Source organism: Pseudomonas sp. GNP014, from assembly GCF_054344005.1.
Genome location: NZ_JBTGUS010000001.1, coordinates 454,586 through 508,828, shown reverse-complemented (window position 1 = coordinate 508,828; position 54,243 = coordinate 454,586). Strand labels below are relative to the sequence as shown.

Here is a 54,243-nt window from a genome sequence, read left to right as displayed (position 1 = left end):
GGTCAGATCAAGCAGCGTCTGGGTCACACTCCGGTGCCAATCCAGTTGGCAATCGGCTCCGAAGACAACTTCCAGGGTCAGATCGATCTGATCAACATGCAAGCTGTCTACTGGAATGACTCCGACAAGGGTATGGTCCCTGTTCGCAAGGACATTCCTGCCGAGCTGCAAGAGCTGGCTGAAGAGTGGCGCAACAACATGGTTGAAGCTGCTGCCGAAGCCAACGAAGAGCTGATGAACAAGTACCTGGAAGGCGAAGAGCTGTCGATCGAAGAGATCAAAGCTGCTTTGCGTCAGCGTACTATCGCCGGCGAAATCGTTCTGGCTGTTTGCGGTTCTTCGTTCAAGAACAAGGGCGTTCCCCTGGTTCTCGACGCCGTTATCGACTTCCTGCCTGCTCCTACCGATATTCCTGCTATCAAGGGTTCCAACCCTGATAACGAGGAAGAGGAAATGGAGCGTCACGCAAGTGATGACGAGCCGTTTGCTGCTCTGGCGTTCAAAATCGCTACCGACCCATTCGTGGGTACCTTGACCTTCGTCCGTGTTTACTCGGGCGTGTTGAACTCCGGCGACGGCGTAATCAACTCGGTTAAAGGCAAGAAAGAGCGCGTGGGTCGTATGGTGCAAATGCACGCAAACGCCCGTGAAGAGATCAAGGAAGTACGCGCTGGCGACATCGCGGCCCTGATCGGCATGAAGGACGTCACCACTGGTGAAACCCTCTGCAACGCTGACAAGCCAATCATTCTGGTTCGTATGGACTTCCCGGAGCCGGTTATTTCGGTTGCCGTAGAGCCTAAGACCAAGGATGACCAGGAAAAAATGGGTATCGCTCTGGGCAAACTTGCTCAGGAAGACCCGTCTTTCCGCGTTAAGACTGATGAAGAGACTGGTCAAACGATCATCTCCGGCATGGGCGAGCTGCACCTGGACATCCTGGTTGACCGGATGCGCCGTGAGTTCAACGTCGAAGCCAACATCGGCAAGCCTCAGGTTTCGTATCGTGAGCGCATCACGAAGAACTGTGAAATCGAAGGCAAGTTCGTTCGTCAATCCGGCGGTCGTGGTCAGTTCGGTCACTGCTGGATCCGTTTTGCTCCTGCTGACGAAGGTCAGGAAGGTCTGCAATTCGTGAACGAAGTAGTAGGTGGTGTGGTTCCTAAGGAATACATCCCGGCTATCCAGAAGGGTATCGAAGAGCAGATGAAGAACGGCGTTGTTGCCGGCTATCCGCTGATCGGCCTGAAGGCTACCGTGTTCGATGGTTCTTACCACGACGTCGACTCCAACGAGATGGCGTTTAAGGTGGCTGCTTCCATGGCGACCAAGCAACTGGCTCAGAAGGGCGGTGGTGAGTTGCTTGAGCCGATCATGGCGGTAGAGGTTGTTACGCCTGAAGACTATATGGGTGATGTGATGGGCGACCTTAACCGTCGTCGCGGCATGATCCAGGGTATGGAAGACACAGTGTCCGGCAAGGTTATCCGTGCCGAGGTTCCGCTGGGTGAGATGTTCGGTTATGCGACCGACGTTCGTTCCATGTCTCAGGGTCGCGCAAGCTACTCTATGGAATTCAAAAAATACGATACGGCTCCGTCGCACATCGTCGAATCCGTAACCAAAAAACAAGGCTGATTCAGCCCCTTTAGGCTAGGAGTTAATTGTCGTGGCTAAAGAAAAATTTGATCGTTCCCTACCGCACGTCAACGTTGGCACCATCGGTCACGTTGACCACGGTAAAACCACTCTGACCGCTGCTCTGACTCGCGTCTGCTCCGAAGTTTTCGGTTCGGCCGTAGTTGAATTCGACAAGATCGACAGCGCTCCAGAAGAAAAAGCTCGCGGTATCACCATCAACACCGCGCACGTTGAGTACAACTCGCTGATCCGTCACTACGCTCACGTTGACTGCCCAGGTCACGCTGACTATGTGAAGAACATGATCACCGGTGCTGCTCAAATGGACGGCGCTATCCTGGTTTGCTCGGCCGCTGATGGTCCGATGCCACAAACCCGTGAGCACATCCTGCTGTCCCGTCAGGTAGGCGTTCCGTACATCGTGGTTTTCCTGAACAAGGCTGACCTGGTAGACGACGCTGAGCTGCTGGAACTGGTTGAGATGGAAGTTCGCGACCTGCTGTCCACCTACGACTTCCCGGGCGATGACACTCCAATCATCATCGGTTCGGCTCGTATGGCGCTGGAAGGCAAAGACGACAACGAGATGGGCACCACTGCCGTCAAGAAGCTGGTTGAAACTCTGGACAGCTACATCCCAGAACCAGTTCGTATGATCGACAAGCCATTCCTGATGCCAATCGAAGACGTATTCTCGATCTCGGGTCGCGGTACTGTTGTGACTGGTCGTATCGAGCGCGGTATCGTTCGCGTTCAAGATGCACTGGAAATCGTTGGTCTGCGTGACACCACCACCACCACCTGCACCGGTGTTGAGATGTTCCGCAAGCTGCTCGACGAAGGTCGTGCTGGCGAGAACTGCGGCGTTCTGCTGCGTGGTACCAAGCGTGACGACGTTGAGCGTGGTCAGGTTCTGGTTAAGCCAGGTTCGGTTAAGCCGCACACCAAGTTCACCGCAGAAGTTTACGTTCTGAGCAAGGAAGAAGGCGGTCGTCACACTCCGTTCTTCAAAGGCTACCGTCCACAGTTCTACTTCCGTACTACTGACGTGACTGGTAACTGCGAGCTGCCAGAAGGCGTTGAAATGGTAATGCCAGGTGACAACATTCAGATGACTGTTACCCTGATCAAAACCATCGCGATGGAAGACGGTCTGCGTTTCGCTATCCGTGAAGGCGGTCGTACCGTCGGCGCTGGCGTCGTAGCCAAAATCATCGAGTAATCTCTTTTATAGAGTCTGCTTGATGGATTGAAAAAGCCCCCGCTCAGCGGGGGCTTTTTTATTGGGTTGACACCTATCTGGGGCGTCTATAGAATTGCGCCTCCTTTTAACGGGCGTATTGCGCCCGGTGGGAATAGCAGCCGGAGTCTGAAATCCAATGCAAAATCAGCAAATCCGTATCAGGTTGAAGGCTTTCGACCATCGCCTGATCGACCAATCAACCCAGGAAATCGTGGAAACCGCGAAACGTACTGGTGCTCAAGTGCGTGGTCCAATTCCACTGCCTACCCGTAAAGAGCGGTTCACCGTTCTGGTTTCCCCGCACGTCAACAAAGACGCGCGTGACCAGTACGAAATCCGCACTCATAAGCGCGTTCTGGACATCGTCCAGCCAACGGATAAAACCGTTGATGCTCTTATGAAGCTTGATCTTGCGGCCGGTGTGGAAGTGCAGATCAGCCTCGGCTAAGACTCGGTCTTAGTCGTGTAACGCTCTGAAATGGGCGGCCATAGCGGGTGAAAGCCCCGTACACTCATGAGGTTTACAACATGACTATTGGTGTAGTCGGTCGTAAATGCGGTATGACCCGTATTTTCACCGAAGAAGGTGTCTCCATTCCGGTCACGGTCATTGAGATCGAGCCGAATCGCGTCACCCAGTTCAAAACTGAAGAGACCGATGGCTATCGTGCAGTGCAAGTCACTGTCGGCGAGCGTCGCGCTTCGCGTGTAACAGCAGCTCAGGCTGGCCACTTCGCTAAGGCGAACGTTGCCGCTGGTCGCACCACCATGGAATTCCGTCTTGAAGAAGGCGAGTACCAGGCTGGCGATCTGATCAACGCTGAAATCTTCGCCGCTGGTCAGCTGGTTGATGTAACCGGTCAGTCCAAGGGTAAAGGCTTCCAGGGTACGATCAAGCGTTGGAATTTCCGCGGGCAAGATAACACCCACGGTAACTCCGTATCCCACCGCGTCCCAGGCTCTATCGGCCAGTGCCAGACTCCTGGTCGTGTATTCAAGGGCAAAAAAATGTCCGGTCATATGGGCGCTGAGCGCGTGACCGTGCAGTCCCTGGAAGTAGTGCGCGTGGACGCTGAACGCAATCTGTTGTTGGTCAAGGGCGCTGTTCCTGGCGCTACTGGCGGCAACCTGGTTGTACGTCCAGCAGCCAAGGCTCGCGGTTAAGGGGAAGCTGACATGCAATTAAATGTAAATGACGCTCAAGCGATCGAAGTTTCCGAACTGACATTTGGCGGCGAATTCAACGAGACGCTGGTTCACCAAGCAGTCGTGGCCTACATGGCCGGCGGCCGTCAAGGTAGCAAGCAGCAGAAGACCCGTTCCGACGTTCGTGGTGGCGGCAAGCGCCCATGGCGTCAGAAAGGTACTGGCCGTGCTCGTGCCGGTACTATCCGTAGCCCAATCTGGCGTGGCGGCGGTACCACTTTCGCAGCTCGTCCTCAGGATCACTCCCAGAAGCTGAACAAGAAGATGTATCGCGCAGCAATGCGTTCCATCCTTGCTGAGCTGGTGCGTACTGATCGTCTGGTCGTGGTTCAGGATTTCGCTGTTGAAACTCCGAAAACCAAAGATCTGCTGGGCAAGCTGAACAACATGAGCCTGACCGATGTTCTCATCGTGTCGGACGCTGTTGATCAGAACCTGTACCTGGCTGCTCGTAACCTGCCGCACGTAGATGTACGTGACGTTCAAGGTTCCGATCCAGTTAGTCTGATCGCATACGACAAGGTGTTGATCACCGTGTCGGCCGTGAAGAAATTCGAGGAGCTGCTGGGATGAACCAGGAACGCGTATTTAAAGTTCTGCTTGGCCCGCACGTTTCCGAGAAGGCTACGGTTCTGGCAGACAAGAAAGGCCAGTTCGTTTTCAAGGTTGCTACTGACGCAACCAAGCTGGAAATCAAGAAGGCCGTCGAAAGCCTGTTCAGCGTGAAAGTAGAGCGCGTCACTACCCTGAATGTTCTGGGTAAGAGCAAGCGCACTGCTCGCGGTCTGGGCAAGCGTAGTGACTGGAAGAAGGCAGTTATCTCCCTTCAGCCAGGCCAAGATCTCGATTTCAGCAGCAGTGCTGAGTAAGGAAGGGGTGCATCATGGCAATCGTTAAATGCAAACCGACTTCCCCTGGCCGCCGTTTTGTGGTCAAGGTGGTCAACCAGGAGCTGCATAAAGGCGCTCCTCACGCACCGCTGCTCGAGAAAAAATCGAAGACTGGTGGTCGTAACAACAATGGCCGTATTACCACTCGTCACATCGGTGGTGGTCATAAGCAGCATTATCGTATGGTCGATTTCCGTCGCAACGACAAAGATGGCATCGTCGCCACTGTCGAGCGTATCGAATACGATCCAAACCGTACTGCTCACATCGCACTGCTCTGCTACGCAGACGGCGAGCGCCGCTACATCATCGCCCCTAAAGGCGTGAGTGCTGGCGACCAGCTGATCGCGGGCGCTCTGGCTCCAATCAAGCCAGGCAACGCTCTGCAACTGCGCAACATTCCAGTCGGTTCTACCGTACACGGCATCGAACTGAAGCCAGGTAAAGGTGCACAGATCGCTCGTTCCGCTGGTGCTTCGGCTCAGCTGATCGCTCGTGAAGGTGTCTACGTGACCCTGCGTCTGCGTTCCGGTGAAATGCGTAAAGTCCTGGCTGAATGCCGTGCGACCCTGGGTGAAGTCTCGAACTCCGAGCACAGCCTGCGTTCGCTGGGTAAAGCTGGTGCCAAACGCTGGCGTGGCGTTCGCCCAACCGTTCGTGGTGTTGCCATGAACCCGGTTGACCACCCACATGGTGGTGGTGAAGGTCGTACCTCTGGTGGTCGTCATCCGGTATCGCCATGGGGCTTCCCGACTAAGGGCGCGAAGACTCGTGGTAATAAGCGTACCGACAAAATGATCGTCCGTCGTCGCAAGTAAATAGAGGGATACGACAGTGCCACGTTCTCTGAAAAAAGGTCCTTTTATTGATCTTCACCTACTGAAGAAGATCGAAGTGGCGGCGGAAAAGAACGATCGCAAACCAATTAAAACCTGGTCGCGTCGTTCGATGATCCTGCCACAAATGGTCGGTCTGACCATCGCAGTACACAACGGTCGTCAGCACGTCCCAGTTCTCGTTAACGAAGACATGGTCGGCCACAAACTGGGCGAGTTCGCCGGTACCCGCAACTATCGCGGGCACGTGGCTGACAAGAAAGCCAAGCGTTAAGGGGTAAGGAAATGGAAGTAGCCGCTAAGTTGTCGGGCGCTCGAATCTCCGCCCAGAAAGCCCGCTTGGTCGCCGACCAGATCCGCGGGAAGAAGGTGGGCGAAGCGCTCAACCTGTTGGCTTTCAGCAGTAAGAAAGCCGCCGAGATCATGAAGAAAGTGCTGGAGTCGGCCGTAGCCAACGCCGAGCATAACGAAGGCGCAGACGTTGATGACCTGAAGGTCAGCACCGTTTTCGTCAACGAAGGGCGTTCGCTGAAGCGCATCATGCCACGTGCCAAAGGCCGTGCTGATCGCATCGTCAAGCGGTCTTGCCATATCACTGTCAAGGTTGCTGACAAGTAACGGAGTCGAAGAGATGGGTCAGAAAGTACATCCCATTGGCATTCGCCTGGGAATCGTCAAGGAGCACACCTCCGTCTGGTACGCAGACGGTCGGACTTATGCGGACTACTTGTTCGCAGATCTGAAAGTGCGTGAGTATCTCCAAGACAAACTAAAAAGCGCGTCCGTAAGCCGTATCGATATCCATCGTCCGGCTCAAACTGCACGCATCACCATCCACACCGCTCGTCCAGGTATCGTTATCGGGAAGAAAGGTGAAGATGTTGAGAAACTGCGTCAGGACCTGACCAAGCAAATGGGTGTGCCTGTGCACATCAATATCGAAGAGATCCGCAAGCCGGAGCTCGACGGTATGCTGGTTGCGCAGAGCGTAGCTCAGCAGCTGGAGCGTCGCGTAATGTTCCGTCGCGCTATGAAGCGCGCAGTACAGAACGCCATGCGCATTGGTGCCAAAGGCATCAAAATCCAAGTGAGCGGTCGTCTCGGCGGTGCTGAAATCGCACGTACTGAATGGTATCGCGAAGGTCGTGTGCCATTGCACACCCTGCGTGCCGACATCGACTATGCCAACTACGAAGCTCACACCACTTACGGTGTGATCGGTGTAAAGGTTTGGATCTTCAAAGGCGAAGTTATTGGTGGTCGCCAAGAAGAACTGAAACCACAAGCACCAGCGCCTCGTAAAAAAGCTGCTAAGTAAGGGGTACGCCAAATGTTGCAACCAAAGCGTACGAAGTTCCGCAAGCAGATGACCGGCCACAACCGTGGTCTGGCACTGCGCGGTAGCAAAGTCAGCTTCGGCGAGTTCGCGCTGAAGTCTGTTGCTCGTGGTCGTCTCACCGCTCGTCAGATCGAGTCAGCGCGTCGTGCTCTGACCCGTCACGTTAAACGTGGCGGCAAGATCTGGATCCGTGTATTCCCGGACAAGCCGATCTCCAAAAAACCTCTCGAGGTTCGTATGGGTAAAGGTAAGGGTAACGTGGAGTACTGGGTTGCCCAGATTCAGCCAGGCAAAGTCCTGTATGAAATCGAGGGTGTTTCTGAAGAGCTGGCGCGTGAGGCTTTCGCCCTGGCTGCTGCAAAGCTGCCGCTCGCCACCTCCTTTGTTAAACGGACGGTGATGTGATGAAAGCGAATGAACTTCGTGAAAAATCCGCACAGCAGCTGAACGAGCAACTGCTCGGCTTGCTGCGCGACCAGTTCAATCTGCGCATGCAGAAAGCAACTGGCCAGTTGGGGCAGTCTCATCTGCTCTCGCAAGTTAAGCGTGACATCGCTCGCGTGAAGACTGTGCTCAACCAGCAGGCAGGTAAGTGATCATGGCTGAAGCCGAAAAAACTGTCCGTACGCTGACTGGCCGTGTTGTCAGCGACAAGATGGACAAAACCATCACCGTTCTGATCGAGCGTCGCGTTAAGCACCCGATCTACGGTAAATACGTTAAGCGTTCGACTAAGCTGCACGCGCACGACGAAACCAATCAGTGCCACATCGGCGACAAAGTCACTATTCGTGAAACTCGTCCGATGGCCAAGACCAAGTCTTGGGCGCTGGTTGATGTTCTCGAACGCGCTGTGGAAGTCTAAGGGCTAGGGGTCGGAGAAATTATATGATTCAGACTCAATCCATGCTCGATGTGGCCGATAACAGCGGCGCTCGCCGTGTTATGTGCATCAAGGTGCTGGGTGGCTCCCATCGTCGTTACGCTGGTATCGGTGACATCATCAAAGTTACCGTGAAGGAAGCAATTCCTCGCGGTAAAGTGAAAAAAGGCCAAGTGATGACTGCTGTTGTAGTCCGCACTCGTCACGGCGTACGTCGTGCTGATGGCTCCATTATCCGCTTTGATGGCAACGCTGCTGTTCTTCTGAACAACAAGCAAGAGCCGATCGGCACCCGTATCTTTGGGCCAGTGACCCGTGAACTTCGTACTGAGAAGTTCATGAAGATCGTCTCGCTCGCCCCAGAAGTGCTGTAAGGAGATCCGACATGCAAAAGATTCGTCGTGACGACGAGATCATCGTGATCGCCGGCAAAGACAAAGGTAAGCGCGGTAAGGTGCTGAAGGTTCTTGCTGACAACCGTCTGGTTGTTGGCGGTCTGAACCTGGTCAAGCGTCATACCAAGCCTAACCCGATGTCGGGCGTACAGGGCGGTATCGTCGAGAAAGAAGCGCCACTGCACGCTTCCAACGTCGCCATCTTCAACGGCGAAACCAACAAGGCTGACCGCGTTGGTTTCAAAGTAGAAGACGGTAAGAAAATTCGTGTCTTCAAGTCGACCCAAAAAGCGGTTGATGCTTGAACACTGCTAGGTAGAAGACCATGGCACGACTAAAAGAGATTTACCGGAAGGAAATCGCTCCGAAACTTAAGGAAGAACTTAAGCTTTCGAACGTGATGGAAGTTCCGCGCGTTACCAAAATCACCCTGAACATGGGTCTGGGCGAAGCGATCGGCGACAAAAAAGTCATCGAGCACGCTGTTGCTGACCTGGAAAAGATCACCGGCCAGAAAGTCGTTGTGACCTACGCTCGTAAATCCATCGCTGGCTTTAAAGTCCGCGAAGGATGGCCGATCGGTGTCAAAGTGACCCTGCGCCGTGAGCGTATGTACGAGTTCCTGGATCGTCTGCTGTCGATCTCCCTGCCTCGGGTTCGCGACTTCCGCGGCCTGAATGCCAAGTCCTTCGATGGTCGTGGTAACTACAGCATGGGCGTGAAAGAGCAGATCATTTTCCCGGAAATCGACTACGACAAGATCGATGCTCTCCGCGGTCTGGACATTACCCTGACCACCACTGCCAAGAACGATGATGAAGGCCGCGCTCTGCTGCGTGCTTTCAAATTCCCGTTCCGCAACTGATTGGAGTAGGAAAATGGCCAAGAAGAGCATGAAAAACCGTGAGCTGAAGCGTCAGCTCACCGTTGCCAAGTACGCCACCAAGCGTGCAGCGCTGAAAGCTATCATCGTCGATCTGAACGCAAGTCCAGAAGCGCGTTGGGAAGCTACCGTAGCTCTGCAGAAGCAACCACGTGACGCAAGCGCTTCGCGCATGCGTAACCGTTGCCGCCTGACTGGTCGTCCGCACGGCGTTTACCGCAAGTTCGGCCTTGGCCGTAACAAACTGCGTGAAGCTGCAATGCGTGGTGACGTTCCAGGTCTGGTTAAAGCCAGCTGGTAATCGTTGTCAAAGCCTTGATGGTCGGGTTTGCAAGAACCTGACCATCGGTGGCCTTGAATCTGAATCAAGCCCCTTTTGGGGCTTGATTCATTTCTGGGGTGTGTCTAGAATGACCGGCTCGCCTGAGCCCGTGTTTTTCATGCCCGGAAGTTCTCGGCGACAAGTAGTAGCCGCAAGGCTAATTTTTCTGTATTAGGAGCGTCTAGCCCATGAGTATGCAGGACCCGTTAGCGGACATGCTAACTCGAATCCGTAATGCCCAGATGGCTGAAAAGTCTGTCGTAAGCATGCCGTCTTCCACGCTGAAGGTGGCTGTAGCAAAAGTCCTGAAGGACGAAGGTTACATCGCGGATTTTCAGATCACCACCGACGCTAAGCCGTCGTTGTCCATCGAGCTGAAGTACTTCGAAGGCCGTCCGGTTATCGAAGAAGTGAAGCGCGTTAGTCGTCCAGGCCTGCGTCAGTACAAGTCCGTTGAAGATCTGCCGAAAGTTCGTGGCGGTCTTGGCGTGTCTATCGTCTCCACCAACAAAGGTGTGATGACGGATCGTGCTGCGCGCGCTGCCGGTGTCGGCGGCGAAGTTCTTTGCACTGTGTTCTAAGGGGGGATAAGCATGTCTCGCGTCGCTAAGAACCCCGTTAAGCTGCCAGCCGGTGTCGAAGTAAAATTCGCAGGCCAACAGCTTTCGGTGAAGGGTGCCAAGGGTACTCTTGAACTGAACATCCATTCGTCCGTTGAGATCGTTGAAGAAGCTGGTGAGCTGCGTTTCGCTGCTCGCAATGGCGATCAACAAACTCGCGCAATGGCCGGTACCACGCGTGCGTTGGTAAACAACATGGTCCAAGGCGTAAGCCAAGGCTTCGAGCGCAAGCTCCAGCTGGTCGGTGTTGGTTACAAGGCGCAAGCAAAAGGCACGGTTCTGAACCTGGCCCTTGGCTTCTCGCACCCAGTGGATTACGAACTGCCGGAAGGCATCACCGCTGAGACTCCTAGCCAGACCGATATCCTGATCAAGGGCATCGACAAGCAGCTGGTAGGTCAAGTGGCCGCTGAGATCCGCGACTTCCGTCCACCAGAGCCGTACAAAGGCAAAGGTGTGCGCTACGCGGACGAAGTCGTCCGTCGTAAAGAAGCCAAGAAGAAGTAGGGCATAGCAAATGACCGACAAAAAAGTTACTCGACTGCGTCGCGCTCGCAAAGCACGCCTGAAAATGCACGAACTCGAAGTCGTGCGTCTCTGCGTGTTCCGCTCGTCGCAGCACATCTACGCCCAGGTCATCTCGGCCGACGGCAACAAAGTCCTGGCAAGCGCCTCGACTTTGGATAAAGAACTGCGTGATGGCGCCACTGGCAACATCGACGCGGCCACAAAGGTTGGCCAGCTGGTCGCTACGCGTGCTAAGGCCGCTGGCGTCTCGCAAGTGGCTTTCGACCGCTCTGGCTTCAAGTACCACGGCCGCGTTAAAGCGCTGGCTGATGCTGCTCGTGAAGCTGGGCTGGAGTTCTAAGTTATGTCAAATAACGACCAAAAGCGCGACGAAGGCTACATTGAGAAGCTGGTTCAAGTTAACCGCGTAGCCAAAACCGTTAAAGGCGGCCGTATCTTCACTTTCACCGCGTTGACCGTGGTAGGTGATGGTAAAGGGCGTGTTGGCTTCGGCCGTGGCAAGTCGCGTGAAGTGCCTGCTGCGATCCAGAAGGCAATGGAAGCTGCTCGCCGCAACATGATCCAAGTTGATCTGAACGGCACCACTCTGCAGTACGCAATGAAGTCCGCTCACGGCGCTTCGAAGGTGTACATGCAGCCTGCTTCTGAAGGTACCGGTATCATCGCTGGCGGCGCTATGCGTGCTGTCCTCGAAGTTGCTGGCGTTCAGAACGTTCTGGCCAAGTGCTACGGCTCGACTAACCCGGTAAACGTGGTTCACGCCACTTTCAAAGGTTTGAAAGCTATGCAGTCTCCTGAATCCATTGCCGCCAAGCGTGGCAAAAGCGTCAAGGAGATCTTCTGATCATGGCTACCGTTAAAGTAACGCTGATCAAAAGCATGACCGGCCGCATCCCTAACCACAAACTGTGCGTTAAGGGTCTGGGTCTGCGTCGCATCGGTCACACTGTAGAAGTCCAGGATACTCCCGAGAATCGCGGGATGATCAACAAGGCTTACTACATGCTGCGTGTCGAGGGTTAATCGATGAAACTCAATGATCTGAGTCCAGCGCCGGGTTCCCGTCGCGAAAAGCATCGTCCGGGCCGTGGTATCGGTAGCGGTTTGGGTAAGACTGGTGGCCGTGGTCACAAAGGTCAGACCTCCCGCTCCGGTGGCACCATTGCTCCAGGCTTTGAAGGCGGTCAACAGCCGCTGCATCGTCGCCTGCCGAAGTTCGGTTTCGTTTCCCTGAAAGCCATGGATCGCGCAGAAGTGCGTCTGTCCGAGCTGGCAAAAGTGGAAGGCGACATCGTCACCGTGCAGTCCCTGAAAGATGCCAACGTGATCAACGTCAACGTACAGCGTGTGAAAATCATGCTGTCCGGTGAAGTGACTCGCGCTGTCACTATCGGCAAGGGAATCGGCGCCACCAAAGGTGCGCGTGCGGCTATCGAAGCAGCTGGCGGCAAGTTCGAGGAATAAATGGCTAAGCAAGGTGCTCTCTCTGCGCTCGGCAAAGGCGGTATGTCTGAACTCTGGGCTCGTCTGCGTTTTCTGTTCCTGGCGATTATCGTCTACCGAATAGGCGCACACATCCCGGTTCCAGGTATCAACCCGGACCGACTCGCAGACCTGTTTCGACAGAATGAGGGGACCATTCTTAGCTTGTTCAACATGTTCTCTGGCGGTGCGCTGGAACGGATGAGCATCTTTGCACTGGGGATCATGCCGTACATTTCGGCATCGATCATCATGCAACTGATGACAGCCGTCAGCCCGCAGCTGGAGCAGTTGAAGAAGGAAGGTGAAGCTGGCCGTCGCAAGATCAGCCAGTACACCCGCTACGGCACCGTCGTCCTTGCTCTGGTTCAGGCTATTGGCATGTCCATTGGTCTGGCCGGGCAGGGCGTTGCGTTCACTGGTGACTTTGGCTTCCATTTCGTCGCGGTATCCACGTTTGTGGCTGGTGCGATGTTCATGATGTGGCTGGGTGAGCAGATTACTGAGCGTGGTGTAGGTAACGGTATCTCGATGTTGATTTTTTCGGGTATCGTCGCCGGTCTTCCGAGAGCAATCGGGCAGTCTTTCGAGTCTGCACGTCAGGGTGATATCAATATCTTCGCCTTGGTTGTCATCGGTTTGCTGGCAGTAGCGATTATCGGTTTCGTGGTGTTCATTGAGCGTGGTCAGCGTCGTATTGCTGTTCACTACGCCAAGCGTCAGCAGGGCCGTAAGGTTTTTGCTGCGCAGACTAGCCACTTGCCGCTGAAAGTGAACATGGCCGGTGTTATTCCGGCTATTTTCGCGAGCAGCATTTTGCTGTTTCCGGCTTCGTTGGGTGCCTGGTTCGGTCAGTCTGAAGGTATGGGCTGGTTGCAGGACATCTCGCAGTCGATCGCTCCTGGTCAGCCGTTGAATATTCTGCTGTTTAGTGCAGGGATTATTTTCTTCTGCTTCTTCTATACGGCGTTGATGTTCAATCCGAAAGACGTAGCGGAAAACCTGAAGAAGTCCGGTGCCTTTATTCCGGGCATCCGTCCAGGTGAGCAGTCTGCGCGCTACATTGATGGCGTTCTGACTCGCTTGACCATGTTCGGTGCTCTATACATGACGGCCGTGTGCCTGTTGCCCCAGTTCCTGGTGGTTGCAGCAAACGTTCCGTTCTACCTTGGCGGGACCTCGTTGCTGATCGTGGTCGTGGTTGTGATGGACTTCATGTCCCAAGTACAATCGCACCTCGTTTCGCACCAGTACGAATCCCTGATGAAGAAAGCCAACCTGAAGGGTTACGGCAGCGGCATGTTGCGCTGAGTACCCATAAGGTTCGAGGAGTTGGTGATGAAAGTTCGTGCATCGGTGAAAAAGCTGTGCCGTAACTGCAAGATTATTCGCCGCGAAGGTGTTGTTCGAGTAATTTGCAGCGCGGAACCGCGTCACAAACAGCGCCAAGGCTGAGTGTGATTGTGCTTCAAGCCCGGTAGCTAGTGCGCTACCGGGTTGATTATTTGTTATTACAGCGATATTATCTCGCGCCCTATTTCTTGGCTTCCGGGGCGTAGGTAGCTGTCAATTGGAGTCCCACTGAATGGCCCGTATTGCAGGCGTTAACATTCCAGATAACAAGCATACTGTTATCTCGCTGACCTACATCTATGGTGTTGGTCGCACTACTGCGCAGAAGATCTGTGCAGTGACTGGGGTAAACCCAGCAGCAAAGATCAAAGATCTGAGCGACGAGCAAATTGAACAGCTGCGTGGCGAAGTGGCGAAGTTCACCACTGAAGGTGACCTGCGTCGCGAAATCAACATGAAAATCAAGCGCTTGATGGACCTCGGTTGCTATCGCGGTCTGCGTCATCGTCGTGGTCTTCCAGTACGCGGTCAGCGTACCAAGACCAACGCGCGTACCCGTAAAGGTCCGCGTAAGCCGATCCGCAAGTAATCGCCCCAGCGAATCGACAGGAATTTAATCATGGCAAAACCTGCTGCTCGTCCTCGTAAAAAAGTTAAAAAGACAGTGGTTGATGGCATCGCCCACATCCATGCATCTTTTAACAACACCATCGTGACCATTACCGACCGTCAAGGTAACGCTCTTTCCTGGGCTACCTCCGGTGGTTCGGGTTTCCGCGGTTCCCGCAAGTCCACCCCGTTCGCTGCTCAAGTAGCTGCTGAGCGTGCTGGTCAAGCTGCGCTGGAATATGGCCTGAAAAACCTCGACGTTAACGTCAAGGGTCCAGGTCCAGGTCGTGAATCCGCAGTCCGCGCTTTGAACGGCTGTGGCTACAAGATCGCCAGCATCACCGACGTGACGCCAATCCCGCACAACGGGTGCCGTCCGCCGAAGAAGCGCCGCGTGTAATCCAGGAGATTGTAAAGAATGGCTCGTTACATTGGTCCAAAATGCAAACTCGCTCGTCGCGAAGGCACCGATCTCTTCCTGAAGAGCGGCGTGCGCGCGATCGAATCGAAGTGCAACATTGAAGCAGCACCTGGTATCCACGGCCAACGCCGCGGTCGCCAGTCCGATTACGGCACCCAACTGCGTGAAAAGCAGAAGGTCCGTCGTATCTACGGCGTTCTCGAGCGTCAGTTCAGCGGCTACTACAAAGAAGCTGCTGGCAAGAAAGGTGCAACCGGTGAAAACCTGCTGCAACTGCTCGAATGCCGTCTGGACAACGTCGTATACCGTATGGGCTTTGGTTCGACTCGTGCCGAATCCCGCCAGCTGGTATCGCACAAGTCGATCAGCGTTAACGGTCAGACCGTAAACGTTCCGTCGTATCAGGTTCGTGCTGGTGACGTGGTTGCAGTTCGCGAGAAAGCAAAAAACCAACTTCGCATTGTCCAAGCTCTCGATCTGTGTGCCCAACGTGGCCGCGTAGAATGGGTAGAAGTAGACACTGAGAAGAAGTCGGGCGTTTTCAAGAACGTTCCTGCTCGCAGTGATCTGTCCGCCGACATCAACGAAAGCCTGATTGTCGAGCTCTACTCCAAGTAAGGGCTAGAAAATAGGTGCATCCATGCAGATTTCGGTAAATGAGTTCCTGACACCCCGCCACATTGATGTGCAGGTTGTCAGTCCAACCCGCGCCAAGATCACTCTCGAGCCTCTCGAGCGTGGTTTTGGCCACACCCTGGGCAACGCGCTGCGCCGCATCCTGTTGTCCTCAATGCCCGGCTGCGCAGTAGTCGAGGCCGAGATTGACGGTGTGCTCCACGAGTACAGCGCCATCGAAGGTGTACAGGAAGACGTAATTGAAATCCTGTTGAACCTTAAAGGTCTGGCCATCAAGCTGCACGGTCGTGACGAAGTTACGCTGACCTTGTCGAAGAAGGGTTCGGGGGTGGTTACCGCTGCCGATATTCAGCTGGATCATGATGTCGAGATCGTTAATCCCGATCACGTAATCGCTAACCTGGCGTCTAACGGCGCCCTGAACATGAAGCTCACCGTAGCTCGTGGTCGTGGTTATGAACCAGCCGACTCGCGTCAGAGCGATGAAGACGAAAGCCGCAGCATCGGTCGCTTGCAGCTCGACTCTTCGTTCAGCCCGGTTCGCCGTATCGCATACGTGGTGGAAAACGCCCGTGTCGAGCAGCGTACCAACCTGGACAAGCTGGTTATTGATCTGGAAACCAACGGTACTCTGGATCCTGAAGAGGCTATCCGCCGCGCTGCAACCATCCTGCAACAGCAGTTGGCTGCGTTCGTCGACCTCAAAGGTGACAGTGAGCCAGTGGTTGTCGAGCAGGAAGACGAGATCGATCCGATCCTGCTTCGCCCGGTTGACGATCTGGAACTGACTGTACGTTCGGCTAACTGCCTTAAGGCGGAAAACATCTACTACATCGGCGACCTGATTCAGCGTACCGAAGTAGAGCTGTTGAAGACTCCGAACCTGGGCAAGAAATCCTTGACTGAAATCAAGGACGTTCTGGCCTCCCGCGGTCTGTCCCTCGGCATGCGCCTCGACAACTGGCCGCCTGCAAGTCTTAAGAAGGACGACAAGGCGACTGCCTGATCGTCGTAATCACCGAACGTAGTGTTTGGTAAGGAATGAACCATGCGTCATCGTAAAAGTGGGCGTCACCTGAGCCGCACCAGCTCGCACCGCAAGGCCATGTTCCAAAACATGGCGGTGTCGCTGTTCGAGCACGAGCTGATCAAAACTACTCTGCCAAAAGCCAAAGAACTGCGCCGCGTTGCCGAGCCGCTGATCACTCTGGCCAAGACAGACAGCCTGGCTAACCGCCGTCTGGCTTTCGACCGTACTCGTTCGAAAGCTATCGTTGGTAAGCTCTTCAACGACCTGGGCAAGCGTTACGCTACCCGTGAGGGTGGCTACCTGCGCATCCTCAAGTGCGGTTTCCGCGCTGGCGACAACGCGCCTATGGCGTACGTCGAGTTGGTTGATCGTGCTACTGCTGGCGAAGCTGTATCCGCCGAGTAAGACGTCAGTCTGAAACGAAGAACCGGGCCTAGTGCCCGGTTTTTTGTGCCTGCAAGAAAATGAGCGGTTCGTACAAGCTTCCGACATTGTTCTGTTGTCACTATGTGCTGGGAAACATAATTAGTAATTATCTATTGATGCCTGCAAGTTAATGAATTTGTGGCTGTCACATGGATGATCAATACTTCCCGCCAAGCCGAGTAGCCGGCAGTTCCAAGACTGACAGAGGAAGAAGACCGTATGAGCCAGAACAAAACGCTTACGACCGCCAGTGGCGCACCTGTCGCTGATAACCAGAATTCTCGCTCCGCCGGCCCTAGAGGCCCGCTGCTGCTCGACGATTTTCATCTGATCGAGAAGCTTGCCCACTTCAACCGTGAAAACATTCCTGAGCGTCGGGTACACGCCAAAGGTTCGGGCGCTTACGGCACGTTCACCGTCACGCGTGACATCACCGAGTACACCAGCGCCAAGTTGTTTGAATCGGTAGGCAAACAAACCCCGACTTTCCTGCGATTCTCGACTGTCGGCGGCGAGCGCGGCTCGGCTGATACCGAGCGCGACCCTCGTGGCTTTGCGCTGAAGTTCTACACCGAAGAAGGCAACTGGGACATCGTCGGCAACAACACGCCGGTATTCTTCATCCGTGATCCGCTGAAATTTCCAGACTTTATCCACACCCAAAAACGTCTGCCGCAGAGCAACCTGAAAAGCGCGCAGATGATGTGGGATTTCTGGTCACATTCCCCGGAGGCGCTGCACCAGGTCACGATTCTGTTCTCTGACCGCGGCATTCCAGACGGTTATCGTCATATGCACGGCTTCGGTAGCCACACGTACAGCCTGATCAACGCTCAAGGCGAGCGTCACTGGGTAAAATGGCACTACAAAACCAAGCAAGGGATCAAGAACCTAGCCCCGGCAGACGCCGCACGCCTGGCCGGTACTGATCCGGACTACGCGCAGCGTGACCTGTTCGAAGCGATCGAACGCGGCGAGTTCCCGAAATGGCGCGTATGCATCCAGATCATGACCGAGGCGCAGGCTGCAGCGCACTACGAGAACCCGTTCGACGTGACCAAGACCTGGTCGCAGAAGGAGTTCCCGCTGATCGAAGTCGGTGAGCTGGAGTTGAACCGCAACCCGCTCAACTATTTTGCTGAAGTCGAGCAAGCTGCGTTTGGGCCGAGCAACATGGTGCCGGGTGTCGGTCTGTCGCCAGATCGCATGCTGCAAGGCCGTGTCTTCGCCTACGCCGATGCCCATCGCTACCGTGTTGGCACCAATCACCAGCAATTGCCGGTAAACGCGCCACGTAGCCCGGTCAACACTTACCAGCGTGATGGCTCAATGGCCTTTGGCAGCAATGGGGGGGCAGCGCCCAACTATGAGCCGAACAGCTACATCGAATCGCCAAAACAGGCACCACGCTATGCGGAGCCGGCATTGGCTTTGAGTGGTGCTGCCGATCGCTACGATCATCGCGAAGACACCGATTACTACAGCCACGCCGGTGCGTTGTTCCGACTGATGAGTGACGAGCAAAAGGCCTTGTTGGTCAGCAATATCGCCGGCGCCATGAGCGGTGTTACACCCGATGTGGTTGACCGCCAACTGCAGCATTTCTACAAAGCCGATCCAGCGTATGGAGAAGCAATCGCAAAGCTGCTGGATGTACAGCTTAACGAAGTCTAAACGAGAAGCAGAACCGCCCTCATTGAGGGCGGTTTTTGCGTTATTTAGGCTGCTTTTCTCAGAATTTCTTCACTTTTATTGCGCAGAAAGAGTGACCTTCCAGTCGGCTTGGTTCAAACTACAGACCTTTCATGCAGGGAGATGTAGGGCGATGCAAGGCCACCCAGACGTTATCGATTACCTCAACACGTTGCTGACCGGCGAGCTGGCCGCGCGTGACCAATATTTTGTTCACTCGCGCATGTATGAGGACTGGGGTTTCACCAAGCTCTACGAACGAATCAATCACGAGATGGAAGAAGAAGCGGGTCACGCTGACGCGCTGATGCGCCGGATTCTGATGCTCGAAGGCACGCCGCGCATGCGTCCGGATGATCTGGATGTCGGCAGCACCGTGCCGGAGATGCTCGAAGCCGATCTGCGTCTCGAGTACAAAGTCCGTGCCGCACTGTGCAAAGGCATTGAGTTGTGCGAACAGCACAAAGACTACGTCAGCCGCGAGATCCTGCGGGTTCAGCTCAACGATACCGAAGAAGATCACACCTACTGGCTGGAAAAGCAGTTGGGCCTGATCAAGCTGATTGGTCTCGAGAACTACCTGCAATCTCACACCTGATTGCCCAGACAAAAAAAGCCCCTGTCACTGTTGCGGTGACAGGGGCTTTTTCATGCCCGGCGTTTAAGCGCGATCGCGAATCAGCAACGGCTTGAGGTAATGCCCCGTGTGAGATTGTTTCATCTCGGCCACTTGTTCCGGGGTGCCGGTGGCGATGATCTGTCCACCTTTGGAGCCACCCTCCGGCCCGAGGTCGACCAGCCAGTCGGCGGTCTTGATCACGTCGAGGTTGTGTTCGATCACCACCACGGTGTTGCCGTGGTCGCGCAAACGGTGCAGTACGTCGAGCAATTGCTGGATATCCGCGAAGTGCAGGCCGGTGGTCGGCTCATCGAGGATATACAAGGTCTTGCCGGTATCGCGCTTGGACAGCTCGCGTGACAGCTTGACCCGCTGCGCTTCACCGCCGGACAAGGTCGTCGCCGACTGCCCGAGCTTGATGTACGACAGACCGACGTCCATCAGCGTCTGCAGCTTGCGCGCCAGCGCCGGTACCGCGTCGAAGAATTCCCGAGCTTCCTCGATGGTCATCTCGAGCGTTTCGTGGATGCTCTTGCCCTTGTATTTGATCTCAAGGGTTTCGCGGTTGTAGCGCTTGCTCTTGCACACGTCGCACGGCACGTAGATGTCCGGCAGGAAGTGCATTTCCACCTTGATCAGGCCATCGCCCTGGCACGCTTCACAGCGACCGCCCTTGACGTTAAACGAGAAACGCCCCGGACCATAGCCACGGGAGCGCGACTCGGGTACGCCGGCGAACAGTTCGCGGATCGGAGTGAACAGGCCGGTGTAGGTTGCCGGGTTGGAACGCGGCGTACGACCGATCGGGCTCTGGTCGATATCGACCACCTTGTCGAGATGTTCCAGGCCTTTGATGCTGTCGTGCGCGGCAGCTTCCAGCGTGGTCGCACCATTGAGTGCCGTGGCGCTCAGCGGGAACAGCGTGTTGTTGATCAGGGTTGATTTGCCCGAGCCGGACACACCGGTCACACACGTCAGCAGACCAATCGGGATTTCCAGGTCGACGTTGCGCAGGTTGTTGCCGCGCGCGCCCTTGAGCGACAGGGTCAGTTTCTTGTTGCGCGGTGTGCGTTTGGCGGGCACTTCGATCTTCACTCGCCCGGACAGGTACTTGCCGGTCAGGGAGTCAGGATGCGCCATGACTTCGGCTGGCGTACCTTCGGCGACGATCTGCCCACCATGCACGCCGGCACCCGGGCCGATATCCACGACATAGTCAGCCAGACGAATGGCGTCTTCGTCGTGCTCGACCACAATCACCGTGTTGCCGATATCGCGCAGGTGCTTGAGGGTGCCGAGCAAGCGATCATTGTCGCGCTGGTGCAGGCCGATGGAAGGCTCGTCGAGGATGTACAGCACCCCGACCAGACCGGCACCGATCTGGCTGGCCAGACGAATCCGCTGTGCCTCACCGCCGGACAGGGTGTCCGCACTGCGATCGAGCGACAGGTAGTCAAGGCCGACGTTGACCAGAAACTGCAGACGCTCGCGAATCTCCTTGAGAATCTTGTCGGCAATTTCGCCGCGGCGGCCGGTCATCTTCAGCTCGCCGAAATACTCGCACGCATCGCCGATCGGCAGATTGGTCACCGCCGGCAGGGTTTTCTCACCTACCCATACGTGCCGCGCCTCACGGCGCAGGCGAGTGCCACGGCAGTCCGGGCAAGCCTGGGTGCTGAGGAACTTGGCCAGTTCTTCACGCACGCTGGCCGACTCGGTCTCGCGGTAGCGGCGCTCAAGGTTCGGCACGATGCCTTCGAACGGGTGCGAGCGTTTGACGATATCGCCGCGGTCGTTCAGGTATTTGAAATCGACGTTTTGCGAACCGCTGCCGTGCAGGATGAATTTCTGTTGGTCGGCCGGCAGTTCGTTGAACGGTACTTCCAGGCTGAAGCCATAGTGCGAGGCCAGTGACCCGAGCATCTGGAAGTAATAGACGTTGCGCCGGTCCCAGCCGCGGATCGCCCCTTCGGCCAGTGTCAGGTCGCCGTTGACCAGGCGTTTGATGTCGAAGAATTGCTTGACGCCCAGACCGTCACAGGTCGGGCAGGCGCCGGCCGGGTTATTGAAGGAGAACAGCTTGGGTTCCAGCTCGCTGATCGCATGGCCGCAGATCGGGCAGGCAAAGCGTGCGGAGAAGATCATCTCTTCGCCCGGCTCGTCGTCCATCGGCGCGACCAGAGCAATGCCGTCGGCCAGTTTCAGCGCGGTCTCGAATGACTCGGCCAGACGTTGCTGCAGGTCGGCGCGGACCTTGAAGCGGTCGACGATCACGTCGATCGAGTGCTTCTTCTGCTTGTCCAGTTTCGGCAGTTCATCAAGCTCGCAAATGCGGCCGTTGACCCGCGCGCGGACGAAGCCCTGCGCGCGCAATTCCTCGAACACCGACAAGTGCTCGCCCTTGCGTTCGCGGATCACCGGCGCCAGCAACATCAGTTTGCTGCCTTCCGGTTGGGCCAGCACCAGGTCGACCATCTGGCTGACGGTCTGTGCTTCCAGCGGAATATCGTGATCGGGGCAGCGCGGCGTACCGACGCGTGCATACAGCAGACGCAGGTAGTCGTAGATTTCGGTGATGGTGCCGACCGTAGAGCGCGGGTTGTGCGAGGTCGACTTCTGTTCGATGGAGATCGCCGGCGACAGGCCTTCGATGGTATCGACGTCGGGTTTTTCCATCATCGACAGGAACTGACGGGCGTAGGCCGACAGCGATTCGACATAACGGCGCTGACCTTCGGCGTACAGCGTGTCGAAGGCCAGAGACGATTTGCCGGATCCGGACAGGCCGGTGATGACGATCAGTTTGTCCCGTGGCAGGGTCAGGTCGATGTTCTTCAGGTTGTGGGTACGGGCCCCACGTATCAGGATCTTGTCCAAAGTGGCCTCGCTCGGCGGGCGTCGAAAACGTAGGAGTATACGGGCAAATACTGGATGGATGCACACTATCAAGCGAAGCGTTTTTTGCTCTACATGAAGAGAGTTTCATCTATACGTGGCAAAGCGTCGCGATATACCCCGTCTTTCGATGGGACTGGTAGAATCGCCGCCGGTTCACACGAGGTTTTTCCATGCACGATCCCCACAGCGAACGCATGAGTGGTAGCGAGACCCGCGCGGCGAGCGGTCTGGCCCTGGTGTTCGCCTTCCGTATGCTTGGCATGTTCATGGTGTTGCCGGTCCTGGCGACCTATGGCATGGATCTGGCGGGCGCGACCCCGGCCCTGATCGGGCTGGCCATCGGCGCTTACGGCCTGACCCAGGCGATTTTCCAGATTCCGTTCGGGATCATTTCCGACCGTATTGGCCGGCGTCCCGTCATTTACCTGGGCTTGATCGTCTTCGCCCTTGGCAGTGTGCTGGCCTCACAGGCGGATTCGATCTGGGGCGTGATCGCCGGTCGCATCCTGCAAGGCGCCGGGGCGATTTCCGCGGCGGTCATGGCCTTGCTCTCCGATCTCACTCGCGAACAGCACCGCACCAAGGCGATGGCCATGATCGGCATGACCATCGGTCTGTCGTTTGCCGTGGCCATGGTCGTCGGGCCGTTGTTGACCCGGGCTTTCGGGCTCTCGGGCTTGTTCCTCGCCACCGGGGCGATGGCCCTGATTGGTATCGCCATCATCCTGTTCGTGGTGCCGAAGTCCACCGGGCCATTGCAGCATCGTGAGTCCGGCGTTGCGCGGCAGGCGTTGATGCCGACGCTCAAGCATCCGGATCTGCTGCGCCTGGATCTGGGCATCTTTGTGTTACATGCCATGTTGATGTCGAGCTTCGTGGCCTTGCCGCTGGCGCTGGTGGAAAAGGCCGGTTTGCCCAAGGAACAGCACTGGTGGGTCTACCTCACCGCGTTGTTGATTTCGTTCTTCGCCATGATCCCGTTCATCATCTATGGCGAGAAGAAACGCAAAATGAAACGAGTTTTGCTCGGCGCCGTCATGACGCTGATGCTCACTGAGCTATTCTTCTGGCAGTTCGGTGACAGCTTGCGGGCGCTGGTGATCGGCACGGTGGTGTTTTTCACCGCGTTCAATCTGCTGGAGGCCTCATTGCCGTCGCTGATCAGCAAGGTTTCACCGGCGGGCGGGAAGGGCACGGCGATGGGCGTGTATTCCACCAGTCAATTCCTGGGTTCGGCACTCGGCGGGATACTTGGCGGCTGGCTGTTTCAGCATGGCGGTCTGTCGGTTGTGTTCCTTGGATGTGCCGGTCTGGCTGCCATCTGGCTGGCCTTTGCTGTTACCATGCGCGAACCTCCCTACGTGACGAGTCTGCGCTTGCCGTTGTCGCCCGAGGCGATCCGTGAAGCGGGTCTGGTCGAGCGCCTCAAGGCCCTCGTAGGGGTAACAGATGCAGTGATAGTCGCTGACGAAGCGGCTGTTTACATCAAACTGGACAAAGAATTAGTGGATCGCGACACCCTCGAACGCCTGGTGAACAACCCGGCCGGGGCTGCTTGCGAAGCCTAGGAGAACGTTATGGCCCGTGGGGTTAACAAAGTCATATTGGTCGGCACTTGCGGCCAGGATCCCGAAGTTCGCTACCTGCCTAACGGTAACGCCGTGACCAACCTGAGTCTGGCAACCAGCGAACAGTGGACCGACAAGCAAACCGGTCAGAAGGTCGAGAAGACCGAATGGCACCGTGTGTCGATGTTCGGCAAGGTTGCCGAGATCGCCGGCGAATACCTGCGCAAGGGTTCGCAGGTCTACATCGAAGGCAAGCTGCAGACCCGCGAGTGGGAAAAAGACGGTATCAAGCGTTACACCACCGAAATCGTGGTCGACATGCAAGGCACCATGCAACTGCTCGGCGGCCGTCCACAACAGGGCGACCAACAAGGCGGTGGCAACAACTACCAGCAGCAGGCTCCGCGTCAGCAGGCGCCACGCCCGCAGCAGTCGGCTCCGCAACAGCGCCCGGCCCCGGCTCCACAGCAGGCCGCACCGCAACCGGCTCCGGATTTCGACAGCTTTGATGACGATATTCCGTTCTGATTGGTTGCTGCATCCGCGTTAAATAAAAAGGCCCGTCGCGACAAGCGACGGGCCTTTTTTTGTGGGAGCGAACCTGCTCGCGAAGGCGTCGGGTCAGTCAAAACATTTATTGAATGACAGTCGGTTATCGCGAGCAGGCTCGCACAGGTTGTTCGTTTTCAGTCGAGGATCAAGTGGGGCAGAAACCGGCTGGAGTCTTTCGTAATGAGGCTGTTGTCTTCGCGCACACCAATCCCCGCCGCCTGGTCGCCAATCACCCACGAGCCGATCAGGGTGTAGCTGTCATCGAACTTCGGTAACGGCGCAAACGCCTGCAGGATAAACGGCGCATCGGTGTAAGGCCCGTCCTCTTTGACGATCAGACCTTCCGCCGTTTGCAGTTCGATGTTGGCGCCTTCGCGGGAGAAATACGGTTTGCGTACCCAGCCTTTCGGCACCGCACTGGCTGGATTCGGATCAAGGTGCGCCGCGAGCAGGTTCGGGTGCCCCTTATACAGCTCCCACAGCAATGGCAGCGCGCCCTTGTTCGACAGGATCGACTTCCATGCGGGTTCGAAGAACTGCGTGTCGCACTCGGCAATCGCTGGCCCAAACGGTTCGTGGAAGATGAACTCCCAGGCATGGAGCTTGAACAGGTGCGGGATCCAGCGATCCTGCAGATCAACGAAGCGGCCTTCGGCTGTCAGGCCGATGTCTTCGATGTCGATGTGCCGCGACTCGATGCCGACTTTTTCTGCGATCAGGCGCAGATAGTCGGTGGTGCCGCGGTCTTCGACGGAATCTTTCATCGAGGCGAAGTAGAACGGCCGCTTGAGCCGCAACTCGGAAAACGCCTGATGCAGTTTGGTATCAATGCTGTTGAACTGGTCGGCATGGCGCGGCAGCATCCCGCGCTCGATGCATTGTTCCAGCCAGCCCCACTGAAACGCCGCCGCTTCATAGAGGCTGGTCGGTGTGTCGTAGTTCAGCTCCAGCAGTTTCGCCGGGCCGTTGCCGCTGTAGGAAAAGTCCATGCGTCCGTACAGATGCGGATGACCTTCCAGCCAGGATGTTCGGATCATGTCGTAGTACGAAACCGGAATACTCAGACGATCCAGCAGTTCTTCGCTGCGCACCACGCGATCGACCAGATCCATGCACATCTCGTGGAGTTCGGTGGTCGGGTCCTCCAGATCGTTTTCGATCTGCGCGAGCGTGAACTGGTAGTAAGCGCTTTCGTCCCAGTACGGCTCGTCGTCGATGGTGTGGAACAGAAAACCGAGCTCTTCGGCGGTCTGTTGCCAGTCGGGGCGCTCGGCGCAGTGGATCTTCTTCATGGTCAGCTGCTCGAACTGCCCCAGCCGCCCCAACCGCTGCGCGCCGAAGACTGACTGCCGAAGCCGCCGCGGGAGGTCGAGGAAGCGACATTTACCGATTTGCTTCGAGTGCTGTCGTAGCTGCTGGTGTCGTTACGACTCGTCGGTGCCGACTCGATTTTGCGGTATTGCGTCGAGGTGGTGTAGGTCTGGCGGTCATCGTCGCGATCTCGATATACCGTACGGTTCGCGTTGTTGCTCATCGCGTTGCCGATCAGCCAGCCACTCAGCCAGCCATTGCCCCCACCCCCGGAAGAGTGGGACGTGCTTTGCACATGCTGTGCAGCCGCTGCTTCACCCGCGGGCATTTGCGCATTGGCCACAGCGTCGAGATTCTGCGGTGCCTCATCGTTTTGCGGCACCTTGAACCCGCCGAGTTTCGGTACAAAGCGGCCAGCGGAATTTTTTTGACACCAGTCCGCGGCAAAATCTGCATCGCACTGGGCCTTGTCGTCGTAGGCCGGTGCAATGCGCCGGTGCTCGGTCAGCGCCGCGACGTAGGCGTTGGTGCAGACATCGGCGGCCACTTCGGCGCCGACGCACTCCTCGACAGATTGAAAGCGTTGCGTGTCCTGCGCGGCCACCTCGCCGGAAATCGCCAGCGCCACTGAAGCGGCGAGGGACAGTTGAACGTACTTGCTGCGTTTCATCGAAGGCTTCCTGCCGATCAGTTGGACGGGGTCATGCATGCGGCGTTGAGCATGCCGACGCTGATGGCCACTGCGGCCACGTAGATGCCCGAGGCGATTTCACCGTTGGCGATGCGCTGGGACGTGCCCTTGAGCACCAGACCGGTTGCCAGGAATGCCAGCAGTTGCACCACGGCCGCAATCACCGCCCAGAGTACGAAGTCGAGGACGTTGACCGAGTGGGAGATGATGTTGCTTGCCGGAATCGCGAACCCGATGATTGCACCGGCCAGGGCGATGGCCGCAGCACTGTTGCCGGCGCGAATCAGCTCGAACTCTTTGTGCGGGGTGATGCGGGTGTAGATGAATTGAAACAGCATGAACAGCAGCACGGCGCCGATCAGGTAGACAGCGAAACCGGTCAACGCGGTCTTGTTCAGGGAAACGGCCAGCACTTCCAGCATGAAAAACTTCCTTATTTAAATGGTGCTCAGGTCAGTCGTGTACAGCGAGATGCCCAGTGAGGTGCTCAGGCTGACGGTGCCTTCTTCGTCTTGTTCGACGGAGAACAGCAGCAGTTCGCGGCGATCGGTCAGGCCGGTGTCGCGCGCGTAAAGCATCGAGTGATGGTTGATGGTGTAGCTCTCGTCCGGATTGACCACGTGTTCGGTCATCGGCACCAGTTCGGTCTGGCCTTGTTCGGTGCCCCATTCGCGGAGGTATTCGACACCCTGATGGCTGTAGGCCGGCAGACCGATCAGGCTGTTGGGGCCGGCCAGGCGCTGCAGCTCGGCGTCACTGTTCACGGTCACGTAGCTTAGGTAGTTGAACAGGGTGACCGATTCGACCTGGTCATCACCGGTGACGTGGATCTGTACCCAGAAATCCTCGTCGTTCATGTAATAGCGGTGCAGTTTGTTGGACTGGCCGAGGTCCACCCAGCCTGCGCTCCAGATCGCCTGATCGAAAGGCACCCGAACCGACGTCGAACCGTCGAGCAGCAGCGCCAGGGTCGAATCGAACCGGACGCCTTTGCCCTGAGCCATCCCGAGTGGGCCGCTGGCGGCGGTCGAGGTTGGCGCAGCGGCCTGCCAGTTGCTGGTGCCCAGCAAATCTTTAAACCATCCCATGGGTACGTTCCTTGAGGCGGGTGGAGGTGTTCGTCGTAAAAAGCGCCGCTAGTGTACCGGGCCGGGCTGCGAACGAGCAGTGACATTTGCACTGCACAAACCATGCGGGAGCGGGCTTGCTCGCGAAGAGGGAATGTCATTCAACAGGGATGTCGTTTGACACTGCGTCTTCGCGAGCAAGCCCGCTCCCACCGGTTTTGTTTATGGGTTTACTGAGCGGACTTCTGCTTCAGGCGCTCGAGGATCGCATTGGCGCTGCCTTCGTTCGGCGTGATGCCAGCGTCGCGCAGTTTGCGTTCCAGATCGTTGCCGGTCGAAGCGTCGGCCAGTTCGTCCGCCGCGCTCAACTCGGCCGCGCGTTGCTGCTGCTTGGCTTGCAGGCGGTTCAGGGTGCCGACGGCCGTTTCCAGTTTGCCGTTGGCGCCGCCGCTGGCGATGGATGCGCTGACCTGGGCTTTCTGCACGCTGTCGCGGGCCTTGGCCATGTCCACTTGCTGGCGCAGGCTCTTGATTCGCGCTTCGGCCTTGTTGATGTCCTTGCGCATGTTTTCGGCGTAGGTGCCGAATTCGTCGCTGAGCTTTTTCTCGGCGGTGAGGTCATTGGTCAGGGTCGAAATCGCTTCGGCCACTTCCATGGCGAGGTCTTCACGGCCAGCATTCAGGGCCGAGACCGCCTTGGCTTCCAGGTCCTTGATCTTGGCGTCGTACTCGCTCACGCGGTCGGCTGCCAGTTTGTGCTTGGCCATGATGGTGACCAGTTCGCGACGGGCGTTGGACAACGCGGTATCGGCGTCGCGGATTTCCTGATCGAGGATGCGCAGAGCCTGTTGATCGACGATCGCTTCGCCGACTTCATTGGCGCCGCCGCGCAGTGCGGTGAACAACTTGCTCCAGATGGACTGAGTCATTGAATATTCCCTGTTGATTACTTGAAGAAGTGTTCGAAGGCTTCGCTCGCGCGCTGCACGTTGTCGACCAGGGTTTTCACCTCGGTGACGACGTTGGTCAGGCTCGAGTCGGCGCTGAGGGCGCCAAACATGTTGTAAACGGTCTGCCCGTTCGGCATCGACTCGATACCGATCGACGACAGCGGGAACATTTCCCGGCTGCGCAGCACGGCGTCGTTGAAGGCGCGCACGTCAGTGATCGAATCGCTGTCCACCAGCACGGTGTCGACGATGATCTGTGCACCGGCCAGGGCGATGTGAATCGGCAGACCGCCGAATTCGTTCATTTCCAGCTTGATGCTGGGTTCGGAGCTCTGGATCAGAGACAGTGTGATCTCGTGCGAAGCCACCTCATCCAGCGCCTTGAGGGCGTTGAAGAGGCTATCAATGTTCCAGTTGTTGCCTGCGCTCATGTAATTCTCCGACATGAATGAGCCAGCCAGAATCGGTTGGCGTAGCTGTTGCTCCATTTGCTTGAGCAAGCTTCGGTTTTCCGGAAGCACCCAAGTTTCGTGTTTCACATAACCGGCGGCAGCCAGGCCCGCACGCATCTGCTTCATGTAGAAGCTCGACGGCTTTTTCGCGGACGGTTTCGAGCGCTCTCCCTTTGGGCTCTCTGACGCAACAGTGGGGGAGCGGCTTTTCATGGCGATGACTCCGTTATGAACATCTCACGCGTGAGCCACACTACAACCAATTCAAAGTGCCATCAATGGCTCACGCGTGAGATTTTTTCGAAGCATCGAAAAAGTCCTGACGTACCGTGCACGTCAGTGTTTTTGCCGTGCGGAACACATCGCCTGGTGGTATCTGAAATGTTGTGTCAGCTCGTCAAAATTATTTGGGATTTTAGTAATTGTTTTTTGTTGTTTAAATTTTAGTGAATATTCCTACATTGTTTTTTCTGGTTTCTGTAAGAACTAAAACTTGCGTGCAGTAGGAGTGATGGTGTGTATTTTATTTGAGTAACATTAAGAAATAACGCGGGTTCGCAACTCTCGGAAACTTATTCTAGGTTTTGTATGTGCACACCTTCACTCCGGTGGAAAGTTGGTTCGACCACTGGCCCTTTAACTTTTGAGGAAATCATTATGACTTTCGAAAAAGCATCTTCCGCTGGCGATTCTCAGATCGGCTGAGCTAGCCAATGAGAACCGGGGCCTTATGGCCCTGGTTCTTGATGAACTTGTTTTTAACCGTATCTGAGGCTGCTATATGAAACTTTGCCTGAAGCCGACCATCATTCCGTTCAAACTTGAAGGCCAGGTTGTTCTGCGGTTCAACGGGCAATACGCGAAGATCCCCGACCCCCATGGTGCTATCTGGGAATTCGCAACTGCACTGGACGGCAGTGCGCCATTCGAAATGTTGATTAACCAGGTGGCCGAACGTTATCCCGCAGTGGATCAGGAGGATCTGCGCAGCGTGGCGCAGGATTTGATCAGATACCGACTGGTTGAGAGTCCTGATGCGTTCGAGACGACTTCTCTTTCGGACCACGATCGCAACAGATTTTCCCGAAACATCGATTTTTTCGGGTCGATGGCGGCGGTGGGAGAGAACAAGTTTTCCTCTCAGGAGAAACTGCGTGCGGCCAGGGTCTGCGTACTGGGTTGCGGTGGGCTCGGCACCCATATCCTGTTCGATCTGGTAGCGCTGGGTGTACATCATCTGACGATCCTTGATTTTGACAAGATCGAGTTGAGCAACCTGAATCGACAGATCCTTTACAAGGAGAGCGACATCGGGATGCCGAAGGTCGAGACCGCCCGGCGCCGGTTGCTTGAGTTCAACAGTCACCTCGACATCACCGCCCACGAGACGCGCCTCGAATCGGCTCAGGATGTCGCCAGAGTCGTAAGTGGCCACGATATTGTGATTTGCGTTGCCGACAAACCCGCGAACTACATGGCCGACTGGCTGAACGAGGCCTGCGTTCAGGAGGGCGTACCCTTCATATCCGGTGGGCTCGATGTGCGCCGCTCGGTTTTCTATTCGGTGGTACCCGGCAGCTCGGGGTGCGGTGCTTGCTGGCTGACTTCGGCACGCAACAAAAGCAGCCTGGTTAACAGTATTTCGACCATGGCCAAGCAACACGACATAACCTACCGGCACCCAGGCCCGGCACTGGTGACCCTGGTGGCCGTGACCGCGGGCATGATGGTGAGCGAAACCGTCAAGATCCTCACCGGCTGCCAGCCGCCACAATTGACCAACAAGCTCAAGGAATTCACCTTCGACGATCTGGATGTCGGCATTGCCGAAGTCTGGCAGCAGAATCCGGACTGCCCGGTGTGCGGGCATCTCGCCAATTCGCAGCAGCTATCCGTGCAGACGGAGACCGTCTAGATGTTCAAGCTGCTGGCGTCCTATGTCATCACGTCCGTTTGCTCATGGGCCATTGCATTTCTCATCCCGCTTTACGTCTATGAGCAGACAGGCTCCCCTGTCTGGACATCGCTGGCTTTTTTCGCGGCGATGGCGCCTTACATACTGGTCACCCCCTTTGCCGGGGTGTGGAGTGATCGCTACAGCAAACGGCGATTTCTGATCGGTGGCGATCTTATCAACATTGCCATCGGCAGCCTGATGTACGTCGCCGTGAGCACCTTGTCCGGGGACGCCTTGAGCATCACCCTGTTACTGCTGAGCTTCATGCTGGCAAGCGTTGGCGCAACCCATCACCCGGTATTTCAGAGCATCGCTCCTGCGCTGGTCGAGGGGCGAAAACTTCATCGGTTCAATGCGATCGTCAACGCCAGTGACAACATCATTCGCATCGTTGCGCCGATCAGCGTGGCAGCGGTACTGGCTTTCAGCACCAAGGAGCGGATTCTCGTTGTCAGTATTGTCGGCTTTGCGCTCTCTCTGCCGCTTTGCTACTGGCTAAAAGAGCAGGGCAAACCTCAGCCCGCCACCACCCGGGTCTTCACCGAAATCAAAGCCGGGCTGCTCTATGTCCTTCGGCATCGAGAACTGTGTTCATTGGTTGTGCTGTTCTTCTTCTGCAACTTCGGTTTTGCCCTGATCGGTGCCAGCCTGATCTATGTTTTCACCACGCTCCTGGCTGTGCCGTTGAGCGATGTCGGCTACTACTACGGACTCATTGGCGCAGGTGCCGTTGCCGGATCAGCGACAGGTGCAGTTTTTGTGAAGCGCTATCCGGCTGGCGTGCTCATCCGGGGCAGTTGCCTGCTGGCAGGGATCTTCACGTTGGCCGCAGCGCTGGCGAGCGAGCCCTGGATACTCGCGGCGCTTTGGGCGCTTTCCACTTGCTGCCAATCCGTGGTGGTCATCGCTTTTTTCACCTATCGCCAACAAGTGGTTCCGCAAGCCATTCTGGGGCGGACTGTCGGGGTCACCAGGCTCATTGCCTATCTGGCTATTCCGCCCGCAAGCTTGCTCAGTGGATGGCTGTTGCTCCAATTTTCCAGCAGCGCTCTTATTCTTGCGTCAGGTGGTCTGTGTATTATTTTTGCCTCTCTGTGTGCTTATTTTCTCGCCAGGTATGAGCGACAAGTTGTTTGCAGTGATGCGCAGTGATTAAAACACTGCCGTCAGGACTTAAGTGCTTTGGTTAATTTGTCACTGAGTGGTTTGGTCATTGGATGGCCGGGCGAGAGTTAAAAGGAATTTTATGGTGCAAAAAGATAACAAGTTATACAGCGATGATGTAGTGCATGCCATTCAAGCGGTCACCGGTGGTTCCATATGGGATACGTGGCTGGACGCTGGCGCGTTAAATAGACTGGTTCATCATGAACTGTTGGTGGCAATGGGGAGTGGCCATGTTTCTTTGAGTGGCATGCGCTATTTTCTGGTGCAGCATCATTACTACTCTCGAAACTTCACTCGCTTTCTTTGTGCGGTTATCAATCGCCTTGATTCGCTCGACGACATCAAGCTTTTAATGGAAAACCTGCAGGAGGAAATGGGTATTGACGGTGACGATAAAGTCACCCATGCCGATCTGTTCCAACGATCTCTCAATATTGTGGGCACCCACGCCACGGCGCAGCCGCCTCTGCCCCAGACCATTGAATTTACCCATTCGATCATGAAATTTTGCCGCAGTGAAAATCCGGTTGAAGGTCTCGCTGCGCTATGCCTGGGGGCTGAAGCCATCGTGCCATTGCTCTACAAACCGATTCTGGCGGCGCTGGAGAGGCTGAATATCAGCGAGGAAGGTCTGGAGTTTTTCCGCATACACATCGAAGAAGATGAGGGGCACGCGGTCACCATGCTGAAGATTCTGGGGCGATTGACTCGACACGCACCTGAAGCAAAGGTGATTGCGATGCAAATCGGGCGTCAGGCGATCAACAAGCGATGCGTCATGTTTGACGCTATATGGAGGGAAGTTCGAGAGCAAAGGTAGGTCGCGCGATCATGCAAATTGCCGGGGATTACCGGATGTTCGTGCAGATTGAAACAGGCCCGGTGCCATCAATGTTGGCGCAAGCGCTTGATTCATTGTGCATTCTTGTTGCGCGGCGATTGGCCTGATCTCTGCACTTCCAACGACTACATTCATCGAGTCGCTGAAGGGGGACGCATGACCCCAACGCCGAGCAAAAAATTGGTAGTCGCCCATTCAGTTCGTAACGGGGCGCCACAGCACGAAGTGCAGACCAACAAGGCACTGGCACGCTGGCTGGCACACATCATCGGGCTCAAATTCGGTGGTAGCTACGACCCGGAAAAACACCGTGGTCGCGACCTGTACTGGCTGCCGACGCAAACCATTGTTGGCGCCAAACAGGCGCAGCAATTGGGCATCAAAGGTGCGAATGACTTGTGGGGCGGATTCGTCGAACACGATTTCATCTGCACCAAAGCCATCAGCCACGGCCTGCGCAGTCATCTGGCCCACGCGCCCCAGGGCTGGGCGCCTTTGTTCTCCAAGCGTGTGCGCGACGTGGTGCTCGATGGCCTTACCGTGTTTGCTCTGGAAGATGCGCGACCGGCTGCCGAGCATTTGCTGCACAACGGGCCGATCCGCCTGAAGCCGATTCACGCCTGTGCCGGTCGCGGCCAAGAAGTTATCAACAGCCTCGACGCGTTCGACGAGGTACTTGCCCGAGCGGAAGCTGCAGAGTTGTTTCGCGATGGTGTGGTGCTGGAGCAGGATCTGAGTGAAGTGATCACCCATAGCGTCGGCCAGTCATTCATCGGCGGCAAGGTGCTGAGCTACTGCGGTGATCAATACTTGACTCAAGATGCCCATGGCGAAGACGTCTATGGTGGTTCGAATCTGCTGGTGGTGCAGGGCGGTTATCCGCAGTTGCTGGCGCTGGAACTGCCCGACGCTGTACGGCTGGCCATCGAGCAGGCGCAGGTCTTCGACCGGGCGGCGGATGAGGCTTATCCGCGGTTCTACGCTTCGCGCCGCAACTACGACATTGCCCAGGGCCTGGACAGCAATGGCAAACCGCGCAGTGGTGTGCTCGAACAATCCTGGCGCATGGGCGGTGCCAGCAGCGCCGAAGTGGCGGCGCTGCAAAGCTTCGTCAACGATCCGGGCATGCGCGCGATTCGCGTGTCTTCGGTGGAAACCTACGTTGATCAGCCACTGCCGGCGGACGCCATCGAGGTGTATCGCGGGCCGGCCGAGAACAGCGAGTTTCTCCTCAAATACGTAACGGTCAAACCCTATGACGGCTAGAAGCGAAAGCATTCAAATCGACATTGATGATGAACAGATGAGCGGGACGTTTCTCAGTCCCAAATCCAAGGTGCCCGGTGTGTTGTTTGTCCACGGCTGGGGCGGTAGCCAGGAGCGCGACCTGGAGCGGGCGAAAGGCATCGCCGGTCTTGGCTGCGTCTGCCTGACCTTCGATCTGCGCGGCCACACCGGTGGCACCGGCATTCCGCTGACCCGGGTCACCCGCGAAGACAACCTGCGCGATCTGCTCGCAGCCTACGACCGCCTGCTCGCGCACCCTGCGCTCGACACCTCGGCGATTGCGGTGGTCGGCACCAGTTATGGCGGTTACCTCGCCTCGATCCTCACTTCGTTGCGTCCGGTGCGCTGGCTGGCGCTGCGGGTGCCGGCGCTGTATCGCGATGAGCAATGGCACACGCCCAAGCGCGATCTGGACAAGGCCGATTTGCGTGATTACCGAAGCACGTTGGTCCGTGCCGACACTAACCGTGCGCTGCATGCCTGTTCGCAATTCACCGGGGATGTGTTGCTGGTGGAATCGCAAACCGATGACTACGTGCCCCACGCAACAATCATGAGTTATCGCGCGGCGTGTCAGCAGACTCATTCGCTGACGCACCGGATTATCGACGGCGCCGATCATGCATTGAGCGAACCGGTGTCGCAGCAGGCGTATACCTCGATTCTGGTGGACTGGATTACCGAGATGGTGGTGGGGGAGCGCTTGAGCATAATTCAGTCGAGATAGCCTTCTCAACTTCAACAAAAAACTCAGGAAGGTTTCCTCTCGATCCGCAAGGCCTTCGCCTTGGCCTCCACCAGCAAATACATCACCACCGTAATCAGCAACGGCAACAGAAAATAAATTGCCCGGTATGCCAGCAATCCCGCCACCAGGCTGCCGCGTGATGCTTCATGTTGCAGCAGCGCGACGAACACCGCTTCCAGCACACCCAGCCCCGCCGGTATGTGGGTGATGACCCCGGCAATCGCGCTGATCAACAACACGCCCAGTACCAGCGGATAATCCAGTTTGCTCGGAAGCAGGGTGAAGATCACCGCCGCCATCAGCGACCAGTTCAAGGCACCGAGCAACAGTTGCAGCACGGCCATGCGCAGCGACGGCAGGTTGATTTCCACCCCACGAATCGACCACTCGCGGCGCTTGGAAAACTGACACGCCGCGAGATACCCGGCGCTGATCAGCAGCAATAGAATACCGACGCCCTGCAATGCATCGCTGCTCAGTTTCCATCCCGGCGGCATACGCACCAGGCCACTGCTGAATACCACACCGGCAATGGTCATGTAGCCGAACCAGTTGGTCGCCAGGCTCAAGCCGAGAATCTTCGCAATGTTGCCTTTGCTCACGCCCAGGCGCGAATACAGCCGATACCGCATGGCGATACCGCCGACCCAGGCGCTGAGATTGAGGTTGAACGCGTAACTGATGATCCCCACGGGCAGGATCTGTTTCCAGGTCAGGTCCTGGCGAATGTAGGTGCGGCCGATCAGGTCGAAACTGGCGTAAGTCAGGAAACTCAGCAAGGTCAGGCCGGCAGCGATGATCAGTGTGCGCACCTTGAAGTCGGCGAGGGTTTGCAGCACTTCGGCCCATTCGATACGGGTGGCGAACAGCGTCAGCAAGACGATCAACGCGAGGAAAAACAACAGCGTCAGTGGGCGTTTCCAGCGGCTCCATTTCGAGTGAGTCGCTGGCGCGGCGTGGCCTGTCGAGTGTGCTTCGGAGTGGCTCATGACTGGCCACCTCGAAACGGCTTGAGCCGTGGTTTGTGCGCCGGCAGCCAACCGGCCATCGCCGGGAAGTGCCGCAGAAAGTGAAACACCAGAAAACCTACGGTCATGTGCCAGATCCGTCCGCGCGGGGACATGTCGGCGTCCATGGCCTTGCAGTGGTTCTGGCTGAGGTCTTCGAGGCGCTTGAACAAATGCTGATTGAATTCCCGATCGCGAATCAGCACGTTGGCTTCCAGATTCAGCGACAGGCTCAGCGGGTCGAGATTGCTCGAGCCGACGGTGCTCCATTCATCGTCCACCAGCGCCACCTTGCCGTGCAGCGGTCGCTGGCAATACTCGTGGATCTGCACGCCGGCCTTGAGCAGGTAGTCGTAGGTCATGCGCGCCGCGAGTTTGGCCACCAGCATGTCGGGCTGACCTTGCAGGATCAGCCGCACATCGACGCCACGCCGCGCCGCATTGCGGATCTCGCGCAGCAGACGGTAGCCGGGGAAAAAGTAGGCGTTGGCGATCACCACCCGGTGTTTGGCCCGGCGCAGTGCCTGCAAGTACACGTCTTCGATATCGGTGTGGTGCTGATCGTTGTCGCGAAAGACCAGGCGTACCTGACCGTCGTGGTCGCTGAAGGCCATGTCTGCGCGACGCTGGCGCCGACGCTGCCACCAGAAGCGTGCGCGTCCGGGGCGACCGCTTTGCACCAGGGCAAAGTGATGCAGGTCAGCAACCGCTGGGCCCTGAATCTGCACGGCATAATCCTGTTTGGCTTCGGGGCCGAAGTCGGCCAGGTGATCGCCGGAAAAATTGATCCCGCCAATGAACGCAACCAAGCCGTCGACCACTACGATTTTGCGGTGTAAGCGGCGGAACCAGTTGGTGCGAAAACCCAGGTGCTTGGGCGCCGGATCAAACATCTGCAGGTGCACGCCCGCATCACTCAGGGCCGCGAGATAAGCGGTGGTCAACTCGCCACAGCCAAAGCCGTCGAGGCTGACGGTGGTGCGCACGCCGCGCTGTGCCGCGTCGATCAGGATCTGCTGCAACTCTGCGCCGACCTTGTCTTCGAAAACGATGAAGGTTTCCAGCAGGATTTCACTTTTCGCCGCACGCATGGCGTCGAACACCCGGGGAAAATATTCTTCGCCGTTTTCCAGGAGTTCGACACGGTTGTTGCCTTGCCAACTGTACTCGACGTCAACCTGGCCGGGCTCGCGCACGGGCGGGGCGATGTTGATCGGTTCCACGGTGGATTTCTCCAGCGGTGCGCTGTTCATAATTCAATCTCCACCGATAAAGGGGCGTGGTCGGAAAGGTGGGACCAGGGCCGGTTCGCCAGGACTTTCGGCTGTCGGGCCTTGAGGTTGCGTACGTAAATGCGGTCGAGCCGCAGGGTCGGCAGGCGCGCCGGAAAGCTGCGTGCGGATTTGCCGTGATGCTCGGCGAAGACCTCGCGCAGGCCCCAGGGTGTGAGGAGCGCATCGGCGCGCTGGCGCCAGTCGTTGAAGTCGCCGGCGATGATCACCGGGGCATCGTCCGGCAGTTCCGCAAGGCGTTGGCCGAGCAGCTTCAACTGCGCGTTGCGATGGCTTTCGCGCAGGCCCAGGTGCACGCAGATCGCATGCACCTCGACCCCGTCACCGGGCAGGCGCAGCACGCAGTGCAGCAGGCCGCGGTTCTCGTGGCCGCTGATCGAGACGTCGAGGTTGTCGTGGCGGATGATCTGGAATTTCGACAACAGCGCATTGCCGTGATCGCCCTCCGGATACACCGCGTTGCGCCCGTAGGCGAACTGCGGCCAAAGGCTGTCGGCGAGGAACTCATACTGCGGCATCGTCGGCCAGTTGCTATAGCGCTTGGGGTGATGTTCGTGGGTGCCGTGGACTTCCTGGAGGAACACCACGTCGGCGGCGACGCTACGCACCGCTTCGCGCAGTTCCGGCAGGATGAAGCGCCGGTTGAGGGCCGTGAAGCCCTTGTGGGTATTGACCGTCAGGACAGTGAAAGTGCGCACCGTCGGCGCGACCACCGAACCTTCATCGGTGAAGCCCACCGGTTCAGGAATGCTCATGGCAACACTCCTTCTGCGGCGCTTTCACCGGGGGCGGTGGCGAGGTCGTTATCGAGCCCGAAACGCTGCAGCAGATTACGCGCGTCGTAGGGCGCACGGACTTTGATGTCGTTGTCGAAGTAGCAAAACACTTCCCGGGATTTACGTGCGCGCGGCTTGAGTTGCGGGGCGATCAGTTGCGCATCTTGCGGTTGCCGGCCGTGGTGCCAGGCTTCGATACGCTCGGCCCAGCGCTTGAGGGCCGGCGCGGTGTAGCCGCTGGCGTAGAGTTCTTCGGCACCGTGCAGGCGCAGGTAGACGAAGTCGCTGGTGAGGTCTTCGCGGTACGGCCACTTACCGGCGGTGTCGGCGATCACCAGCGCGGTGTTGTGGCGTTTGAGCAGGCGCACGAAGTCCGGGTCGATGAAGCTGTCGTTACGGATTTCCACGGCATGGCGCAGCGCTTTTTTGCCGTAGGCCTTGAGGCTGGCGTGGCCGTGCAGGTGAGCATCGTGTTGATGGGCGAGGGCGGCGGCAGCTTCAGGGGTATGGGGCAGTTGAGCGAGAAAGTGTTCGAAGCGCTGCGGCTCGTATTTGAAGTTGGGCGGAAACTGCCAGAGGATCGGGCCGAGTTTTTCCTTGAGTTCAAGCACCCCGGACGCGAAGAAGTTCGCCAGCGGTTTTTCGATGTCGCGCAAGCGGCGAATGTGGGTGATGAAGCGCGGTGCCTTGACGCTGAACACGAAGTCGTCAGGCGTTTCGGCGTACCACTGCGCGTAGCGTTCGGGCCGTTGCAGGGCGTAGAACGATCCATTGATTTCGATGCTGTTGACCGCCCGCGATGCGAACTGCAATTCACGTTTCTGCGCCAGTCCCTTGGGGTAGAAATCCCCGCGCCACGGAGCGTAGCGCCAGCCGGAAATACCGATGTGAATCGTTGCCATGTCGCCCTCCCGTAGTCAGTCCTCGTACAGCCTGTGTGTGTTGATGACTGTGGGCGGTTCGGGAAAGTTTCGGTGGCGTTACGGACGGTACTTTTTTGCGCGCTCCACGAAAAACAATGTGGGAGGGGGCTTGCTCCCGAAGGCGATGGGTCAGTCAGCGTTGATCGCGACTGATACCCCGCTTTCGCAAGCAAGCCCCCTCCCACAAGTGCCCCCTCGACAAGGGCACAGGTGTTGAATCAGTGGCCGGTGACGATGCGCGAAGTGCTTTCGGCATAGGTCGGGCCGAGGCGATCCAGTCGACCGCTCCAGGCAGTCAGGGCCAACGCCACCAACACCACCAGACCACCGATCCACGCCGTGTGGATCAGGCCGATGTGTTCAACGATCAAGCCACCGCCCCACGCCCCGCCGGCAATCCCGAGGTTGAACGCAGCAATGTTCAGCCCCGACGCCACATCCACGGCTTGCGGTGTGTGATGTTCAGCCTGACGCACCACATACACTTGCAGCCCCGGCACGTTGCCGAACGCTACTGCGCCCCAGACCAATACCGTGGCCAGCGCCAGCCAGGGATTGGCGGCGGTGAAGGTCAGCACGAACAACACGGCCGCGAGCAGGGCGAAGATGATTTTCAGGGCGCTGATCGGCCCGCGTCTGTCCGCCAGCTTGCCGCCCCAGATATTCCCGACCGCTACCGACACGCCATACACCAGCAGCACCAGGCTCACCGTGCTGGCGCTGAAGCCCGAGATGTCCTGAAGGATCGGCGCGAGGAAAGTGAAGGCGATGAACGAGCCGCCGTAGCCGATCGCGGTCATGGCGTACACCAGCAACAGACGTGGTTGTTTGAGCACTTGCAGTTGTTGCAGCAGCGACGCCGGTTTGCTGTGGGCGATGTTGCTCGGCACGTAGATCAGGCTGCCGATAAAGGCAATCACGCCCAGCGCCGACACGGCGAGGAAGGTTTCACGCCAGCCGAAATGCTGGCCGATGAACGTACCCAGCGGCACGCCGGTGACCAATGCCACGGTGAGGCCGGTGAACATGATCGCAATTGCGCTGGCGGCTTTTTCCTTGGACACCAGGCTGGTGGCGATGGTCGAGCCGATGGAGAAGAACACGCCGTGGGCCAGACCGGTGACGATCCGCGCCAGCACCAGCGATTCATAACTTGGCGCCATCCACGCCAGCAGGTTGCCGAGGGTGAACAGCACCATCAGCGACAGCAGCAACAGTTTGCGCGGGACCTTGCCGGTGAGCGCGGTCAACACGGGCGCACCGATGGCCACGCCCAGCGCGTACAGGCTCACCAGCAAACCGGCGGAGGGAAGACTGACGCCGAGATCGGCGCCAATGGTAGGCAGCAGGCCAACGATGACGAACTCGGTCGTCCCGATGGCGAAAGCGCTGAGGGTCAGCGCGAGCAAGGCAATGGGCATCACGGCACTCCAGGGTGATTTGATTGGATGGAGCGCAGTGTCGGGGTTTGGCTTGTGCGGAAAAATACGGGTGCGGGCATTTGATATTTGCCGGCAGCGCAAATATCCCTGGATGGGTGTGAACGCTGTGGATAGGGGATTTACCCCCGTTCGACTGCGCAGCAGTCGTAAAACCTCACGACTCGGTCTGGCAGGAGATTGAAGATTCAGGTTTTGGCGCCGCTTCGCCGTCCAACGGGGATAAATCCCCTCGCCACAGGGGAATGCGGGATTTGAATATGAGGATTCAGGCAAAAACCGAACTTGTCCGCCATTCACCGATCAGTTCCTTACAGGTTCAGCCATCGGGAGCGCGGAGTTTTGATCAAGTTCAGGATCGCCATTTTGCTGGGAGCACTGCTGTTTCTTGGCGCCAGCGAACTCGAAGCCGCCGCGCTGCCGGGCGTTCCGGCCACCGCTGAGGAACCGGCCAAAGCCGAACCGATTGTGCAGGGCGGTCTGCTCGGGGCGATCAGTTCCAGCATCGACGATGTGCAGGACAAACTCGATCTCAATGAACATCTGGTCGATGCCTGGCGCCTGCGTGCCGATCGGGCAGCGGATGAAGTCGACAGACTGGTCAACCACCCCTCGAATCGCTCGGGCTGGAGGGTCGCCGGCGATTTCCTGATGTTGTCCGGTGTCTGGCTCGGCGCGTTTGCCCTGCTGACCGTGCTTGGCAGTCTGTTGGCCAAACGCCTGCGCGAAGGCCGCTGGTTACGCACGCGCCAGCGCAGTCAGGATCTGCTTGGTTATCTGCTGCCGTACACGCTGCCGGCGCTGATCTGCCTGCCTTTGACCCTGTACGTCAGCCATTTTCTGCAAGCCTCGGTCGGGCGTGCACTGGCGTTGTGTCTGGCCTACGCCACCAGCAGCGGTATTTTTTCCACCTCGATGCTGTTGTGCGTCGTGGTGATGTTCAACGTCGGCCATAAGCGCCCGGCGGCGCGGATCATCCGCAATTACTGTCCGCCCCCGCTGTTCCTGATCGGTTTCCTCGCGGCCCTCAGCGACGCCTTGACCAGCCCGCAAATCGCCCGGCAACTGGGTGGCAACATCACCAGCAGCGTCGCGGTGTTCACCGGGCTGATCGCTTCGATCATCTTTGGCCTGCTAGTGATTCGTCTGCGCCGGCCAGTGGCGCATCTGATCCGCAACCGACCGCTGGCGCAACGCCTGAAACAACCGTCGTTGCAGGAGTCGCTGCGGATTTTCTCGGGGTTGTGGTATTGGCCGATTGTGCTGATGGTGCTGGTGTCGGCGATTAATCTGATCGGCATCGGTGAGGACAACCAGAAAGCCCTGCGCTGCGCGTTGTTCACCACCGTGCTGCTGATCGGCACGGTGTTCCTCAGCACGATTCTGCAGCACCTGTTCAAGTCACCAAAGGCCGAAGCCATCCAGCGCCGCAGTGCCTACAAGGAGCGTTTTCTCAGCCTGCTGCACGCGTTGCTGCGGATCGTCATCGCCATCGCGTTCATTGATATTCTCGGGCGGATCTGGGGCGTGTCACTGCTCGATTTCGCCCAGAGCAGCACGGTCGGCCGGGCCATCAGCAACGCCTTGAGCAGCATTGGTTTGATTTTCCTGGTGACATGGCTGTTGTGGGTGGTGCTCGACACGGCGATTCAGGAAGCCCTGAAACCCCCGCTTAACAAGCGCGGGGCGCGTCAGCCCAGCACCCGGGTAAAAACCATCCTGCCGCTGCTGCGCAACGCGATCAAAATCATCCTGGTGGTGATCTGCGCGATCACCACGATGGCCAATCTGGGGATCAATGTGGCGCCATTGCTGGCCGGTGCCGGGGTGGTCGGTCTGGCCATCGGTTTCGGTTCGCAGCAACTGGTGCAGGACGTGATCACCGGGCTGTTCATCATCATCGAAGACACCCTGTCGATCGGTGACTGGGTGGTGCTCGATTCCGGGCATGCCGGCACGGTCGAAGGCCTGACCATCCGCACCCTGCGCCTGCGTGACGGCAAAGGCTTTGTGCACTCGGTGCCGTTCGGCCAGATCAAGGCTGTGACCAATCAGTCGCGGCAGTTTGCCTTTGCGTTTTTCTCGGTGCAGTTCACTTACGACACGGACGTGGACAAGGCGATCGAGCTGATCCGCGAGACCGGCGATTCGATCCGCGAAGACCCATTCCTCAAGTACAACCTGCAAGGCCCGCTGGATGTGTTTGGCGTGGACAAGATGGATTTGAACGGCGTGGTGCTGACAGCGCAGTTCCGTACCGTGTCGGGTGGGCAATATGCGGTGAGCCGCGCATTCAACCAGCGTTTGAAGAAGCTTGTGGATAACAGCCCGGTGGTGCATTTCGCGCAGACTTATCGACAGCAGGTTTTGTTGCCCAAAAGGCAGGAGGAGGCGCTGGTGGCGACTGAGTTGCCGCAGGAATCGCGGACTTGATGCAAGATTTTGTGGGGCTGTGCCGGCCCTTTCGCGAGCCCAAACCCCCTCAGCGCCGGATCAACTTGCCGCGCACCTGTTCCATGGTGATCTGATCCAGCTCCAGCCAAAATTGCTGCTTACCGGCAATCTCCGCCGCCACCGGCAAACCATCCCGATAGATCAACCGATTACTCGTCAGCGCCGGCACTTTCACCCCCGGCAACAACGTCCCGGTCAGGTTCAGCGGATCCACCCCGCACACCGCGATCAAACTGCCGTCATGCGGCCGCCGTCGTACTTCGCGCAACAGCGCAATCGCCTCGGGCAGGGCAAACTGCTCTCCCGCCAGACCGCTGACAAACCGTCCACCACGAATCTCGCCACGGGCTTCCAGGCGATGGAAGGTGCGCAGTAATTCCCGCCAGTTCGGCAACCAGTCCGCTTCGCGTTCCAGCAACCGCCAGAACACCACGCCGTAGCGGCGCAGCAGGGTCATGGCGACGTGTTCCAGGGTCTCGTTGTTATCCACAGCCTGCCCGCGCCGCAGCAATGCCCAGCGCCCGGCATCATCCATGCCGCCGACGAACGCGCCGCGTCCACGTCGACTGCTGCGCTGCTGGCGCTTGCTCGCCGGGGTGATCAGGGCACGCAGGCCGGCGAAGCTGTCGGCGTTCACCAGGCCAGCGCCAACCAGTTCCTGCAGGGCCGTTTCCAGTTCGGTGCGCAGCAGGTGCGCTTCATGAATCAGCTCATCGAAAAACAGCGCGCCGTGCTGACTCAGGGCTTCAAAAACCTTTTGGGTTTTCGCTGACAGTTCGCTGACCGGCGTCTGCTCGGCCAGTGCGCTCCACAGTCCGGCCTGACTGCGGGGCAGCAATACGATCGGCGTGCTGCGCAATGCCGTGCCACTGGTTTTTTGCCGGGCGCTGAGGCGCGTCCACACCAGCTTGCCGTTGCGACACAGATCATCCAGCCAGGTCGGCGAGTAGTCCTTGAGGCGCGCCGGGAGGATGTCGCTGTCCCAGGCCGAAGCCGCCGCCGGATACCCCTCGAGCTGGCCGACGATTGCCGGCAACACTGCGATGCCCTGACCGCGCGTGGCGGGCGAGAGGTGCTGCCAGTCGAACAGGAAACGCATGAAATCCTGCAACGCCACGGGCTCGATTTCCCGGCGCAGGCGCTTGACCGTATAGCGATGGATCCGCGCCAGCAGATGCCGCTCGCACCATTCCTCGTGCGTCAGTCCCGGGGTGAACTGGCCGCGCAGCACGTACCCTTCGCGTTCCAGTCGAGCGAGGGCTTGCTGGACCTGAGGGGCGGGCAGCGCAAGCGGTTCGGCGATGGCGGGCAACGGCAGCGGGCCGAACGCGCCGAGCCGTGCGCGGATCACTTCGACCAGTGCTTCGTCGAAGGTCCAGGCGTTATCGAAGCCGGGCAAGTCCACCACGCGGGTCAGTAGCGTGGCCTGTGGATAAAGCGCTTGCAGGCACGTCAGGCGTTCGCGTGCCAGCCACAGTGAATGCTCTTGAACGATCTGCAAGTGGCAGGCACGACCGCTCGCGGCCAGTGCATTGAGCCATTCCCGCCAGCCCGGATTGGCCTGCGCCTCTGCATCGCTGAGGCACGCCAGACTCATCAACGCTTCGTGCATTTCATCCACAGTATTCGGCGTCGGCCAGGCTTCTTCGCGCACCGCGACGATGGCGTCGGCATCCAGTGCACCAAGATCATCGGTCGATTGCGGATCGCTCCAGCGTCGGTTGATCACCGCTTGGGTGCGGCGTTCTTCCAGCGGCGCATCGTCGAGAAAGGTGTAGGGGCGGGCGCTGAGAATTTCCGCCGCCAATGGCGAGGGTGCCGGCAGATCGCGACTGATCAGACGCACGTCGCCCTGCTCCATGCGTCGCAACAGGGTCAGCCAGCCCTCGCTGTCCATCGCCTCATGCAGGCAGTCGTCGAGGGTCTGCTCGACCAGCGGATGCTCGGGAATCTCCCGCTCACCCGCGAGGTTCTCAAGGCAGGCAATCTGGTCGGGAAATACACTGGCGATCAGGTCTTCACTCTTCATTCGCTGCAATTGCGGCGCGACCTTGCGTCCGCCGGTAAAACGCGGCAACGCCAGCGCCACCCCGGCATTCCAGCGCCAGCGCACGCCGAACAGCGGCGCATCCAGCACCGCTTGAATCAGCAGGTGCTCGGCACTGTTGCTGTGCAGGTAGCGCCAGACGTCATCGAGCTCAAAGCTGTGACTGGTGGACAGCGACAATACGATCGCGTCTTCACTGGCTGCCGCCTGCAGTTCGAAGTTGAAGGTGCGGCAGAAACGCTTGCGCAGGGCCAGGCCCCAGGCGCGGTTGATGCGGCTGCCGAACGGCGAATGGATAATCAGTTGGGTGCCGCCGGACTCGTCGAAAAACCGTTCCATCAGCAGCGTGTCCTGCGAGGGCAGGGCGCCGAGGGTGTGGCGGGCGCGGGCCAGATAATCCACCAGTTGTTCGGCGCTGGCGGCGTTCAGTCCTAACGTTTGTGTCAGCCAGTCGAGGGCCGGTTGCAGATCGCCGGGGCGGGCGCCGAGCAAGTCGTCGAGGGTCGCTTGCAGGCGCGCCACCGCCGCGGACAACTCATCGCTGCGCCCCGGCGCTTCGCCAAGCCAGAACGGAATGCTCGGCGGCTGACCGTGAGCATCTTCGACGCGCACCTTGCCGGTTTCCACACGCAAGATGCGGTACGAGGTGTTGCCGAGCTGGAACACATCACCGGCGATGCTTTCCACGGCGAAGTCTTCATTGACGCTGCCGATACTCAGGCCTTGCGGCTCCAGCAGCACGCTGTAATCGGCGTTGTCGGGGATGGTGCCGCCGCTGGTCACGGCGGTCAGGCGTGCCCCGCGTCGTCCGCGCAAGGTGCGGCTGACGGCGTCGCGGTGCAGGTAAGCGCTGCGGATGCCCTGACGACCGTTGTAGCCTTCGGCGAGCATCGCCAGCAGGGCCTGATAGTGTTTTTCGTCGACCTGGCGATACGGCGAGGCCTTGCGGAACATCGCCAGCAGGGCGTCCTCCGGCCATTCCTGGCAACTGACTTCGGCGATGATCTGCTGGGCCAGCACGTCCAGCGGCGCTTCGGGGATGTGCAGCGTGTCGAGTTCACCGCGCCGCACGCAGTCGAGCAGGGCGGCGCATTCGATCAGGTCGTCGCGGGTGGTGGCGAACAAGCGGCCTTTGGGTGTGCCGCCGACCTGGTGCCCGGAACGACCGACCCGTTGCAAAAAACCGGCAATCGAACGCGGCGAGGCGATCTGACAGACCAGATCGACCTCGCCGATATCAATGCCCAGTTCCAGCGACGCGGTAGCAATCAGCACTTGCAGTTCGCCGCGCTTGAGCCGCTGTTCGGCGTCGAGGCGGAACTCCTTGGCCAGGCTGCCGTGGTGCGCCGCCACGGCCTGTTTGCCGAGGCGTTCGCTGAGATGCCGGCTCAAGCGTTCGGCCAGGCGCCGGGTGTTGACGAAAATCAGTGTGGTGCGGTGTTCGCGGGCGAGTTCGGCGAGGCGATCGTAAACCAGTTCCCAGACATCGTTGGCCATCACCGCCGACAACGGCACCGGCGGCACTTCGATGTCCAGGTCCCGCGGACGGGCGTGGCCGATGTCGATAATCTCGCAGGAGCGCTCATGACCGACCAGAAATTGCGCCACGGCCTCGACCGGTTTCTGCGTGGCGGACAGGCCGATGCGGGTCAATGGTTCGGCGCACAGCGCCTGCAGGCGTTCAAGGCTCAGGGACAGATGGCTGCCGCGCTTGCCGGCGGCCATGGCGTGGATCTCATCGACAATCACCGTGCGTGTGGTGCCGAGCATTTTGCGCCCGGACTCGGAGCCGAGCAGCACGTACAGCGATTCCGGGGTGGTCACCAGAATGTGCGGCGCGTGCTTGCGCATGGCGGCGCGTTCTTTTTGCGGGGTGTCACCGGTGCGCACGGCGGTGGTGATTTCCAGCTCCGGCAGGCCCAGTTGGCGCAATTGCCCGGTAATTCCGGCCAATGGATTTTGCAGGTTGATGCGGATGTCGTTGGACAGCGCTTTTAATGGCGAGACATACACCACCAGGGTTTCGTCGGGCAGGCCGTCGGGGTTTTCCAGGCCACGGTGGACGAGGTCGTCGAGCACGGCGAGGAACGCGGTGAGGGTCTTGCCGGAGCCGGTGGGCGCGGCGATCAGGGTCGACCGGCGCTGACGGATCAACGGCCAAGCGCGGGCCTGGGCGGCGGTGACCGTCGGGAAAGTCTTGCTGAACCAGGCGCTGACGGCGGGGTGAAAGCCTGCCAGGGCCACGTCCTTGGGGATGGGCAGATTCATGCTTAAGTTATGCGGGCGGCGACTGCAAGATGCAAGTACCGCCGGGATCTGCGCGGATCTTCAGGGCCACAGGGATCGCGGCGCACACCCAGACTGTGGGAGCTGGCTGGCCGGCGATGAGGCCAGTGGCCATGGCACAAATCCCGGTGATCTGCACTTTACGGATGACGGTTGCGCACTAAACCCGCAAAATGCAACGATTCCGGCAATTATCGACGACGGTTCCACAAGTCCCGTCGCTAAAGCCATCGTTCCAATCAGACTGGGCCTGCTGACTCTATGCGAATGCGCCTTATGTTACTGGGCGGCGGAAATGCCCTTGGGCAGGCGCTGATTCGCCTCGGTGCGGAGGAAGACATCGGTTTCCTCGCCCCCCGCCCGCCAGAAGACGGCTGGGATGCCGCGAGCCTGACACAACTGCTCGACGACACCCGTCCCGATGCATTGATCAATCTCGCCTACTATTTCGACTGGTTCCAGGCCGAAACCGTCAGCGAAAGCCGTATGGCCGGGCAGGAACGCGCCATCGAGCGGCTGGCCGAACTGTGCCAGCACCACAACATCATCCTTGTGCAGCCGTCCAGTTATCGGGTGTTCGACGGTTCGCGCGCCACCGCATACAGCGAAAAGGATGAACCGGTGCCGCTGGGGCTGCGCGGTCAGGCCTTGTGGCGGATCGAACAAAGTGTGCGCGCCACGTGCCCGCAACACGTTTTGCTACGATTTGGCTGGTTGCTCGATGACAGCCCCGACGGCACTCTCGGGCGCTTCCTTGCTCGCGCCGAACAGCCGGAAGAACTGTTGCTGGCCGACGATCGTCGGGGTAATCCGACACCGGTGGATGACGCTGCGCGGGTGATCATTTCCGTGCTCAAGCAACTCGATTGCGCGGCGCCGCTGTGGGGTACTTATCACTACGCCGGTCATGAAGCGACCACACCGCTGGCGCTGGGCCAGGCGATTCTGACCGAAGCACGCAGCCTGCATGCCCTGGCCATCGAAGCGCCGACCGCCCAGGCCCACGCCGCGCGTCCGGATGCCGCCGAGGAGCCGCAACACGCGGTGCTCGCCTGCAAAAAAATTCTGCACACCTTCGGGATCAAGCCGCGCGCCTGGCGCGCCGCGCTCCCGGCCTTACTGGATAGGTTTTACCGTCATGGCTGAAGGGACTGTTTTAATCACGGGTGGAGCCGGGTTCATCGGCTCGCACCTGACCGACGCCTTGCTCGCCCACGGGTATTCGGTACGAGTGCTCGACGACCTGTCGACCGGCAAGCGCAGCAACCTGCCGCTGGATAACCCCAGGGTTGAACTGATTGTCGGCGACGTGGCCGATGCGGCGCTGGTCGCCCGGGCGATGCAAGGTTGCAATGCCGTGGCCCACCTGGCGGCCGTGGCCTCGGTGCAGGCATCGGTGGATGATCCGGTGAAGACGCATCAGAGCAACTTCATCGGCACCCTGAACGTTTGCGAAGCCATGCGCCTGGCCGGGGTCAAACGCGTGCTGTACGCCTCCAGTGCGGCGGTATACGGCAACAACGGCGAGGGCGAGTCGATCAATGAAGACACACCCAAAGCCCCGCTGACGCCGTACGCCTCCGACAAACTGGCGGGCGAACACTATTTCGATTTCTATCGTCGCCAGCATGGTCTGGAGCCGGTGGTGTTCCGCTTCTTCAACATCTTCGGCCCGCGTCAGGACCCGTCCTCACCGTACTCCGGGGTCATCAGCATTTTCAGCGAACGTGCGCAGAAAGGCCTGCCCATCACCGTGTTTGGCGATGGCGAGCAGACGCGCGATTTTCTTTATGTCGAAGACCTGGTCGAGCTGCTGGTACAGGCGATCGAAAAGCCTGAAGTGGCAGTCGGTGCGGTCAACGTCGGCTGGAATCAGTCGATGAGCCTCAAGCAGATGCTTGACGCCCTGCAGGCGGTGGTTGGGGAGCTGCCGCCGATCAGCTACGGCCCGGCGCGCTCCGGTGATATCCGCCACTCGCGAGCGAACAATGCTCGCTTGCTGGAGCGCTTCAAGATGCCGCAGCAGACGCCAATGAGCGTGGGGTTGGCACGGTTGCTCGGTCGCTCCTGAAAAGAGCCCCTCACCCTAACCCTCTACCTCGGGAGAGGTCTGGGGTGAGGGGGAGATCCAGCTCACGCCAGAGGTTTCCAGCGGACATGAAAAAGGCGCCCTTTGACAGGCGCCTTTTTCACGGCCGGAATAATCTCGCTATCCCTGTGGCAAGGGGATGTTGTCCCCCGATCAACTGCGTGCGGTCGCCGTCAGTTCAATGCCTGCTCACCACCAAGCCTCATTCACCACCACGTGAACGTTCGATAACTCGACTTAGAACTTATAGCCCAAACCCACCATGTAGATGAATGGATCGACATCCACGTTCACCCGTGCGCGTGTGCCCGGCGCCACCGCGTTGTTCTCGACGGTGGCACGGGTGTCGATGTCGATGTAACGCACTTGGGCGTTGAGCATGATGTTGTCGGTCAGCATGTAGTCGGCGCCGACCTGCCAGGCCAGACCCCAGGAGTTTTTCGCCTTGAAGTTGCTGAAGCCATTGGCGCTGGCTTCGCTGCCGACGTGCTCGTCATAGATCCAGGTGTAGTTGATGCCGCCGCCGACATAGGGCTGGAACGGCGACTTCGAATCCAGCGGGTAGTAGACAACGCTGAGGGTCGGCGGCAAGTGTTTCAGGGTGCCTAGTTTGCCGTTGGCCGCAGGCAGTGCAGTGCCTTTGAGCTTCACGTCATGTTCAAACGGAGTGGCCGCCAGCAACTCGAGACCGACGTGGTCGGTGAGCATGTAGGCGAAGTTCAGGCCCAGTTGGGTGTCGCTGCTCATGGTCGCCTTGCCGCCCAGATTGGTGCCGCTCAACGGACCCTGATCGACCTTGACGTTGGAGCTGTCGGCCTTCGGGTTGACGGTGATCGCACCGGCGCGGATGAGGATGTCGCCGGCTTCGTGGGCGTGGGCGAGCGGGGCTGCGAGCGCGAGGGCAAACAGCGAGGCGCTGAGCAAGGACTTGTTCATGGGAGCTCCAAAAGGACGTTAAAAATGTCTGATGTCCTATGGTATGAAGCCAACTGATACGGTCTTTTGACTCAGCTCAATGAAACAGTGAAGGGGCGGGTTTCTGTGGGAACTTGGAGGGCCCCATCGCTGGCAAGCCAGCTCCCACAGTGATCGAGTCGTTCACAAATTTTGTGATCGCCAACGAAACCTGTGGGAGCTGGCTTGCCAGCGATGGGGCCCTTACAAACAGCACAAAACTACCGGGAATTACTCCGGCAGCTCATACACATAAATCTTGTCGGCATCCATCTGATACCCGGCATCCGCCAGTTCACTGCTCGAGGCCTTGACCTGCAACGGTCCCTCGACCCAATACGGCTGATACAGCTCATCGAGCTTCACGCCCAACTCGCTTTTCACATGCACGATCTGGTTCGACGGCGGTGGCGGCACATGGATGCACGCGCCGAAATATGGCACCAGCAGGAAGTCCGTGGTGCGTCCTTCTTCATTGACTTCCAGTGGCACGATATAACCCGGCAAACGAATGTTCTGCCCGTCGAGTGCCTGCACCACCGGCGCATTCGGCATGTCCTGCCTGGCCGCAGGCGCAGACTCGGCGGACAGCGCATCACTCATCTTCGACAGGTCGTGCAGAGGCGTCATGTTCGGCACTTCCGGCGCGGCGTCCGGCGGAATCATCTCCGACCAGGTCAGGTCTTTCGGCGCCGCTGCCCACACGGGCAGGGCGATCAGCAACAGCAGCGCAAGTGCAGCGCGGGGCATGGTGAACATCCTCATAAACGGATCGACAGGCCATCAGCCAGGGATTGGCGATAGGCGCGCCAGGCCGGCACGCTGCCCATCAGCAGCGCAGCCGCCAGAATGCCACCGAGCAGCGTCCATTCATACTCGCTCGGCCACGCCAGCGGCAGATACAGTCCGTAATTGGCCTGCACATAACCCTGTGCCGCAGCGATGCCGATGTATAGCAGCGCGAGTCCGGCGATTACCCCGGTCAGCGCCAGGGCGAAGGCTTCCAGCACCAGCAGGCTTGCGATGTGCCACGGTCGTGCACCGACCGAGCGCAGAATCGCCATCTCCCGGCGACGTTCGTTGAGGCTGGTGAGAATCGCCGTGAGCATGCCGATCAACCCGGTCAGCACGACGAACAACGAGACCACGAACAGCGCTTTTTCAGCGGTGCTCATCAGGCTCCACAACTCCTGCAAGGCCACGCCCGGGAGGATCGCCAGCATCGGCTCGCCACGGTATTCGTTGATCTCGCGTTGCAGGGCGAAGGTGGAAATCTTGCTATTGAGGCCGAGCATGAACGCAGTGATCGCCTGTGGTGTCAGGTCCATGTTGCGCGCCTGATCCGCCGTGATGCGCCCGTCGCCGCGCGCCGGCACACCGTTGTGCCAGTCGATGTGAATCGCCTCCATACCGCCGAGGCTGATGTGCAGTGTGCGATCGACCGGGGTGCCGGTGCGCTTGAGAATGCCGACCACGGTGAATGGTTTATCGTCGTGCTTGACCAGGCTGATTGCCGCCACGCCGTGGGCCAGCACCAGTTTGTCGCCGAGCTTGTAATGCAACGCTTCGGCGACTTCGGCACCGAGCACCACTTCAAAAGGATCGGTCGCAAATGCACGACCGTCGGCCAGGGCCAAGTGTTGCTGGCGGCCGTACTGGTAATGCTCGAAATACGCTTCGGTGGTGCCCATCACCCGATAACCGCGATGCGAGTCGCCGAGGGACATCGGGATCGCCCATTTCACTTTCGGGTTGCTGGCGAAGTGTTCGAAGCTGTCCCAGCGGATATTGTTGGTCGCGTTGCCGATGCGGAACACCGAGTACAGCAGCAGGTTCACCGAGCCGGAGCGGGCGCCGACGATCAGATCGGTACCGCTGATGGTGCTGGCGAAACTCGCTTTGGCTTCGGTGCGCACGCGCTCGACGGCGAGCAGCAGGCACACCGACAGGGCAATGGCGAACGCGGTGAGCAGGGCGGTGAAGCGGCGGTTGGCCAGGCTGGCCATGGCCAGACGAAACAGATACATCTCAGACCTCGGCAGACGTGGCGGCGCGATTGAGCTCGGCCAGGGACAGGTGACGGTCGAACAGCGGCGCCAGGCTCTGGTCGTGGCTGACGAACAACAGGCTCGAGCCGGCCTCGCGGCATTCGGCGAACAACAGACGAATGAAGTTTTCCCGGGCGTCGTAATCCAGTGCCGAGGTCGGTTCATCGGCGATCACCAGTTCCGGTTGACCGATCAAGGCGCGGGCCGCAGCGACCCGTTGCTGTTGGCCGATCGACAGCGAGTCGGCGCGGCGGCCGAGGATGCTTTCGTCTTTCAGACCCAGGTGCGCGAGCAACGTGGCAGCGGCTTGATCGACGCTGCCGTGACGTTGCTTCGCCCGCTGTGCACGCAGCTTGGAGAAGTGGCAGGGCAGTTCGACGTTCTCGCGCACCGAGAGAAACGGCAGCAGGTTGAACTGCTGGAAGATGTAGCCGGTGTGGTCGACGCGAAACGTATCGCGGGCGCCGGCGGAGAGTTCGGTCAGCTCCTGGCCGAGCAGACGGATGCTGCCGCGACCGGGCTTTTGCACGCCACCGAGCAGGCCGAGCAGGGTGGTCTTGCCGCTGCCGCTGGGGCCTTTGAGGAACAGGGTTTCACCGGCTTCCAGACGAAACGCCGGAATGTCCAGCAATGGCGGGTGACCGGGCCAGTTGAAGCCCAGGTCGGACAGTTCGATAAGTGCTTGGGTCATGGCACCAGTTTCATGAGGTGAACGCATAACCCCTGTGGGAGCGAGCTTGCTCGCGAAAGCGGTAGATCAGTCAATCCAGAGGCGCCTGACGAATCGCATTCGCGAGCAAGCTCGCTCCCACAAGGGTGTTTCGGTGAGGCTTAGAATTTCAGCGCGGCAGCCTTGGCGGTCACTTCCGTGCCCTGCTGGCCGCTGGCGCTGATCAGTTGTACCTGAATTTTCTGGGTGGCCGGGAAGGTATTGAAAATGTTCGCCAGGTCCAGGGTCTTCAGTGCCCCCGGCGTGGCGCAGCTGAACTGATAGTGCGCGTGGATTTCGCTGTGGTCGTGGTGATGCTCATGCCCGTCCTTGTCCGCTTCATCGTCGTCGTGATCGTCGGCATCCGGCTTGTCGCCGAACAGCGGGCTTTCCAGTTCCTGACTGACGACTTTGCAACCGGCAGCGGCGGGCAGGTTGAACAGAGCCAGCGGGTTTTCCAGTTTCGTGCGAGCGGCAGCGACTTTGGCCTTGTCGGCGTCGCTGGTGGCGGCGTGTTCGAAACCGACCAGGTTCATCGCCGGGCTTTCCAGTTCCAGCTCCAGGGTCTGGCCGTCGAGTGCGGCATTCAGACGGCCGACGCCATGTTCATGCGCACCGAGGCTGCCGTGTTCATGATCGTGGTCATGCTCATCAGCCGCGTGGGCAATGGCCAGCGGCAACAGGGCAAACGGCAAAGCGAGCAGCAGACGACGCATGGCGGTCTCCAGGAAGTAAAGTGAAGAGTTTGTTATGTAATCTTATAACGAAAGTCCGCAGAGTTTGCCCGTGCGCTTGGCGTTGCACAAGTCCCGTGGGAGCATGCAGCTCAGAAATGTGCGGGAGAGAACTCAATGGTGCGGATACGCGGAACCGTCGGCGAGGTGCCGGTGGACTTGACGGTGGAACTGGATGACAGCGATTGGGCGCGGCTCGGATCAGCCCTGAATGTGCCGGCGCCGGCTCAGCCGGAAATGGCGGCAGCGCCAGCAGCGAAACCGCTGAACCAGGACGAGGCGCTGTGGCAGGTGGCGAAAGATTTGTTGCGCAAGGCCGGGCAACTCAGCGGTCCGGATTTGCTTGATCAACTGGAAGGGCTGACCGGTAGCGCAGCGGCGGGCAAGCGCTTGCTGGTGCGCCTGCGCCATAGTTCGCAGGTGAAAGTGGTCAGTGGCGGGGATACGCCGCTCTACAGCTGGATAGAGTAGACCGCAAAGGATCGCAGCCTGCGGCAGCTCCTGCAGGGTGAATGCCAATCCCATGCAGGAGCTGCCGCAGGCTGCGGTCTTTTGATCTCAATAAAGCGCCGCAAACACCTTGCGACGATACGCAGTCACCAGCGGGTGATCGTTGCCCAGCAACTCGAACACCTGCAGCAACGTCTTGTGCGGCAACCCTTCGCCATAGCTGCGGTTGCGGATAAACAACTTCAGCAAGGCCTCCAGCGCTGCCTCATATTGCTGGCGCGCCAGTTGCTGGATCGCCAGTTGATACACCGCTTCGTCGTCTAGCGGGTTCTGTGCCAGGCGCGCCTTGAGGTCGGCAGCGTCCGGTAGATCGCGAGCCAGCCCAAGAAACTTGATCTGCGCCTTGGCCCCGGCCAGCGCCGCCTTGTGCTCGTCACTCTTGACGGCGTCGAGCACGGTTTGCGCTTCGTCCAGCTCGCCACGTTCGGTCAG

The 54,243-nt window shown here is 58.5% G+C and carries 62 protein-coding genes (2 of these 62 only partly in view); 43 read left to right on the top strand and 19 right to left on the bottom strand.

Annotated elements, in window-relative coordinates:
• The 32 genes from fusA to bfr form a co-directional block, all read left to right on the top strand.
• A protein-coding gene (gene fusA, locus ACXX9E_RS02450; protein ID WP_064589462.1) for an elongation factor G crosses the window boundary here: on the top strand, positions 1–1,638 show its 3' portion. Its footprint begins 468 nt before the window's first position; only the last 1,638 of its 2,106 coding nucleotides appear in the window; its start codon lies off the left edge, out of view; its stop codon occupies positions 1,636–1,638.
• Between the two features lie 31 nt (positions 1,639–1,669).
• Positions 1,670–2,863, top strand: coding sequence for an elongation factor Tu (tuf, locus tag ACXX9E_RS02445; RefSeq protein ID WP_024164425.1), 1,194 nt, complete (start codon positions 1,670–1,672; stop codon positions 2,861–2,863).
• A 157-nt stretch (positions 2,864–3,020) separates the two neighbouring features.
• A complete protein-coding gene (gene rpsJ, locus ACXX9E_RS02440; protein ID WP_003186070.1) occupies positions 3,021–3,332 on the top strand; it encodes a 30S ribosomal protein S10 in 312 nt (103 codons plus the stop codon).
• Positions 3,333–3,412: 80 nt separating this feature from the next.
• Positions 3,413–4,048: a 50S ribosomal protein L3 gene (gene rplC, locus ACXX9E_RS02435; RefSeq protein ID WP_003228738.1), complete on the top strand. Its 636-nt coding sequence runs from the start codon at positions 3,413–3,415 to the stop codon at positions 4,046–4,048.
• A 12-nt stretch (positions 4,049–4,060) separates the two neighbouring features.
• Positions 4,061–4,663, top strand: a complete 603-nt coding sequence (gene rplD, locus ACXX9E_RS02430; RefSeq protein WP_003228735.1) for a 50S ribosomal protein L4 — start codon at positions 4,061–4,063, stop codon at positions 4,661–4,663.
• The gene (gene rplW, locus ACXX9E_RS02425; RefSeq protein WP_458554992.1) at positions 4,660–4,959 is read left to right on the top strand and encodes a 50S ribosomal protein L23; all 300 of its coding nucleotides are present in this window, start codon (positions 4,660–4,662) and stop codon (positions 4,957–4,959) included. Before rplD ends, rplW begins: the two co-directional genes overlap by 4 nt.
• 14 nt (positions 4,960–4,973) lie before the next feature.
• Complete coding sequence (gene rplB / locus ACXX9E_RS02420) at positions 4,974–5,798, top strand: 50S ribosomal protein L2 (protein WP_003228734.1); 825 nt, start codon at positions 4,974–4,976, stop codon at positions 5,796–5,798.
• A gap of 16 nt (positions 5,799–5,814) precedes the next feature.
• Positions 5,815–6,090, top strand: coding sequence for a 30S ribosomal protein S19 (gene rpsS, locus ACXX9E_RS02415; protein ID WP_011336172.1), 276 nt, complete (start codon positions 5,815–5,817; stop codon positions 6,088–6,090).
• Positions 6,091–6,101: 11 nt separating this feature from the next.
• A complete protein-coding gene (gene rplV, locus ACXX9E_RS02410) occupies positions 6,102–6,434 on the top strand; it encodes a 50S ribosomal protein L22 (protein WP_003103908.1) in 333 nt (110 codons plus the stop codon).
• A gap of 13 nt (positions 6,435–6,447) precedes the next feature.
• On the top strand, positions 6,448–7,134 hold the full coding sequence (gene rpsC / locus ACXX9E_RS02405; RefSeq protein WP_003176422.1) for a 30S ribosomal protein S3: 687 nt from the start codon (positions 6,448–6,450) through the stop codon (positions 7,132–7,134).
• A gap of 12 nt (positions 7,135–7,146) precedes the next feature.
• Positions 7,147–7,560 carry a 50S ribosomal protein L16 gene (gene rplP, locus ACXX9E_RS02400; protein WP_003228729.1) on the top strand — a complete coding sequence of 138 codons (414 nt, stop codon included), beginning with the start codon at positions 7,147–7,149 and terminating at the stop codon, positions 7,558–7,560.
• Positions 7,560–7,751 (top strand): 50S ribosomal protein L29, encoded by a 192-nt coding sequence (gene rpmC, locus ACXX9E_RS02395; RefSeq protein WP_002555481.1) that lies wholly within the window; start codon positions 7,560–7,562, stop codon positions 7,749–7,751. Before rplP ends, rpmC begins: the two co-directional genes overlap by 1 nt.
• 2 nt (positions 7,752–7,753) lie before the next feature.
• Positions 7,754–8,020: a 30S ribosomal protein S17 gene (gene rpsQ / locus ACXX9E_RS02390; RefSeq protein WP_003194644.1), complete on the top strand. Its 267-nt coding sequence runs from the start codon at positions 7,754–7,756 to the stop codon at positions 8,018–8,020.
• 23 nt (positions 8,021–8,043) lie between these two features.
• The gene (gene rplN / locus ACXX9E_RS02385) at positions 8,044–8,412 is read left to right on the top strand and encodes a 50S ribosomal protein L14 (RefSeq protein WP_002555479.1); all 369 of its coding nucleotides are present in this window, start codon (positions 8,044–8,046) and stop codon (positions 8,410–8,412) included.
• Between the two features lie 11 nt (positions 8,413–8,423).
• Positions 8,424–8,738, top strand: a complete 315-nt coding sequence (gene rplX, locus ACXX9E_RS02380) for a 50S ribosomal protein L24 (protein WP_003186046.1) — start codon at positions 8,424–8,426, stop codon at positions 8,736–8,738.
• Between the two features lie 20 nt (positions 8,739–8,758).
• The gene (gene rplE, locus ACXX9E_RS02375; protein WP_003210069.1) at positions 8,759–9,298 is read left to right on the top strand and encodes a 50S ribosomal protein L5; all 540 of its coding nucleotides are present in this window, start codon (positions 8,759–8,761) and stop codon (positions 9,296–9,298) included.
• A gap of 13 nt (positions 9,299–9,311) precedes the next feature.
• Positions 9,312–9,617 carry a 30S ribosomal protein S14 gene (gene rpsN / locus ACXX9E_RS02370; RefSeq protein WP_003228726.1) on the top strand — a complete coding sequence of 102 codons (306 nt, stop codon included), beginning with the start codon at positions 9,312–9,314 and terminating at the stop codon, positions 9,615–9,617.
• A 209-nt stretch (positions 9,618–9,826) separates the two neighbouring features.
• The gene (gene rpsH / locus ACXX9E_RS02365) at positions 9,827–10,219 is read left to right on the top strand and encodes a 30S ribosomal protein S8 (RefSeq protein WP_007918458.1); all 393 of its coding nucleotides are present in this window, start codon (positions 9,827–9,829) and stop codon (positions 10,217–10,219) included.
• Positions 10,220–10,231: 12 nt separating this feature from the next.
• Positions 10,232–10,765: a 50S ribosomal protein L6 gene (rplF, locus tag ACXX9E_RS02360; RefSeq protein ID WP_003176412.1), complete on the top strand. Its 534-nt coding sequence runs from the start codon at positions 10,232–10,234 to the stop codon at positions 10,763–10,765.
• Positions 10,766–10,775: 10 nt separating this feature from the next.
• Entirely contained in the window at positions 10,776–11,126 is a 351-nt protein-coding gene (gene rplR, locus ACXX9E_RS02355; protein WP_003186037.1) for a 50S ribosomal protein L18, read from the top strand.
• Between the two features lie 3 nt (positions 11,127–11,129).
• On the top strand, positions 11,130–11,630 hold the full coding sequence (rpsE, locus tag ACXX9E_RS02350; RefSeq protein WP_003186035.1) for a 30S ribosomal protein S5: 501 nt from the start codon (positions 11,130–11,132) through the stop codon (positions 11,628–11,630).
• Positions 11,631–11,632: 2 nt separating this feature from the next.
• Entirely contained in the window at positions 11,633–11,809 is a 177-nt protein-coding gene (gene rpmD, locus ACXX9E_RS02345) for a 50S ribosomal protein L30 (RefSeq protein WP_003176408.1), read from the top strand.
• Between the two features lie 3 nt (positions 11,810–11,812).
• Positions 11,813–12,250, top strand: a complete 438-nt coding sequence (gene rplO, locus ACXX9E_RS02340; protein ID WP_003228720.1) for a 50S ribosomal protein L15 — start codon at positions 11,813–11,815, stop codon at positions 12,248–12,250.
• On the top strand, positions 12,251–13,579 hold the full coding sequence (gene secY, locus ACXX9E_RS02335; protein WP_338800120.1) for a preprotein translocase subunit SecY: 1,329 nt from the start codon (positions 12,251–12,253) through the stop codon (positions 13,577–13,579).
• 27 nt (positions 13,580–13,606) lie between these two features.
• The gene (gene rpmJ / locus ACXX9E_RS02330; protein WP_002555468.1) at positions 13,607–13,723 is read left to right on the top strand and encodes a 50S ribosomal protein L36; all 117 of its coding nucleotides are present in this window, start codon (positions 13,607–13,609) and stop codon (positions 13,721–13,723) included.
• Between the two features lie 130 nt (positions 13,724–13,853).
• Complete coding sequence (gene rpsM, locus ACXX9E_RS02325; protein ID WP_003186020.1) at positions 13,854–14,210, top strand: 30S ribosomal protein S13; 357 nt, start codon at positions 13,854–13,856, stop codon at positions 14,208–14,210.
• Positions 14,211–14,240: 30 nt separating this feature from the next.
• Positions 14,241–14,630 carry a 30S ribosomal protein S11 gene (gene rpsK / locus ACXX9E_RS02320; protein ID WP_002555466.1) on the top strand — a complete coding sequence of 130 codons (390 nt, stop codon included), beginning with the start codon at positions 14,241–14,243 and terminating at the stop codon, positions 14,628–14,630.
• 18 nt (positions 14,631–14,648) lie between these two features.
• Complete coding sequence (gene rpsD / locus ACXX9E_RS02315; protein WP_003176404.1) at positions 14,649–15,269, top strand: 30S ribosomal protein S4; 621 nt, start codon at positions 14,649–14,651, stop codon at positions 15,267–15,269.
• A 22-nt stretch (positions 15,270–15,291) separates the two neighbouring features.
• Complete coding sequence (locus ACXX9E_RS02310; protein WP_003186012.1) at positions 15,292–16,293, top strand: DNA-directed RNA polymerase subunit alpha; 1,002 nt, start codon at positions 15,292–15,294, stop codon at positions 16,291–16,293.
• 42 nt (positions 16,294–16,335) lie between these two features.
• On the top strand, positions 16,336–16,722 hold the full coding sequence (rplQ, locus tag ACXX9E_RS02305; RefSeq protein ID WP_003176402.1) for a 50S ribosomal protein L17: 387 nt from the start codon (positions 16,336–16,338) through the stop codon (positions 16,720–16,722).
• 240 nt (positions 16,723–16,962) lie between these two features.
• The gene (locus tag ACXX9E_RS02300) at positions 16,963–18,417 is read left to right on the top strand and encodes a catalase (RefSeq protein WP_123463695.1); all 1,455 of its coding nucleotides are present in this window, start codon (positions 16,963–16,965) and stop codon (positions 18,415–18,417) included.
• 151 nt (positions 18,418–18,568) lie between these two features.
• The gene (gene bfr / locus ACXX9E_RS02295) at positions 18,569–19,033 is read left to right on the top strand and encodes a bacterioferritin (protein ID WP_123463697.1); all 465 of its coding nucleotides are present in this window, start codon (positions 18,569–18,571) and stop codon (positions 19,031–19,033) included.
• Between the two features lie 63 nt (positions 19,034–19,096).
• Here the strand turns inward: bfr and uvrA are convergent, their stop codons facing one another.
• A complete protein-coding gene (uvrA, locus tag ACXX9E_RS02290; protein ID WP_123463699.1) occupies positions 19,097–21,931 on the bottom strand; it encodes an excinuclease ABC subunit UvrA in 2,835 nt (944 codons plus the stop codon).
• 191 nt (positions 21,932–22,122) lie between these two features.
• Here uvrA and ACXX9E_RS02285 point away from each other — a divergent pair, with 191 nt between their 5' ends.
• Together ACXX9E_RS02285 and ACXX9E_RS02280 are read left to right on the top strand one after the other, a co-directional pair.
• Positions 22,123–23,520, top strand: coding sequence for an MFS transporter (locus ACXX9E_RS02285; RefSeq protein ID WP_123463701.1), 1,398 nt, complete (start codon positions 22,123–22,125; stop codon positions 23,518–23,520).
• Between the two features lie 9 nt (positions 23,521–23,529).
• Positions 23,530–24,048, top strand: a complete 519-nt coding sequence (locus tag ACXX9E_RS02280) for a single-stranded DNA-binding protein (protein ID WP_007966163.1) — start codon at positions 23,530–23,532, stop codon at positions 24,046–24,048.
• A gap of 158 nt (positions 24,049–24,206) precedes the next feature.
• Here ACXX9E_RS02280 and ACXX9E_RS02275 read toward each other — a convergent pair whose 3' ends face one another.
• The 6 genes from ACXX9E_RS02275 to ACXX9E_RS02250 form a co-directional block, all read right to left on the bottom strand.
• Positions 24,207–25,364, bottom strand: coding sequence for a glutathionylspermidine synthase family protein (locus ACXX9E_RS02275; RefSeq protein ID WP_458554991.1), 1,158 nt, complete (start codon positions 25,362–25,364; stop codon positions 24,207–24,209).
• Between the two features lie 2 nt (positions 25,365–25,366).
• Complete coding sequence (locus ACXX9E_RS02270; protein ID WP_458554990.1) at positions 25,367–26,053, bottom strand: DUF1190 domain-containing protein; 687 nt, start codon at positions 26,051–26,053, stop codon at positions 25,367–25,369.
• A 17-nt stretch (positions 26,054–26,070) separates the two neighbouring features.
• Complete coding sequence (locus ACXX9E_RS02265; protein ID WP_123463706.1) at positions 26,071–26,496, bottom strand: DUF350 domain-containing protein; 426 nt, start codon at positions 26,494–26,496, stop codon at positions 26,071–26,073.
• Positions 26,497–26,511: 15 nt separating this feature from the next.
• Positions 26,512–27,162, bottom strand: coding sequence for a DUF2491 family protein (locus ACXX9E_RS02260; protein WP_123463708.1), 651 nt, complete (start codon positions 27,160–27,162; stop codon positions 26,512–26,514).
• A gap of 209 nt (positions 27,163–27,371) precedes the next feature.
• Positions 27,372–28,070 carry a PspA/IM30 family protein gene (locus tag ACXX9E_RS02255; protein WP_123463710.1) on the bottom strand — a complete coding sequence of 233 codons (699 nt, stop codon included), beginning with the start codon at positions 28,068–28,070 and terminating at the stop codon, positions 27,372–27,374.
• Positions 28,071–28,087: 17 nt separating this feature from the next.
• Positions 28,088–28,756, bottom strand: a complete 669-nt coding sequence (locus tag ACXX9E_RS02250) for a YjfI family protein (protein WP_123463712.1) — start codon at positions 28,754–28,756, stop codon at positions 28,088–28,090.
• A 568-nt stretch (positions 28,757–29,324) separates the two neighbouring features.
• Here ACXX9E_RS02250 and ACXX9E_RS02245 point away from each other — a divergent pair.
• From ACXX9E_RS02245 to ACXX9E_RS02225, 5 genes are all read left to right on the top strand, one after another.
• Complete coding sequence (locus ACXX9E_RS02245) at positions 29,325–30,458, top strand: HesA/MoeB/ThiF family protein (RefSeq protein ID WP_186746084.1); 1,134 nt, start codon at positions 29,325–29,327, stop codon at positions 30,456–30,458.
• Positions 30,459–31,652 carry an MFS transporter gene (locus ACXX9E_RS02240; protein WP_340135037.1) on the top strand — a complete coding sequence of 398 codons (1,194 nt, stop codon included), beginning with the start codon at positions 30,459–30,461 and terminating at the stop codon, positions 31,650–31,652.
• 97 nt (positions 31,653–31,749) lie between these two features.
• Complete coding sequence (locus ACXX9E_RS02235; RefSeq protein WP_429541668.1) at positions 31,750–32,487, top strand: iron-containing redox enzyme family protein; 738 nt, start codon at positions 31,750–31,752, stop codon at positions 32,485–32,487.
• 177 nt (positions 32,488–32,664) lie between these two features.
• On the top strand, positions 32,665–33,774 hold the full coding sequence (locus tag ACXX9E_RS02230) for a DUF3182 family protein (protein WP_458554989.1): 1,110 nt from the start codon (positions 32,665–32,667) through the stop codon (positions 33,772–33,774).
• Positions 33,764–34,522 (top strand): alpha/beta hydrolase family protein, encoded by a 759-nt coding sequence (locus ACXX9E_RS02225; RefSeq protein WP_128614745.1) that lies wholly within the window; start codon positions 33,764–33,766, stop codon positions 34,520–34,522. The genes ACXX9E_RS02230 and ACXX9E_RS02225 overlap by 11 nt, the downstream gene beginning before the upstream one ends.
• Positions 34,523–34,545: 23 nt before the next feature.
• Here the strand turns inward: ACXX9E_RS02225 and ACXX9E_RS02220 are convergent, their stop codons facing one another.
• From ACXX9E_RS02220 to ACXX9E_RS02200, 5 genes are all read right to left on the bottom strand, one after another.
• Positions 34,546–35,532, bottom strand: a complete 987-nt coding sequence (locus tag ACXX9E_RS02220; protein ID WP_458554988.1) for a lysylphosphatidylglycerol synthase domain-containing protein — start codon at positions 35,530–35,532, stop codon at positions 34,546–34,548.
• Positions 35,529–36,803, bottom strand: coding sequence for a cardiolipin synthase ClsB (clsB, locus tag ACXX9E_RS02215; RefSeq protein WP_458554987.1), 1,275 nt, complete (start codon positions 36,801–36,803; stop codon positions 35,529–35,531). The genes ACXX9E_RS02220 and clsB overlap by 4 nt, the downstream gene beginning before the upstream one ends.
• Complete coding sequence (locus ACXX9E_RS02210; protein ID WP_458554986.1) at positions 36,800–37,597, bottom strand: endonuclease/exonuclease/phosphatase family protein; 798 nt, start codon at positions 37,595–37,597, stop codon at positions 36,800–36,802. Before ACXX9E_RS02210 ends, clsB begins: the two co-directional genes overlap by 4 nt.
• Positions 37,594–38,520 carry a DUF72 domain-containing protein gene (locus ACXX9E_RS02205; protein ID WP_128615433.1) on the bottom strand — a complete coding sequence of 309 codons (927 nt, stop codon included), beginning with the start codon at positions 38,518–38,520 and terminating at the stop codon, positions 37,594–37,596. The genes ACXX9E_RS02210 and ACXX9E_RS02205 overlap by 4 nt, the downstream gene beginning before the upstream one ends.
• 239 nt (positions 38,521–38,759) lie before the next feature.
• Positions 38,760–39,962, bottom strand: coding sequence for an MFS transporter (locus tag ACXX9E_RS02200; protein WP_128615432.1), 1,203 nt, complete (start codon positions 39,960–39,962; stop codon positions 38,760–38,762).
• Positions 39,963–40,322: 360 nt separating this feature from the next.
• Between ACXX9E_RS02200 and ACXX9E_RS02195 the strand changes: the two genes are divergently transcribed.
• Positions 40,323–42,413: a mechanosensitive ion channel family protein gene (locus ACXX9E_RS02195; RefSeq protein WP_458554985.1), complete on the top strand. Its 2,091-nt coding sequence runs from the start codon at positions 40,323–40,325 to the stop codon at positions 42,411–42,413.
• A 49-nt stretch (positions 42,414–42,462) separates the two neighbouring features.
• Here the strand turns inward: ACXX9E_RS02195 and ACXX9E_RS02190 are convergent, their stop codons facing one another.
• Positions 42,463–46,749, bottom strand: coding sequence for a DEAD/DEAH box helicase (locus ACXX9E_RS02190; RefSeq protein WP_458554984.1), 4,287 nt, complete (start codon positions 46,747–46,749; stop codon positions 42,463–42,465).
• A gap of 279 nt (positions 46,750–47,028) precedes the next feature.
• Here ACXX9E_RS02190 and ACXX9E_RS02185 point away from each other — a divergent pair, with 279 nt between their 5' ends.
• The gene (locus tag ACXX9E_RS02185) at positions 47,029–47,913 is read left to right on the top strand and encodes a sugar nucleotide-binding protein (RefSeq protein WP_123463735.1); all 885 of its coding nucleotides are present in this window, start codon (positions 47,029–47,031) and stop codon (positions 47,911–47,913) included.
• A complete protein-coding gene (gene pgnE, locus ACXX9E_RS02180; RefSeq protein WP_447807602.1) occupies positions 47,906–48,838 on the top strand; it encodes a UDP-N-acetylglucosamine epimerase PgnE in 933 nt (310 codons plus the stop codon). The genes ACXX9E_RS02185 and pgnE overlap by 8 nt, the downstream gene beginning before the upstream one ends.
• A gap of 255 nt (positions 48,839–49,093) precedes the next feature.
• Here the strand turns inward: pgnE and ACXX9E_RS02175 are convergent, their stop codons facing one another.
• The 5 genes from ACXX9E_RS02175 to ACXX9E_RS02155 form a co-directional block, all read right to left on the bottom strand.
• Positions 49,094–49,792, bottom strand: coding sequence for an OmpW/AlkL family protein (locus tag ACXX9E_RS02175; RefSeq protein WP_123463738.1), 699 nt, complete (start codon positions 49,790–49,792; stop codon positions 49,094–49,096).
• Positions 49,793–50,041: 249 nt separating this feature from the next.
• Positions 50,042–50,560, bottom strand: coding sequence for a DUF3299 domain-containing protein (locus ACXX9E_RS02170; protein ID WP_458554983.1), 519 nt, complete (start codon positions 50,558–50,560; stop codon positions 50,042–50,044).
• An 11-nt stretch (positions 50,561–50,571) separates the two neighbouring features.
• Positions 50,572–51,837, bottom strand: coding sequence for an ABC transporter permease (locus ACXX9E_RS02165; RefSeq protein ID WP_123463740.1), 1,266 nt, complete (start codon positions 51,835–51,837; stop codon positions 50,572–50,574).
• A gap of 1 nt (position 51,838) precedes the next feature.
• Complete coding sequence (locus ACXX9E_RS02160; protein WP_123463742.1) at positions 51,839–52,549, bottom strand: ABC transporter ATP-binding protein; 711 nt, start codon at positions 52,547–52,549, stop codon at positions 51,839–51,841.
• Between the two features lie 140 nt (positions 52,550–52,689).
• Positions 52,690–53,283: a DUF2796 domain-containing protein gene (locus tag ACXX9E_RS02155; protein WP_123463744.1), complete on the bottom strand. Its 594-nt coding sequence runs from the start codon at positions 53,281–53,283 to the stop codon at positions 52,690–52,692.
• 135 nt (positions 53,284–53,418) lie between these two features.
• On the opposite strand from ACXX9E_RS02155, the gene ACXX9E_RS02150 reads away from it, so the two are divergent.
• Positions 53,419–53,772, top strand: a complete 354-nt coding sequence (locus tag ACXX9E_RS02150) for a hypothetical protein (RefSeq protein WP_123463746.1) — start codon at positions 53,419–53,421, stop codon at positions 53,770–53,772.
• Between the two features lie 87 nt (positions 53,773–53,859).
• Here ACXX9E_RS02150 and trxA read toward each other — a convergent pair whose 3' ends face one another.
• Positions 53,860–54,243, bottom strand: the 3' portion of a protein-coding gene (gene trxA, locus ACXX9E_RS02145) for a thioredoxin (protein ID WP_458554982.1). It continues 489 nt past the right edge of the window; the window shows 384 of its 873 coding nt (coding positions 490–873); the start codon falls outside the window, past its right edge; the stop codon is at positions 53,860–53,862.

What these genes read in the sequence shown, in the direction of transcription:
- rpsJ (WP_003186070.1), top strand. Translation starts at nt 3,021, where the DNA reads ATGCAAAATCAGCAAATCCGTATCAGGTTGAAGGCTTTCGACCATCGC.
- rplC (WP_003228738.1), top strand. Translation starts at nt 3,413, where the DNA reads ATGACTATTGGTGTAGTCGGTCGTAAATGCGGTATGACCCGTATTTTC.
- rplD (WP_003228735.1), top strand. Translation starts at nt 4,061, where the DNA reads ATGCAATTAAATGTAAATGACGCTCAAGCGATCGAAGTTTCCGAACTG.
- rplW (WP_458554992.1), top strand. Translation starts at nt 4,660, where the DNA reads ATGAACCAGGAACGCGTATTTAAAGTTCTGCTTGGCCCGCACGTTTCC.
- rplB (WP_003228734.1), top strand. Translation starts at nt 4,974, where the DNA reads ATGGCAATCGTTAAATGCAAACCGACTTCCCCTGGCCGCCGTTTTGTG.
- rplV (WP_003103908.1), top strand. Translation starts at nt 6,102, where the DNA reads ATGGAAGTAGCCGCTAAGTTGTCGGGCGCTCGAATCTCCGCCCAGAAA.
- rpsC (WP_003176422.1), top strand. Translation starts at nt 6,448, where the DNA reads ATGGGTCAGAAAGTACATCCCATTGGCATTCGCCTGGGAATCGTCAAG.
- rplP (WP_003228729.1), top strand. Translation starts at nt 7,147, where the DNA reads ATGTTGCAACCAAAGCGTACGAAGTTCCGCAAGCAGATGACCGGCCAC.
- rpmC (WP_002555481.1), top strand. Translation starts at nt 7,560, where the DNA reads ATGAAAGCGAATGAACTTCGTGAAAAATCCGCACAGCAGCTGAACGAG.
- rpsQ (WP_003194644.1), top strand. Translation starts at nt 7,754, where the DNA reads ATGGCTGAAGCCGAAAAAACTGTCCGTACGCTGACTGGCCGTGTTGTC.
- rplN (WP_002555479.1), top strand. Translation starts at nt 8,044, where the DNA reads ATGATTCAGACTCAATCCATGCTCGATGTGGCCGATAACAGCGGCGCT.
- rplX (WP_003186046.1), top strand. Translation starts at nt 8,424, where the DNA reads ATGCAAAAGATTCGTCGTGACGACGAGATCATCGTGATCGCCGGCAAA.
- rplE (WP_003210069.1), top strand. Translation starts at nt 8,759, where the DNA reads ATGGCACGACTAAAAGAGATTTACCGGAAGGAAATCGCTCCGAAACTT.
- rpsN (WP_003228726.1), top strand. Translation starts at nt 9,312, where the DNA reads ATGGCCAAGAAGAGCATGAAAAACCGTGAGCTGAAGCGTCAGCTCACC.
- rpsH (WP_007918458.1), top strand. Translation starts at nt 9,827, where the DNA reads ATGAGTATGCAGGACCCGTTAGCGGACATGCTAACTCGAATCCGTAAT.
- rplF (WP_003176412.1), top strand. Translation starts at nt 10,232, where the DNA reads ATGTCTCGCGTCGCTAAGAACCCCGTTAAGCTGCCAGCCGGTGTCGAA.
- rplR (WP_003186037.1), top strand. Translation starts at nt 10,776, where the DNA reads ATGACCGACAAAAAAGTTACTCGACTGCGTCGCGCTCGCAAAGCACGC.
- rpsE (WP_003186035.1), top strand. Translation starts at nt 11,130, where the DNA reads ATGTCAAATAACGACCAAAAGCGCGACGAAGGCTACATTGAGAAGCTG.
- rpmD (WP_003176408.1), top strand. Translation starts at nt 11,633, where the DNA reads ATGGCTACCGTTAAAGTAACGCTGATCAAAAGCATGACCGGCCGCATC.
- rplO (WP_003228720.1), top strand. Translation starts at nt 11,813, where the DNA reads ATGAAACTCAATGATCTGAGTCCAGCGCCGGGTTCCCGTCGCGAAAAG.
- secY (WP_338800120.1), top strand. Translation starts at nt 12,251, where the DNA reads ATGGCTAAGCAAGGTGCTCTCTCTGCGCTCGGCAAAGGCGGTATGTCT.
- rpmJ (WP_002555468.1), top strand. Translation starts at nt 13,607, where the DNA reads ATGAAAGTTCGTGCATCGGTGAAAAAGCTGTGCCGTAACTGCAAGATT.
- rpsM (WP_003186020.1), top strand. Translation starts at nt 13,854, where the DNA reads ATGGCCCGTATTGCAGGCGTTAACATTCCAGATAACAAGCATACTGTT.
- rpsK (WP_002555466.1), top strand. Translation starts at nt 14,241, where the DNA reads ATGGCAAAACCTGCTGCTCGTCCTCGTAAAAAAGTTAAAAAGACAGTG.
- rpsD (WP_003176404.1), top strand. Translation starts at nt 14,649, where the DNA reads ATGGCTCGTTACATTGGTCCAAAATGCAAACTCGCTCGTCGCGAAGGC.
- ACXX9E_RS02310 (WP_003186012.1), top strand. Translation starts at nt 15,292, where the DNA reads ATGCAGATTTCGGTAAATGAGTTCCTGACACCCCGCCACATTGATGTG.
- rplQ (WP_003176402.1), top strand. Translation starts at nt 16,336, where the DNA reads ATGCGTCATCGTAAAAGTGGGCGTCACCTGAGCCGCACCAGCTCGCAC.
- ACXX9E_RS02300 (WP_123463695.1), top strand. Translation starts at nt 16,963, where the DNA reads ATGAGCCAGAACAAAACGCTTACGACCGCCAGTGGCGCACCTGTCGCT.
- bfr (WP_123463697.1), top strand. Translation starts at nt 18,569, where the DNA reads ATGCAAGGCCACCCAGACGTTATCGATTACCTCAACACGTTGCTGACC.
- ACXX9E_RS02285 (WP_123463701.1), top strand. Translation starts at nt 22,123, where the DNA reads ATGCACGATCCCCACAGCGAACGCATGAGTGGTAGCGAGACCCGCGCG.
- ACXX9E_RS02280 (WP_007966163.1), top strand. Translation starts at nt 23,530, where the DNA reads ATGGCCCGTGGGGTTAACAAAGTCATATTGGTCGGCACTTGCGGCCAG.
- ACXX9E_RS02275 (WP_458554991.1), bottom strand. Translation starts at nt 25,364, where the DNA reads ATGAAGAAGATCCACTGCGCCGAGCGCCCCGACTGGCAACAGACCGCC.
- ACXX9E_RS02270 (WP_458554990.1), bottom strand. Translation starts at nt 26,053, where the DNA reads ATGAAACGCAGCAAGTACGTTCAACTGTCCCTCGCCGCTTCAGTGGCG.
- ACXX9E_RS02265 (WP_123463706.1), bottom strand. Translation starts at nt 26,496, where the DNA reads ATGCTGGAAGTGCTGGCCGTTTCCCTGAACAAGACCGCGTTGACCGGT.
- ACXX9E_RS02260 (WP_123463708.1), bottom strand. Translation starts at nt 27,162, where the DNA reads ATGGGATGGTTTAAAGATTTGCTGGGCACCAGCAACTGGCAGGCCGCT.
- ACXX9E_RS02255 (WP_123463710.1), bottom strand. Translation starts at nt 28,070, where the DNA reads ATGACTCAGTCCATCTGGAGCAAGTTGTTCACCGCACTGCGCGGCGGC.
- ACXX9E_RS02250 (WP_123463712.1), bottom strand. Translation starts at nt 28,756, where the DNA reads ATGAAAAGCCGCTCCCCCACTGTTGCGTCAGAGAGCCCAAAGGGAGAG.
- ACXX9E_RS02245 (WP_186746084.1), top strand. Translation starts at nt 29,325, where the DNA reads ATGAAACTTTGCCTGAAGCCGACCATCATTCCGTTCAAACTTGAAGGC.
- ACXX9E_RS02240 (WP_340135037.1), top strand. Translation starts at nt 30,459, where the DNA reads ATGTTCAAGCTGCTGGCGTCCTATGTCATCACGTCCGTTTGCTCATGG.
- ACXX9E_RS02230 (WP_458554989.1), top strand. Translation starts at nt 32,665, where the DNA reads ATGACCCCAACGCCGAGCAAAAAATTGGTAGTCGCCCATTCAGTTCGT.
- ACXX9E_RS02225 (WP_128614745.1), top strand. Translation starts at nt 33,764, where the DNA reads ATGACGGCTAGAAGCGAAAGCATTCAAATCGACATTGATGATGAACAG.
- ACXX9E_RS02220 (WP_458554988.1), bottom strand. Translation starts at nt 35,532, where the DNA reads ATGAGCCACTCCGAAGCACACTCGACAGGCCACGCCGCGCCAGCGACT.
- clsB (WP_458554987.1), bottom strand. Translation starts at nt 36,803, where the DNA reads ATGAACAGCGCACCGCTGGAGAAATCCACCGTGGAACCGATCAACATC.
- ACXX9E_RS02210 (WP_458554986.1), bottom strand. Translation starts at nt 37,597, where the DNA reads ATGAGCATTCCTGAACCGGTGGGCTTCACCGATGAAGGTTCGGTGGTC.
- ACXX9E_RS02205 (WP_128615433.1), bottom strand. Translation starts at nt 38,520, where the DNA reads ATGGCAACGATTCACATCGGTATTTCCGGCTGGCGCTACGCTCCGTGG.
- ACXX9E_RS02200 (WP_128615432.1), bottom strand. Translation starts at nt 39,962, where the DNA reads ATGCCCATTGCCTTGCTCGCGCTGACCCTCAGCGCTTTCGCCATCGGG.
- ACXX9E_RS02190 (WP_458554984.1), bottom strand. Translation starts at nt 46,749, where the DNA reads ATGAATCTGCCCATCCCCAAGGACGTGGCCCTGGCAGGCTTTCACCCC.
- ACXX9E_RS02185 (WP_123463735.1), top strand. Translation starts at nt 47,029, where the DNA reads ATGCGAATGCGCCTTATGTTACTGGGCGGCGGAAATGCCCTTGGGCAG.
- pgnE (WP_447807602.1), top strand. Translation starts at nt 47,906, where the DNA reads ATGGCTGAAGGGACTGTTTTAATCACGGGTGGAGCCGGGTTCATCGGC.
- ACXX9E_RS02175 (WP_123463738.1), bottom strand. Translation starts at nt 49,792, where the DNA reads ATGAACAAGTCCTTGCTCAGCGCCTCGCTGTTTGCCCTCGCGCTCGCA.
- ACXX9E_RS02170 (WP_458554983.1), bottom strand. Translation starts at nt 50,560, where the DNA reads ATGCCCCGCGCTGCACTTGCGCTGCTGTTGCTGATCGCCCTGCCCGTG.
- ACXX9E_RS02165 (WP_123463740.1), bottom strand. Translation starts at nt 51,837, where the DNA reads ATGTATCTGTTTCGTCTGGCCATGGCCAGCCTGGCCAACCGCCGCTTC.
- ACXX9E_RS02160 (WP_123463742.1), bottom strand. Translation starts at nt 52,549, where the DNA reads ATGACCCAAGCACTTATCGAACTGTCCGACCTGGGCTTCAACTGGCCC.
- ACXX9E_RS02155 (WP_123463744.1), bottom strand. Translation starts at nt 53,283, where the DNA reads ATGCGTCGTCTGCTGCTCGCTTTGCCGTTTGCCCTGTTGCCGCTGGCC.
- ACXX9E_RS02150 (WP_123463746.1), top strand. Translation starts at nt 53,419, where the DNA reads ATGGTGCGGATACGCGGAACCGTCGGCGAGGTGCCGGTGGACTTGACG.